A 54,740-nucleotide genomic window follows, 5' to 3' on the forward strand; every position below is an offset into this window, starting at 1 on the left:
CCTCGCGGGCAGGCATCGGGCGCCCCCGTCACCGGGGGCGCCCGTTTCGGTCCGGGTCGCTCAGATGCGCGGCGCCGGCGCCGGATCAGGCGCCGAAGATCGCGCGGATCATCAGATACATCAGCGACGGTCCCATCAGGCAGCCCAGCCCGGTGTAGAAGGTCGCGGTCATCGCGCCATAGGGCACCAGCCGCTTGTCGGTCGCCGCAAGCCCGCCCGCCACGCCGCTGGTCGTGCCCATCAGCCCGCCATAGGCCATCGCCGATTTCGGATTGTTGAGCCCGATCAGCGGCGCGATGAACGGCGTGCCGATCATCACGATCACGGATTTCACCAGCCCCGCCGCGACCGACAGGGCCACGACCTCGCTTGAGGCGCCCAGCGCGGTGCCGGTGACCGGGCCGACGATATAGGTCGCCGCGCCCGCGCCGATGGTGGTCATGCTGACCGCATCGCCATAGCCGAAGGCCAGCGCCACGATCGCCCCGACCAGGAAGGACAGCACGATTCCGAAGGCAAGCGACAGCACGCCCACCAGGCCCGATTTGCGAATCTCGGCCAGATCGACGCCATAGGCGGTCGAGACGATGGCGAAGTCGCGCAGCATCGCGCCGCCCATGATGCCGAGGCCCGCGAACAGCGGGATGTCGGCCAGGCCCTTGGTGCCGCCGCTGAACAGCCCGCCCAGATAGGCCAGCAGCAGCCCGACCATGATCGCCACGGCCGAGCCGTGCAGCCGGCCGCGGGTCAGGTGGTGCGACAGGAAATAGCTGGCCCACATCACGAGGCCGACCAGCAGGAAGGCGAACAGCAGACCGTTCTTGGTCAGGGTTGCGGTGATCAGCTCCATCGCTCAGACCTCCGCATGGTCTGCGATCGGAGGCAGGGCCTCCTCGACGCCGCCGATACGCGACAGCACCGGCACCATCGCCCAGCACAGCGCGGTCGCGCCGACCCCGGCCAGCAGCGCCACCGGCCCGCCGCCGACCGCCGCGACGACGTTCTGCGTTGCCGCCATGGCGACCACGATGGGGATGTACATCGCGCTCCAGAACAGAACGCCCTCGGCGCTGTGCTGCGGAAACAGGCCCGCACCGCGCATCCGGTCGGACAGCACGATCAGCAGCAGCATGGCAAAGCCCACCCCGCCGACATTCGATTCGACCCCCAGAAGCGCGCCAAGCGCGTCTCCCACGATCATGCCCGCCAGAAGGCAGGCCGCCAGGACGGCGACTCCGTAAATAATCATGTCATTCCTCCCTCAAGGCGCTGCCGCGGGGCTCCTCCGGCCCCGGGGCGGCGCGGTCATGGTGTCATTTGTAGAGATCCGCATAGGCGCGGCGCAGTTCGGCCTTCTGGACCTTGCCCATCACGTTGCGGGGCAGTTCCTCGACGAACAGGATCTTGCGCGGCTGCTTGTAGCGGGCGAGCCGGTCGCCGATGGCCGCGATCACCGCGTCCTCGTGCAGTGCGGTGCCGGGCTGCGACACGACGATGGCCGTCACGCCCTCGCCCAGATCGGGATGGGGCACGCCGATCACGGCGCTTTCCACGACGCCCGGCAGGTCGTCGATCAGCCCCTCGATCTCCTTGGGATAGACGTTGTAGCCGCCCGAGATGACCAGATCCTTGTCGCGCCCGACGATGCGCAGATAGCCGTCATCGCCGATCTGGCCCAGATCGCCGGTGATGAAGAACCCGTCCTTGCGGAATTCGGCGGCGGTCTTTTCGGGCATTCGCCAATAGCCCTCGAAGACGTTCGGGCCGCGCACCTCGATGGCGCCGATCTCGCCATCGGGCAGAAGGGCGCCGGTCTCGCGGTCGGTGATGCGGATGGTGATGCCGGGCAGCGCCATGCCCACCGCGCCGGGCTTGCGGGCGCCGTCATGGGGGTTGGTGGTGATCATGCAGGTCTCGGTCATGCCATAGCGTTCGAGGATGGCGTGGCCGGTGCGGTCCTGAAAGGCGCGGTGATCCTCGGCAAGGAGGGGCGCCGATCCCGACACGAACAGGCGCATGCTGGCGACCGCCCCGGGGTTCAGCCGGTCGGACTTCAGCAGCCGGGTGTAGAAGGTCGGCACCCCCATCAGCACGGTCGCATCCGCCATCAGCCCGATGATCTCGTCGGCGTCGAACCGGTCGAGCCAGATCAGCGAGGCGCCTGCAACCAGGGTCATGTTGATCGCCACGAACAGGCCGTGGGTGTGGAAGATCGGCAGGGCGTGGATCAGCCGGTCAGTCTCGGCATAGTGCCACGCCTCGATCAGCGCGGCGGTGTTCGAGGCAAGGTTGCCATGCGTCAGCACCGCGCCCTTCGACCGCCCGGTGGTGCCCGAGGTATAGAGGATCGCGGCGTGATCCGACATCGCCCGCACCACGCGGTCCCGGCGCGGGGTGGCCGCCTCGGCCAGCGCCATCAGGCTGCCATCGCCCGCCCTGCCAAGGCTTTCGACGCGCAGGCCGGGGCCTGTGCGGGGCTGGTGGGCGGCCAGCGTCTCGGGGGTGCAGACGAACAGCCGCGGTTCGGCATCGCCGAGAAAATAGTCGATCTCGGCGCCCGTGTAGGCGGTGTTCAGCGGCAAATAGACGCCGCCGACCTGCAGGGTCGCCAGATAGAGGCAGACGGCCTCGGCGCTTTTGTCGGTCTGCACGGCGACCCGGTCGCCGGGCTGCACGCCGATCCCGGTCAGCACGGCGGCGAGGCGCTCGACCAGCTGCCGGGTCTGGCCATAGCTTAGGTCCTGCCGGCCCGGCCGCTGGAACAGTACCTTGTCGGGCCGCGCCTCGGCCGAGGCGATGAAGCTTTCATGGATGGTGTGCATGGGTCCTCCTCCCTGATGCATGTCAGCGTTCCAGAACGGCGCGCAGCGGCGCCCCGGTCGCGACGGTGCCGTCGCGCACGAAGCTTTCGTGCTGGGCCTCGATCCGGGCCGGTTCGTAGAGATAGTTGATCATCAGCCCGTGGGCCTGCCGGATGGAGTTGTCGGACAGGTCGCCGGGCCAGTTCACGCGCCATGCGGCGGCGCCATTGCCCAGGTGGAACCGTGCCACCGGGTCGCGCGGCGCGCCGGACCGGGTCCTGGCGGCGGTGAAATAGGTCGCCGCCAGCGCCTCGACCTCGGGCTTCAGCCGCGCGGCCTCACCGGCATCGTGGATCCACGCGCCAAGGTCCAGCTCGGCCGCCAGATCGGCGGCGCGCGGGTCCGCGCCGCTGGCCAGCCAGGCGGCGAAGCCGGGAGCGGGCGACAGCGTCACGAAGGTCTTCAGCGAGGGCAGCTCGGCGCTGAGTTCGGCGACCACCTGCTTGATGAGGAAGTTGCCGAAGGATACGCCCTTCAGCCCGGCCAGAGTGTTGTTGATCGAATAGAACACCGCGGTATCGGCCTCGACCGGCTCGGCCGCCTGCGGCGCGGTTAGGATCGGGGCGATCCGGTCGGGTGTCTCGCGGGTCAGCGCGACCTCGACGAAGATCAGCGGCTCGTTGCCGGTGGCGGGGTGGAAGAAGGCGAAGAAGCGGCGGTCGGCGGGGTCCAGACGGCGGCGCAGATCCTGCCAGCCGGTCATCGGATGCACCGATTCATAGCGCATGATCTTTTCCAGCACATCGGCGGGGGTGGACCAGTCGATGCGCTGGATGCGCAGGAAGCCGCGATTGAACCATGAGGCGAAGAGATGCGCGAAATCCGCGTCCAGCGGGGCGAGGTCGGGCTGCTTGCGCATCGCCTGCAGCAGGTCGGCGCGCATCTGCACCAGCCGCAGCGTCGCGCCCGGCGCGGTGTTCAGCCGGCGCAGCAGGGTCTGGCGCGCGGGCTCGACCGTCTCGAACAGCGGCACCAGCGTTTCCGCCGTGGGGCTTGCGTCATAGGCGGCGAAGGCGCGGCGGATCGCGGCCGGGTCGGCGCCAAAGCGGTCGCGCAGCAGCTGGAAGAACCCCAGACGGCCCGCCGCGTCAAGCTGGCCATAGGCGGTCAGCGCCTGTTCGGCGATGGCCACGCGGGCCGCGTCGCCGATCCTGCCCATCAGCACGTCGCAAGCGGCCGCAAGACGTTCGGCGGCCGGACGCGCCAGCGCGGTCCGTGTCGCCGCCTCGTCGGCGATGCGCGGCGACCTGCCGCGCCGCTCGTTGCCGGTGATTGCTTGGACGAGATCGTTCAGAAATGTCAGCTTCGCGCGTGCCATGGCGGGTCCTCCTGCCGCTGTTATACGCCAATTATAATTTGTTGTATATAACAAAGTCGGTGATGGACATGATGGCGTCACGGCAGAATAATGGACGCAGGGCAGCGGCTTGAGAGGGCAGGGCAGTGGTATCGCAGGGAAGGTTTACCGCCGCGCAGATCCGGCAGGCGCTGGAAAATGCCATCGTCTACGGCCGATTCGCGCCGGGCGAGAAGCTGGACATCGAGGCGCTGATCGTCGAATTCGCCTGCTCTCGCACGCCGATCCGCGAGGCATTGCAGACGCTGGAAGCCTCGGGGCTGGTCCGGGTCGAGCCGAAGCGCGGCACCTTCGTCACCGAACTGGACGTGGTCGAACTGACCGAAAGGTTCGAGGTGATGGCCGAGTTCGAGGCGATCTGCGCGCGTCTGGCCGCCCGCCGCGCGACTCCGCCGGAACTGGACCGCATCCGGACCGCGCAGGCGGCATGCGAGCGCGCTGCCGATACCGGCGACAGCGACGCCTATTACCATCAGAACACCGCCTTCCACCAGGCGATCTACGCGGCCTCCGGGAACCGCTTCCTGGAAAGCGAGGCGCTGCGCCTGCAGACCATGTTGCAGCCCTATCGCCGGCGGCAGTTGCAAGTGCGCGGCCGGATGCTGCGTTCCCTTCAGGAACATCGCGCCATCCTCGGCCATCTGGAGACCGGCGATGCCGCGGCGGCCGCGGCCGAGACCGATGCCCATGTGCGCATCCAGGGCGACCGCTTTCACGAGCTGGTCGCGTCGCTGCGCCAGTCCGCAGCAAGTCCGGGCCCAAGCCCCGCGCCGCGCCGCAGGATCATCGATCGGTGAGACGACGAGATCGCGCCGGGCCTGGCCTCGCCGGCCCCTGCAGGGGCGGCTGTCGCGACGCGGCGCCGAACCGGCTGATCGGGCTGGCGCCGCCGGGCGAGGGAGTCGCCCGAAGCCTCGCTGCCGGGCTTGCGCGGGCCGGCGCGAAGTGATCCCCTGTGCGGCAGGCCCGGGGGTCGGTCGGCGGGGTTGCGGTGCGCGACATCAACATCAAGGCGATCGAGTATTTCGAATCCGTCGCCCGGCTGGGTTCGGTGACGGCCTCGGCGCAGGAGTTGGGCGTCACCCCCTCGGCGGTCAGCCAGCAGGTCCGCCAACTGGAAACCCAGTTCGGGGTGCGGCTGTTCCGCCGCGAACGGCGCCGGCTGATCCTGACCCAGGATGGCGAGATCCTGTTCCAGACCGCCAGCCAGGCCTTCGGGGCGCTGCGCAACGCGCGCAGCGCGATCACCCGGCAGCGCGACCTGCGCAACCTCATCATGCGGGTCAGCCCCAGCTTTGGCGTGCGCTGGCTGGGTCCCCGCATCGGGACCTTCCTGGCCGAGAACCCGGAATGGAACATCCGCGTCGATGCCACGCAGGACTTCACCGCCTTCGAGACCGAGACCGTCGATTTCGACCTGCGCTACGGGCTGGGCGGCTGGCCCGGCCTCAGCGTGACGCGGATCATGAACGATCTGGTGATGCCGATGTGCAGCCCCGGCTATCTGGCGCGGCTGCGCGCCCTTTCGGACGATCCGATCCGGCAGCTGCGCCACGCCAACCTGATCGACAGCGTCAAGACGATCTTCCGCTGGGACCTGTGGCTGGCGCTGAACCGGGTCGAACTGCCCGACCTTGTCTATCCGATGGCCTTCGACCGGTCGTCGATGTCGCTGGAACTGGCGCGGCAGGGCATGGGCATCGCGCTGGACAGCGTGAACCTGTGCCTGCCCGACATCCGCGAGGGCCGGCTGGTGCCGATGTCGACCGCCTTTCCGGTGGTCGATTTCCCGGCCTACTGGCTGACCTGCCCGCAGCGGCACATGACACGGCGGATCGTCGCGCGGTTCACCGACTGGATCCTTGCCGAGGCCGGCCTTCACGAGACCGAGGCCCGCCGGGTTCTGGCGGGCCTCGGATGCAGTTTCCGGCAGCCTCCGGTCGAGCCGGGCTGACTGCGGCGGGTCGGCGGGCGGCGGGTCAGTAGATCGTCAGCGCCGGCACGAAGGCGATCAGCATCAGCACGACGACCGCGACCAGGTAGAACGGGATCAGCGACCGCACCGTCTGCCCGACGCCCACCTTCGCGATCGAGGCCGAGATGAACAGCGTCGTGCCGACCGGCGGCGTGTAGAGGCCGACCGCAAGGTTGACGACCATCATCAGGCCCAGCTGCACCAGGTCCATGCCGATCGCCTGCCCGATGGTGACGAACAGTGGCCCCAGCAGCAGCACCGCCGCCGGCAGGTCGAGGAAGGCGCCGACCACCAGCATCACGAGGTTCAGCATGATGATCACCATCCACGGCTCGGAGAAGGTGGCGCCGACCCACTCCGCCAGCAGTTGCGGCACGCGCTCGGCCGTCAGCAGCCACTGGATGGTCGAGGAGGCCATGATGATCAGCATGACCGCGCCGGTGATCATCGCCGTCTCGACCGCCGCCGCCCACATCGCGCGGGGCGTCAGGTCGCGATAGATCAGCCCGCCCACCACCAGCGCATAGGCGACCGCCATCACGCTGACCTCGGTGGGGGTGGCCACGCCGAAGCGCAGCGTGCCGATCACGAAGACGGGCATCAGCAGCGCCGGGATCGCGGCCAGGATCTGGCCGCGGAACGCCGCGAAGCCGCCGGGCAAGGGCGACCGGGGCAGGTTGTCGCGCCGTGCCACCCACCAGACCGCCGCGAACATCCCGACCCCCAGCATCACGCCCGGCAGGATGCCCGCCACGAACAGGTCGATGATCGAGACGTTCGACACCAGCCCGTAAAGGATCAGCGGGATCGACGGCGGGATCAGCACCGAGATGGTCGAGGACGAGGCGTTGATCGCCGCCGCGAAGCCGCCGGGATAACCGGCCTCTTTCTGCACGGGGATCAGCGCGTTGCCCATCGCCGAGGCATCGGCCACGGCGGATCCCGACACGCCGCCGAACATCACCGACCCGATGACCGAAACCTGGCCCAGCCCGCCCTTCATGTTGCCGACCAGAAGCCGGGCGACATTCACCAGATACTCGCCGAAGCGGCCCTGCATCATCAGGCTGCCGGCGAGAATGAAGAAGGGCACCGCCAGCATCGGAAAGCTTTGCGTCGGCGAATACAGCCGCTGCGCGATGACGGCCATCGGCTTGCCGTCCAGCCACAGGGCAAGGCCGACCCCGCCCATCATCGCATGGGCCACCGGAACCGCCAGCGCCAGCAGCGCGAAGAATGCCCAGATCATGATCGTGGTCATCGCATCACTCCTTCAGCTCAGGCTGCCATGGGCGGGGTCCATGTCCCAGCCATGCCACCCGCGCAGGGTTCTCAGAACGTCGATCGCGGCAATGATCGCCATGCCGCCGAAGGCATAGACAAGGCTTGCATAGCCCCAGACCTGCCTGATCCCCAGGGTGGACAGCGTCTGGAACTGCGAGGCCTTCAGGATCGGCTGGCTGCTGATCAGCACCGACAGCGAGATGGCGAGGATCAGAAGCTGCACCACCACCATCAGCGCCTGGCCGGCGCGCGGGCCAAGCAGGCCGGGCAGCAGCGTGATCGCGATGTTGGCGCCGCGCGCCGAGGCGATCACCACGCCCCCGGCGACCAGCCAGGGCAGCAGCACTGCATGGATCTCGTAGGCCCAGGCGATGCCGGACGACATGACATAGCGCAGCACCACGTTGACCAGCAGGGCCGCGAACATGAAGGCAAGGCAGGATACCGCGATCAGCTTGCCGCTCAGGTCCAGCAGCGCCGTGACCTTGCCCAGCAGGCGCAGCGCGGGGGGCATGCGCGCCCCCGCGGCTCCGCCCGCATCGCGGTCTTGCGTTGCGGGCGGTCTGGTCATTGGCCTGCGGCCTCTTTCAGCGCGGCGACCAGGTCGGGATAGGTCTGGGCATATTTGTCATAGACCGAGGCGGTGGCCGCGATATAGGCCTCGCGGTCGCCCTCGACGAAGGTGACGCCCTCGGCCTCCATCTTCGGGCGCAGCGTGTCGTCGCCCTCTTTCGACAGCTGCCGCTGCGTCTCGCCGGCCGAGGCCGTCGCGTCCAGCGCGCATTTTTGCGTCGCCTCGTCGAGGCCCGACCACCAGCCCAGCCCGGCCACCACCGGCGTGCTTTCGTATTTGTGCCCGGTCAGCGTGATGAACCTGGTGATCTCGTGGATCTTCGAGGAATAGATGTTGGTCAGCGGGTTTTCCTGCCCGTCGAACACGCCCGACTGCAGGGCGGTCGGCAGTTCGGCAAAGGCCAGCGGCGCGGGCGCGGCGCCAAGCGCCTCGAAGATGTCGATGGTCATCTGATCGGGCGGCGTGCGGATCTTCATGCCGCTGATGTCGGCAGGGGTCGGCACGTTCTTCGAGATGTGGCTGACATGGCGGATGCCGTTGTCCCAAAAGCCCAGGATCTTCAGCCCGGCCTGCTGGGCGCGCGCGTCCAGCATGTCGCCCACCTCGCCATCCAGGACCTGCCACGCCGAGGGCAGGTCCTTGAACAGGAAGGGCAGGCCCAGAAGCCCGATCTCGGGGACGATCTGCGCCATCGCGCCCTGGCTGTTGGCACTGACCTGGATGATGCCCGCCGTGGCCGAGGTCAGCATCTCGACATCGTCGCCCATCGTCGCGGCACCGGCGACGTTCACCGTGGTCGCGCCGCCGGTGCAGGCCGAAAACGCCTCGGCCCATGCCGTGGCCGCCACGTCGCGCGGGTTCCCGGGTGCCGCGCCGTGGGCAAAAATGATCTCGTCGGCCGAGGCCGCGCCGCCGAGGGCGGTTCCAAGGGCAAGTGCCGCCAGGATTGTGCGTTTCATGTGTAGTCCTCCCGTTGAAGATGTCGCGGGGTCCGCGCGCCCCTCCGAGCGCGGCGGCCCCGCCGGTTGTCAGTGGATCAGCGATCCACCGTTCACGTCGACCTCGGTGCCGGTGCAATAGGCCGCGAGGTCGGATGCCAGGAACAGCGCACAGCCGGCCACGTCGCCGGCCTCGCCCGCCCGCGCCATCGGGATGCCCGCGATGATCCCCTCGAGCATCTCGGGCGTCAGCTTGCCGCCGGTGATGTCGGTGGCGATGAAGCCGGGGCAGATCGCGTTGATGCGGACGTTGTCGGGGGCGAATTCGCGCGCCATCGCCTTGGTCAGGCCCAGCACGCCGGCCTTGGCCGCCGAGTAGTGCGGCCCGCCGAAGATGCCGCCGCCGCGCTGCGCGCTGACCGAGGACAGGTTGACGATGCTGCCCGATTTCTGGCCGCGCATCGCCGGGATCACCGCCTGGCTCATGTACAGCGTGCCGCGCAGGTTCACGTCCAGCACCGCGTCGTAATTCGCAGCCGCGATCTCCAGCGATTTCAGCGGCTGGGTGATGCCGGCGTTGTTCACGAGGATGTCCACCCGGCCCCATTCCGCCAGCAGCGCGGCCACCGCGGCCTCGCAGGCTGCCTTGTCGGTCACGTTGCAGGCAAGGCCCAGATGCGCCGCCCCGATATCGGCCGCGGCGGCCCTGGCGGCGGCCTCGTCCAGATCCAGGATCGCCACGGTCGCGCCGTGATCGGCAAACAACTGCGCCGTCGCCTTGCCCAGCCCGCGCGCCGAAGCGGCGCCGGTCACGATGGCGTATTTCCCCTCAAGAAGCCCCATGGGCCGTTCTCCTTCCCTCAAGTTGTGCTCTGATCGGGGCGTTACAGCCAGCCCCGGATTGCCTCGGCCACCCGGTCAACGGACAGGCCGTACATGTCATGCAGTGTCGGCAGGCCGCCGGCCTCCAGGAACGCGTCGGGCAGCCCGATCATGCGGAACTGCGGCGTGACGCCGGCCTGCAGCAGCGTGCCCGCGACGGCCTCGCCCAGACCGCCGATGACGGTGTGGTTCTCGGCCGTGACGACCAGCCGGCCGCCCCTGGCCGCCTCGGCCAGGATGGTCGCGCGGTCCAGCGGCTTGATCGTCGGCACATGCAGCACGGCCACGCCGATATTGTCGGCTGCCAGCTTTTCGGCCGCGTCCAGCGCCCGCATGGTCATCAGCCCCGAGGCGATCACCAGCACGTCGCCGCCCTCGCGGATCATCTGCGCGCGGCCCAGTTCGAACCGGTAGTCGGGCTTGTGACGCCGCAGCACCTCGGGCACCTTGCCGCGCGGCAGCCGGGCATAGACCGGCCCGTCATGCGCGGCCATCGCCGGCACCATGCCGACCACGTCGGTCGCATCGCAGGGGTCGATCAGCACCATGTTCGGCAGGCCGCGGAAGATCGCCAGATCCTCTGTCGCCTGGTGGCTGGGACCGTAACCCGTGGTCAGGCCGGGCAGCGCGCAGCAGATCTTGACCGGCAGGTTCTCCTCGGCGATGGCCATGGCGATGAAGTCATAGGCGCGGCGGCTGGCAAAGACCGCATAGGTGGTGGCGAAGGGCAGGAACCCCTCGCGCGCCATGCCGGCCGCCGCCGACATCAGCAGCTGTTCGGCCATGCCCATCTGGTAGAACCGTTCGGGCATCGCGTTGGCGAGGATGTGCATGTCGGTGTATTTCGCAAGGTCCGCCGACATCCCGACGACCCGATCATCGGAGGTCGCCAGATCGACCAGTGCATGTCCGAAGGGGGCCGAGACCGACTCGTAACCCTCGGCGGCCAGCGATGCGATCATCGCGGTGGTGGCGACGCGCGGCCCCTCGGGCAGGGTGCGCGGTTCGTATTTGCGGGCCATGGAGGCAATGGTCACAGCGGTTTTCCTTCGTCCAGAACGGCCAGGGCCTTGTCCCATTCATCCGCCTCGACGCGGACGAAATGGGTGATCTCGCGGGCTTCCAGGAACGGCACGCCCCTGCACATCACGGTGTCGAAGATGATCGCGCGGGGCTGGGGGCCGGGATGGGCGCGGGCGGCATCGAAGGCCGCGCGCACGGCATCGATGTCGTTGCCGTCAACGCGCTGGGTGAACCAGCCGAAGGCCTGCCACTTCTCGGGCAGGGGCTCGCTGGACAGCACCTGCGTCGAGGGTCCGTCGGCCTGCTGGTCGTTGAAGTCGATGATGCAGATCAGGTTGTCGAGGCCCTGCGCGGATGCCGACATCGCGGCCTCCCAGGTCGACCCCTCGCCAAGTTCGCCATCAGACATCAGGTTGATGACGAAGGCCGGGTTCTTCTTGCGCTTCAACCCCATCGCCATGCCGACCGCGATGCCCAGCCCGTGACCCAGAGAGCCGCCGGTGATCTCCATGCCCGGCGTGTAGGATGCCATGCCCGACATCGGCATCCGCGAATCGTCCATGCCATAGGTTTCCAGCTCGTCCTCGGGCAGGATGCCGGCCTCGATCAGCACCGCATAAAGGGCGATGGCGTAATGGCCGATGGAGAGCAGGAAGCGGTCTCGCCCCTCCCATTCGGGGTCCTCGGGGCGGTAGTCCATGGCGTGGAAATAGGCCACTGCCAGCACGTCGGCCACGCCCAGCGCCTGCCCGATATAGCCCTGGCCCTGCACCTGTCCCATCCGCAGCGCCTTGCGCCGGATCTCCCATGCGCGGCGCGCCAGCGAGATGTTCGACCCCTGCGCGGGTCGCATCGTTGCGGTCATGTCGTCCTCCCTTGGCATCGCCGGTCGTCCTGCACCATAGGCGGTCAGGGGCGCCGAGTATCTCAGGAAAAATTCATCGCTTGTGTAGGAAAACTAAATTGATGTGCGGGGCGGGTCTGTGGTCCCTTGGCGCGATCACATGCCAGGGGAGGAAGGCAGAATGGAGTTGGGCCTGGGAAGCTATGCCTTTCGCTGGTCGATTGGGATCAAGGATCGCCAGCCGGCGCGGCCAATGGATGCCTTCGACCTGCTGCAGCAGGCCGACATGCGCGGCCTGAAGGTGCTGCAATATGCCGACAATCTGCCACTGGACCGGCTGGACGAGGCCGCCCATCACCGGCTGGCCGAAGAGGCGGGCCGGCGGGGCATCCGGCTGGAACTGGGCACGCAATGCTTTGATGCCGACGAGGTCGGCCGCTATCTGGTGATCGGCCAGAGGCTGGGCGCGGGCATCCTGCGGGTCGCGCTGGACGAGGCAGATGCGCATGTCCAGGTGCCACAGCTTGCCGCGCAGCTGCGCCCGCTGCTGGACCGGGCGCGCGCCGCGGGCATCCGCATCGCGATCGAGAACCACTTCAACTATCCCTCGCCGCGCATGGTCGAACTGCTGACGCTGATCGACGATCCGCAGCTGGGCGTCTGCCTCGACGTGGCGAACTCGATCTGCGCGGGCGAATGGCCCGAGGCGACGGTCGCGATGCTGGCGCCCTTCACGATCAACCTGCATCTGAAGGATTACGTCATCCGGCCCGATCCCTATGGCGTGGGATTTCGCATCCACGGGGTGCCGCTGGGACAGGGCCGCGCACCGATCCGCTGGATTCTCGACCAGCTGGCCCATTGCCCGCCGGGGATGAGCGTGATCCTGGAACACTGGCTGCCGGTCGAGACCGGCCTGGACGACGCCCGCGCCGCCGAAGGACCGTGGCTGGACCAGACGGTTGCCGCGGCCCGGACTTTCATTCGCTGAGGAGGAGCGACCATGACCGAATTCCGCACCAAGCGGCTTCTGAACGCGCCCGAGGACATCGTCACCGAGGCCATCGCCGGCATGATCGCCGCCCATCCCGACATGCTGGGCAGCGAGGGCGCCACCGGGCGGGCGGTGATCTCGCTGGACGGCCCGCGCGAGGGCAAGGTGGGCGTCATCATCGGCGGCGGCTCGGGCCACGAGCCGGCCTTTGCAGGCTATGTCGGGCGCGGGCTGGCCGATGCGGCGGCCGTGGGCAATGTCTTTGCCTCGCCCGGGCCCGAACAGATCATGGATGCCGCCCGCGCCGTAGAGGGCGGCGCGGGCGTGCTGTTCCTTTATGGCAACTACACCGGCGACGTGATGAATTTCGACATGGCCGCCGAGGAGTGCGAGGCAGCAGGAATTCCCGCCCGATCGCTGGCGGTGACCGACGACGTGGCGTCGGCCCCGGCCGAACGCGCGCATGAACGGCGCGGCATCGCGGGCGATTTCTTCGTCTTCAAGATCGCAGGCGCCGCCGCCGAACAGGGCCGCGACCTCGAGGGCTGCCTTGCGGCGGCGCGGGCGGCGAACGCCGCGACCCGCTCGATGGGGGTGGCGCTGACCGCCTGCTCGATGCCGCAGACCGGCCGGGCGAACTTCCAGATCGGCCCCGAGGACATGGAAATCGGCATGGGCATCCATGGCGAGCCGGGGATGCGCCGCGGCAAGATCGAGACGGCCGATGCGGTGGTCGACGAATTGCTGGCCCCGATCCTTGCGGACCTGGGCCTTGCCGAGGGCCAGCGGGTCGCGGTGCTGGTCAACGGCCTCGGCGCGACCGGGCAGCTGGAGCTGTATGTCCTGAACCGCCGGATCGCGGAAAGCCTGACCGCGCGCGGGGTCGCGATCCACCGCACCTGGGTCGGGGAATACTGCACCTCGCTGGACATGGCCGGGGCGTCGGTGACGCTGATGCGGCTTGACGACGACCTTCAGGCGCTGCTGGACATGCCCTGCCGCACGCCCGCGCTGACCGTGGCCGGGGCGCTGCCGCCGGTCGAGGGGCGGGTCAGGGCCGGACGCGCCCGTCAGGCCGCACAGGCCGAGGCGGCGATCGATCTGGGGACGCTGGCGACCTCGGGTCCGGTCACGCCGCAGGTCTTTCGCGCGATGATGCGCGACACCGCCGATGCGATCGCCGCGAACCGCGACTGGCTGTCGGAACTGGACGGGGTGATCGGCGATGGCGACCACGGCATCACCATGGACATCGGCTGGACCGCCGTGCGCGGCGTGCTGGCCGACGCGGCCGCGGACGAGACGATCACCCGCACCAGCGCGCGCATGTCGAAGGCGTTTCTCGATGCGGTCGGGGCCTCGTCGGGGCCGCTTTATGCCAGCGCCTTCCGCATGGCCGGCGAGGCGGTCGCGGACCGTCTGAACCTTGACGCCGCGGCGATGGTCGCCTGGGTGGCCGGGTTGCGCGACGGCATCCTGTCGCGCGGCGGGGCCAGCCTCGGCGACAAGACCATGATCGACGCCTGGGTGCCCGCCGTCCAGCATGCCGAGGCCGCGCTGGCCGGGGGCGGCGATGTGACGGCCTGCCTCGCCGCGGCCGAAGCCGGGGCGCGGGCCGGGCGCGACCACACCGCGACGATCGAAAGCCGACGCGGACGATCGGCCAAGCTGGGCGCGCGGTCGGTGGGCCATGTCGACCCGGGCGCGGCATCGGCGCATGTGATCCTGAAGGCCATGCACGACGCGCTGGCCGCCCGCGGGATCGGCTGACCCGGCCGCGCGCAGGGATCAGGCCAGGGTTGCCAGGCCGATCCCGGCAGCCTCCAGCGCCGCGCGGACCGCGCCGGCCATCGCCACGGCCTCGCCGCTGTCGCCATGCACGCAGACCGTGTCGATCCGGCAGGGCAGCCGTTTGCCGCTGGCGGTCAGGATCGCGCCCGCGCGCAGCATCGCGACGATGCGCCGCCCGGCCTCGGCCGGGTCGTGCATCACCGCGCCGGGCTGGCGGCGATCAACCAGCCCGCCGTCGTCGCGATAGGCGCGATCGGCGAAAATCTCGCAGGCGTGACGGGCGCCCAGTTCGGCTGCGACGGCCTGCATCCGCGTGCCGGCCAGCACGACCAGGATCAGGTCGGGATCGACGCGCAGCGCGGCCTGAAAGCAGGCGCGGGCGATGTCGGCCTCGTCCGTGGCCATGTTCGACAGCGCGCCATGCAGCTTGAGATGGGCGACGCGCCCGCCCACCGACCGGGCCATGCCCTGCGCCGCGCCCAGCTGATAGGCGACCAGATTGCCCAGCTCATCCGCCGAAAGCGCCAGCCGCCGGCGGCCGAAGCCCTGCAGGTCGGCAAAGCCGGGATGCGCGCCGATGCCGACCCCGCGCGCGAGCGCGCCGCGCATGGTCCGGGCCATCACCTCGGGGTCGCCGGCATGGAAGCCGCAGGCGATGTTGGCCGAGGTGACGATGTCCAGCATCGCCTTGTCATCGCCCATCGGCCAGGGACCGAAGCCCTCGCCCAGATCCGCGTTCAGATCGACCTGCATCAGCCCTCCTCCAGCTCGCGGCCCGCCGTGACCCCACCGACCAGCTGATAGGACAGCAGGTCGGGGATCGTCGAGGGGGCGCGGATCAGGTTGCGGCAGCGGCCGGCCGCCTCGCGCAGCAGCGTGGCATCGTCCCGGCGCAGCGCATCGGCGGCGTCCTGCGAGATCCGGCAGAAGCGCAGCGTGACGCCCGGCGCCGCCTGCGCGACGATGGGCAGGTCGGCGGCGGTCACCCGGCCGATGCGCGGATAGCCCCCCATCGTCTGGCATTCGGCCATCAGCACGACCGGCACGCCGTCGCCGGTCATCTGCAGATCGCCCGGCCCGATCACGTCCGAGGCAAGCCCGGCGGCGTGGTCCGAGGCAAAGCGCGCCTCGGCCTGCAGCTGAACGCCCTGCCGGTTGCCGCGCGGCGCCCGCGTGAAACCGGTGGCGTAAAAGCGCGCCAGCACGGCCTGGTCGAACAGGCCGGTCTGCGGGCCGTCCACCACGCGCACCCGCCCGCCTGCGAAGCGCGCGACCGGGTCGATGACGCGGGCCGGTGCGTCGGGCGCGGGATCGTCGCCGCAATCCAGCCGGTCGCCGGCCGCCAGCGCCGCACCGATGCCGATGGCCAGATGCGCGGCGCGGCTGCCCAGCCAGCAGGGCGTCGCAAGCCCACCCGCCGGCGTCAGATAGCCATGCAGCCCGGCCTGCACGCCGCCGATCCGCAGGCTCTGGCCGGGCTGGACGGGATGCGTCGCGTGCCATCGCAGCGGCGCGCCGTCCAGCGTCGCCGCCATCGGCGCCCCGGTCAGCGCGATGCGCGTCGGCCGGCTGACCGCGAACATCCCGCCGGCCGCCGCCATCTCGATCCCCGCCAGCACATCGGGCGCCCCCAGAAGCGCCGCCGCCTCGATCAGCGCAAGCCGGTCCATCGCCCCGCCGCGCGACAGCCCCTGCGCCAGATGGCCGGGACGCCCCATGTCCTGAACGCTCAGCAGGCCATCGGCGCGCAAGACCTCAAGGACGGTCATCGCAGCACCTCGAGCCGCGCGCCGCCCAGCCCGTCAGGGCCCTTGGCCAGCGCCTCGATCTCGGCGGGGGCTGCGGGGGCAAGGCGGATCCCGTCGCCCGCCCGCAGCGGCATCGGCGGCTCGCGTCCTGGCTGAAAGCTGCGGAACGCGCCGCGCGCCACCTGCCGCCAGCCGGTCGCCGATGCGGTCCCGAAGATCACGATCTGGCGCACCGCCACGACGACCGCGCCGGCCGGCACCGAGGGGTTCAGCGCCGCCATGCGCGGCAGGTCCCAGGACGGGGGCAGCAGGCCAATATAGGGCTGGCCGGGCGCAAAGCCGATCGCCAGCACGCGCAGGCCGGGCGCGCAGATCTGGCGAATCGCCGCCTCCTGCGACAGGCCGGCCATGCGGGCGACCTCGGCCAGCTGCGGGCCGTTCTCGCCGCCGAAGGCCAGCGGGATGGTCCATCTGCGCGCCGGATCGGCGTCGTCGCCGCCCGCCCCGGCGCAACCTTCGGCAAGCGTGAGGGCCGTCGCAGCCAGTTCGCACCGCCCGGTTCGCGCCGGATCGAAGCGCAGCAGCACCGACACCAGGGCCGGGACGATCTCGACCACGCCGGGCGGGGGACGCGCCTCGAGCCGGCGGGCAAGGCGGGCCGCGGCCTGCATCGCCACGGGATCGGCCCGCAGCGCAAAACGCACCAGCAGCGCGTCCTCGCCGGCGGGAAGCACGGCGGGTGCAACCGGGCCGGGGGGCGCGTCAGGCGCAAAGGCGATAGCCCGCGCCGCGCACGGTGTGGATCAGCGGCGCCTCGTCCTCGGCATCGATCTTGGCGCGCAGGTAGCGGATGTAGACATCGACCACCTTCGAGCCGGGATCGAAGCCGTAGCCCCAGTTGTTGTTCAGAAGCTGGGTCCGGCTGAGCACCGCGCCGCTGTGTTCCATCATGTAGCGCAGCAGTCCGAATTCCTTCGGCGTCAGGTCGATGGCGCGGCCCGCGCGGGTCACCTGCCGGGTCGTCGGGTCCAGCATCAGGTCGGCGACCTGCAGCACCGGATCATAGCGCATGTCGGGCGCGCGGCGCAGCAGCGCCTCGACGCGGGCCACCAGCTCGTCGAAGGAGAAGGGCTTGGTCAGGTAATCGTCGGCACCCGCGTTCAGGCCCTCGATCTTGTCGGCCAGCGCGTCCTTGGCGGTCAGCATCAGAACCCGCGCGGTGATGTTCTCGCTGCGCATCTGGCGGCAGATGGTCACGCCGTCGAAATCGGGCAGCATCCTGTCAAGGATGACCAGGGGGTACTCCGCGCTGCGCATCATCGCGAGGGCGCCTTGGCCGTCGCCGGCGATGTCCAGCATATGCCCCTCGGCGCGCAATCCGCGATTGACGAAGCTGGCGATACGGGGGTCGTCCTCGACAAGCAGGATCTTGGCCATGATGCCTCAGGATAGCAGCGGCAGAAGGATGCGCAATTCGGTCCGGTGATCGGCGCTGGCGATCGCGATGCTGCCGCGATGCCCCTCGACGATCCATTTCGCGATCGACAGGCCCAGCCCGGTGCCCGACTGGTTCGCCTGCGCCGGCTGGCGGGCGCGATAGAAGCGGCTGAAGACGAAGGGCAGCTCGGCCGCCGGGATCTCGGGACCGTCGTTGGAGGCCGCGAACTGCGCCATGCCATCGGCGCACGACAGGTCCACGCGGATGGTCGAGCCCGGATCGGCATACTTGATGGCGTTGTCCAGCACGATCAGCATCGCCTGCGCCAGACGGCCGGCATCGCCCTCGATGCGGCATGCGTCGGCGGGCAGCGATGTCGCGATGCCGACCCCGTTCGCCTCGGCCAGTACGGCGGCGTCCGACAGCGCGATCTCGACCACGTCCTGCAGGTCCAGCGGCTGCATGTCGAAGCGGATCGCATCCACTTCGGCGCGGGCGAGAAACAGCAGGTCCTCGACCAGCCGGGTCATCTGCTGGCACAGCTGGACGATCCGGTCCAGCGTCTCGCGATGCTCCTCGACCGTGCGGCTGCCGCCGCGCAGCGCGATTTCCGCCTCGCCGCGCAGCACGGTCAGCGGCGTGCGCAGCTCATGCCCGATATCGGCAAGGAACAGCATCCGCATGTGGTCCAGCTTCTGCAGCCGGGCGTTGGCCTCTTCCAGCTGCGCGGTGCGGCGCGTCACCTCGGTCTCGAGGCCCGACTGCACCTCCAGCAGGGCGCGGCGCTGCACCTCGAGGCGCGAGGCGGCGTTGTCGATCTGGGCGGCGAGGTGGGCGAATTCATCGCCGCCGCGATAGTCGATGCGGTGGGCAAGGTTTCCGTCGGCGATCTCGCGCGTGGCCGTTTCCAGCGCCGCGATGGGCCGGGTCAGCGACCGCGCCAGCAGCAGCGCCCCGATGGCCGAGATGGCGAAGGCCGCCGCGGTGACGATGCTGATGATCCATTCCAGGTCGCGTTCAAGCCGATTGGTCTCGAACTGGTAACGCTCCAGCTCGGCCTCCTCGTCCGTGATCGCGGCGTTGATATGCGCCTCGAGGGCGGTATCCAGGCTTTCCTCGATCTCTTCACGGAAGATCTGGATGGCCTCGTCCAGCCGCCCCTGGTCGCGCAGCAGCAACAGCCGCTGCGTGCGCATGTCGATATCCTCGTAGAGCGTCCGCATGTCGGTCACGCGGGCCAGTTCGGCCTCTTCCTCGGCGCGGTCGGCGGGCAGGGTGGTGATCGCCAGCTCGTCGCCGATCAGATCCTCGAGCCGGCCGAGGCTTTCCTCGAGACTGCTGCGCGCCTCGTTGAAATCATCAAGTTCCGTCCGGCCCAGCAGAAGCAGTTCGGCCACGTTCTCGGAATAGCGGTTCATCGCCGCCGACATGCGGATCACGCTGTCCAGCTGTTGCCCGGCCAGCCGGTTGCGGTCCACATAATAGTCAATCCTGTCGAGATAATACCATGTCACCGCCGCCACGCTGAGCAGCATGGCCGTCACCACGACCTGAAAGCTGAGGATCTTCAGGCGGATCGTCATCGGACTGGTCCTGCGTCTGTTGCCGATCCGACGCGATCCGTCCATCGGCGAAGGTGATGACCCGGCGCGAGGCGCGGATCGTCTCGGGGCGGTGGGCGACCACGATGCGCGTCGGCGCCAGACGGGCAAGGGCGGCGTTCACCGCGGATTCGCGCGCCACGTCCAGATGGCTGGTGGCCTCGTCCAGAAGCAGCAGTCCCGGCGACCGGTAGATGGCGCGGGCCAGCAGGATGCGCTGTTTCTGCCCGCCCGACAAGACCGTGCCCATGTCGCCGATCAGCGTGCCATAGCCCATCGGCATCGCCGTGATGTCGTCATGCACCGCCGCCAGCGTGGCGCAGTCCTCGATCCGGTCAGGATCGGGATTGGCGGCAAAGAAGGCGATATTGTCGGCGATCGAGCCTGCGAACAGCGTATCGTCCTGCATCACCACGCCGATCATGCTGCGCCAGCGGTCGGGGCCAAGCCGCGCCATCGGTTCGCCATCGACGAGGATGCTGCCCCCGCTGGGCTCCAGCAGGCCGGCCATCAGCTTCAGCAGGGTGGTCTTGCCGCAGCCAGAGGGGCCGGCAAGCGACACCCATTCGCCCGGCTCGATGCGCAGGCTGATGTTGCGCAGGATCAGCGGATCGTTGGTGCTGTAGCGGAACGACACGTCGCGCAACTCGATGCCCACCGGCGTGATCGGGCCGGCCGGGCGCGGATCGCTGCGCGGCTCGGGCCGGGTCAGCGCGATGTCGGCCAGCCGCTCGGCGTGAAGGCCCAGCATCCGCAGTTCCACCAGCATGTCGATTAGTCCGCTGACCCGGCGCAGGAACAGGTCCTTGTAGGCGAGGAACGCCACCAGCAGACCCACCGAGAAGCTGTTGGTCAGGACCATCCGCGCGGCCAGATAGACGATGCCGATGGTCAGCACCCCCAGCAGCAGCATGTTGGCGGTCTTGAACAGCAGGTTCAGCCGCTGCGTCACCAGCTGCCGGTTGACCGTCTCGACCAGCAGGTTCAGCCAGCGGGCGCGGCGATCCTGCTGGCCGCCCATCAGCTTGATCGCCTTCATGCCGCGCAGGCTCTCGAGGAAATGGCTGTCGCCGCGCGCCTCCCAGATGATCGCCTCGGCCGAGGCCCGGCGCAGCGGCGCGTAGGACGCCCAGCGCAGCAGCCCGTACAGCATCGCGCCGCCCAGCGCGATCAGCGCCAGCAGGGGCGCCAGTACGAACATCAGGATCAGTGTCAGCACGCACATCATCCCGTCGAGGATCGCCACCACCAGATCGCGCGTCAGCGTCTGCAGGATGGTGTCCTGCGAATCGAAGCGCGACATCACGTCCGCGACATGGCGGGTCTCGAAATAGCTGGCGGGCAGGTTCAGCAGATGGCTGAACAGATTGGCGCGCGCCTGCACCTTCAGCGAGGCGCCAAGCGTGATCATCAGCCAGCCGCGCAGCGCCGTGACGCCGGTCTGCACCATCAGCAGCAGGCCGAAGGCGATCGCCAGCGTGGCCAGCAGGCTTCGGTCGGCCGAGACAATGGCGTTGTCGATCGTCAGGCTGAGAAACAGCGGGGCGAGCAGCGCGAACACCTCGATCGCCAGCGCCAGCAGCAGCAGGTGCCCCAGCGCGCGGCGCAGGCCGGTGATGTGGCCCAGGAGGGCGCGCAGGCGGATGCGGGGCGGTGCCTCGGCGGGCTCGAACCCGCCGGTAGGCGTCAGCTCCAGCGCGACCCCGGTGAAATGGCGCGACACCTGGTCGAAGGGCAGCCGGCGCAGGCCGTCGGCGGGGTCGTGGATCACGATGCCGCTGCGGCTGACCGATTTCAGCACGACGAAATGGTTCAGGTCCCAATGCAGGATCGCCGGGGTGCGCAGCAGGTGCACCTCGTCCAGGTCCAGCCGCAGGGGGCGCGAGGCAAGGCCGATGTGGTCGGCGACCGAGATCACGTCCTTCAGCGTCGCGCCCTTCAGCGAAAAGCCGAAGCGCCGGCGCAACTCGGCCGGATCGGTGGCGCGGCGGTGATAGCCCGCGATCATCGCCAGCGAGGCCAGCCCGCATTCGGCCGCCTCGGATTGCAGGATCATCGGCAGCCTGCGCCGCCAGCCGAATTGCAGCCCCGCCGTCACGCTCATGCCGGGTTGCCCCCCCGCAGGGAATACAGCGGGTCCAGAACCCATTCCCACAGCCGCCGCCGGTCGATCTGGATGTCGGCCTGCAGTGTCATGCCGGGTTGCAGCGCGGCGGGGCGGCCATAGGCGGTCGCTGTCTGCGCCGCCAGATCGACGGTGATCCGGTATACCGGCTGCCCCGAGCCACCAAGCGCCGCCAGCGGTTCGGTCGCGGCCGCCGCCTCGGCCAGTTCGCCCGCGCCGACCGTTGCGCGCGAGACGCTGCGCACCACGCCCTCGTATTGGCCGAACTTCTGGTGCGGATAGGCGTCATAGCGGATCAGCACACGCTGGCCCGGCTCGACAAAGCCGATATCGCGGCTGGGGCCGTAAAGCCGCGCCTGCATCCCGGCACCCGCCGGGATCAGCGTCAGCAGCGGTGCCGCGGCCGAGATGGCATCGCCAGGCGTCGCGCGCAGGGCGGTGACGGTGCCGGCGCGCGGCGCGGTCACGACGGTTTCGCGGGCGGCCTCGGCCTCGGCAAGCTCCTGGTCGATCTGGGCGATGGCGCGGTCGATCTCGGCCAGTTGCAGCTGTTCGCGCAGCGGCCGCTCGGCGATTTCGGCCTGCAGTTCCACCCGGCTGCGGTTGACGGTGGCGCGGGTGCGCTCCAGCGCCTGCAGGGCCAGCGCCTGGTCGAAGGCGGCCTCTTCGGCGCGGTGCAGGTCGTCGCGCGTGGCAAGGCCCCGTTCGCCGAGCCCGCGCAGCCTTTCCGCCGCCGCCTCGGCCAGTGCCACGCGGTCGCGTTGCAGCGCGAATTCGGCGTCGAGGCTGTCGGCCTCGGCGGCGATCACGGTCAGCCGGGCCTGCTGCGATTCGGCCTGCCGCGCAAAAAGCGCGCGATGGCTGTCACGTTCGGCGGCAAGGCTGTCGCGCCGCGTCCGCAGCGCCCGCAGCACCTCCTGCCCGGTCTCGCCAAAGGCGCCGCTGCTGCGTTCGCCCGACAGCAGCGCCAGCACCGCGCCCTCGGCGACCTGCTGGCCTTCCTGCACGGGAACCTGCGCCAGCACGCCCGATTGCGGCGCGACCACCTGCAGCAGCCCCTGTTGCGGCGCCAGCCAGCCCGACAGCCGCACCTTTCGGGTGTATTCCCCGAACGCGATCAGCGCGACCACCCCGGCCACGATGGCAGCAGCGCAGACCGTCAGCAGCGAGTGCGAGACGCGCGGCACCAGCAGCACCGATCCCAGCCAGCGGTCCTGCTGCTCGGCCAGCGCCTCGGGGCGGAACAGGGGGGCCGCGTCGTCGCGCATCCTAAAGGTCTTCGACGTAGGTCTCGGTCACGGTGACGCTGACCTCGACCATCTTGCGCCGGCGTCGCAGCGACAACACCGTGGCCAGCCGGTCGTCGAAGAAATCCTTCAGCAGCGGCGGGCGCATGGCGCGGTAATAGAAGGCCGGGTCCTCGATCACCGGTTCGGCCGCGACGGCCTCCAGCTCGTCGCGGCGGCTGACGGTCTGGATGATGACGGGTGCATGGGTGATGCCCGCCATCCGCAGCGCGGTGGCCCGGTGATAGCCGTTGTGCAAGACGACCCGCTTGCCCCAGCGGATGCCGCTGAGGAAATTCGAGCCCAGCCCGACGATCGCGCCGACGACCCCCGCGATCGGGCCGGACGGTTGCAGATCGCCGACCTGACCGGGCCGCAGCAGGGTCGTCTCGTGAAAGCGCAGGTCGTTGGAATCCGACAGGAAGGCAAAGCGGTCGCGGCCCAGCCGGCGCCATTCCACCCGCGCATCCCGGCGTTCCAGAGGCTGGCAGAACCGGAACAGATCGGCGGGCGGCATCCCGGCCTGCGCGCGCGCGGCCAGCCCCTGCACGAAGGGCAGCGTCACATGCCGCTGGCTGACGACGATCCGGTCCAGCTCGACCATCTCGATGGTTGTCGGCACCCGGTCGAAGGTCTCGCGATAGAAGCCCTGCGCCTGCAGTTCCTCGGCCAGCGGCCGCATCGCCTTCGGCAGCTTGCGGCAGCGGATCCTGTCGGCAAGCCCGGCCTCGCTGTCCTCGAGATCGGCCAGGTGGTCGTTGGCCTGCCGCCAGCGGGCGATGATCTGGTCGCGGCGCGGGCCCTTGCCGGCCATGTCGCGGAAATCGCGGCGCACCACGTCCAGGAAGTCCTGCAAGGGCGGCTGGCCCATCAGCCACAGCTCGTCCTGCGGGCCGGGGATGGCGGGGTCGCGGTTGCGGTCAGGGTCGGGGGATGGGGCGAATTCGAAGGGCATGGAACCTCGCGGCGAACTGCCCCGAAGCCCGTGCGGGCTTCGGGGCAAGGGGGCCACCGGCATCAGCTGTTGCTGGTGTTGCGGCTGTTGCCGCCGCTGTTGCCGTTGCTGTTGCCGCCGCTGTTGCTGCCGTTGCGGCGACGCGCCTTGCGCCGCAGCCGGCGATTGCGGCCCCGGCCACCGGCGCCATAGACTTGCTCGAGTTCCAGTTCGTTGAGGTCACGCATGTGGTTGCTCCTTTCGGGTTGATGCAGGCGAACCTGCCTTGCCCGACCAGAAAAGCAGCCGCGGCGCGACGCGCCAACCGACCCGGCCCGAAGCCGGGGGTTTCTTCGAGAATTCTAATCCTGCTCTTCGAAAAGGTTAACCTCGGGCGCCGGGATGGCCCCTTTTCAGCAAGGGGGCGCTGCGCCACGGCACCGGCGTGGGAGGCGATTCGGGCGCCGCTCAGGGCAGCCAGACCTCGACCGTGCCGTTGCGCGGCAGCGGCCGGAAATGGGTGAAATCCGACACGGCGGCGTTTCGGCGCAATCCGATCAGCCGGTCAAGCTGCCGGGACAGGGCGCGGTCCGAGGCGTGGAAATAGCGGATGTCGCGCCGGCCGATGGCAAAGCCGACCTCGCGGATCTCGACCTCGCCGGCGCCGGCCGCGCGCAGGCGCCGGGCCAGATCGCGCGAGGCCTTTGGCCCGGATTGCGCCGGATGATGAATCACCACCCGCGCCTGCGACAGGTCGCGATCAGCCGGCGGGGCAGTCGTCCGGGCCGCCGCCGGGGCGGCGGCGGTCGCGGCGGGGCGCGGCGCGGGCTTTGCCTGCGGAATGGTGGCTTCCTGCGGCGGGCCTGCCATCTGCGGCAGGTGCCGCCAGATCTGCCGGGCGGTCGGAACCTCCTGTGCGGCGGCGGGCAGGCACGCAAGGCAGGCAATCGCGCCGATCAACGCGGCGGCAAGGCCCGGACTTCCGGCGCGGCGGCCGGTCAACTGGTCATCGGTCATGTGAAATCACCTCTTCGCGCAATAGCCTTCGCGCCAGAAGGATAGCGGGCCACCGGGCCGTGTCACCTCACCTTGCGGTCAACCGGCGCCCGGCCGCGCATCGGGCGCAGGCTGGCTCAGCGGCGGCCGAGCAGCGCCAGCGCCCCGCCCAGCAGCGCGCCCGCGACGGCGCCGCCCAGATGCGCCTGCCAGGCGATCGCGGGCATCGCCAGCGTCAGCGCCACGTTCAGCGCCAGGATCAGCGCGACGCTGCGCCACATCCGCCCCATCGGCCGCCGCCGGCGATGGCCGATCACCGCGGCCTGCGCGACCAGCGCGGCGGCAATGCCGAACACCGCGCCCGAGGCTCCGATCATCGGGCCCGCGGCGGGCCGCATCACCGCGAACAGCGCCGCCGCCGCAATCTGGCTTGCCAGATAGATCCCGGCCATCGTCGCGGCGCCCATCAGCCGGAACAGTTCGCGCGCGACGACGGCCAGCGACAGCATGTTCATCGCCAGGTGCAGCAGCCCAGCATGCAGCAGCCCATAGCTGAGGAACATCAGTGCGGGCTGGCCGGGATACAGCGGCGCGCCGCCCTGCAGAAGTTCGCTCCAGAAGCCCGCCAGCATCAGGCTGGCCGGGCGCGCGGCCGGATGGCCCGCCAGCGCCGCCAGCTGCAACCCCAGCTCGATCAGGCAGCACAGCGCGATCACGGCCACCACCCAGCGCGGCAGTTGCGGCGCGGGTCGCGGCGCCGGAGGGGCGGGTCGTGTCACGCGCGGAAGATCAGTCATCCGCGCGGATCTGGCGTGCCTCGTCGATCAGCATGATCGGAATGCCCGACCGGATCGGGAAGGCCAGTCCCGCCGCCTTCGAGACCAGCTCCTGCCGGTCGGCGTCGTAATGCAGCGTGGTCTGCGTCACCGGGCAGACCAGCGCCTCGAGCATGTGGCGGTCGAAGCCGGGCGATGGCGGGGCATCGGTCATTGCAGCCGCTCCTCGTGGTCGTCGCCGCCATGCAGCGCGAATTCGATCAGCCCCATCAGCAATTCGCGCCGGTCCGACAGCGAGGGCGATTCCAGCAGGGCCTGCTTGTCTGCGGCCGAGAAGGGCAGCATCATCGACAGCGAGTTGATCAGCGCCTCATCTTCGGATCGCGCGGCGGCGTCCCAGTCGGTCGACAGCTCGTGCGCGTCCATGTAGCGGCGCAACAGGCCGAACAGGGCATCGCGGTCCAGCCCCGCATCCTGTTCGCTGCCCTGCAGGTCGCGCCCGAAGGACGACCAGTCGACGACGCCCTGCACATAGGGCGCAAAGCCTTCCTGCGTCTCGCCCAGCCGGAACCGCGACACCGCGCGCAAGGACAGCATCATGCGCCCGTCATCGGTTTCGGAAAAGGCCACGACGCGGCCGGCGGTGCCGATGGCGGCAAGCCCATCGCCCTCGGGCTGGATCATCCCGATCAGCCGGTGATCGGTCTTCAGCGTGTCCTCGAGCATCTGCAGGTAGCGCGGCTCGAAGATGTGCAGGGGCAGCCGGGCGCGCGGCATCAGCACTGCGCCCTCAAGGGGGAACAGCGCGATGCGCGCGGGCAGGTCGAAGCGCGGCCCCATCAGGCGAAGATCAGCGACGACAGCCGGCGGCGGCCCTTCTGGCCGACCGGATCGGTCGGCTTGAGGCTGTCGAAGATGGTCAGAAGCTGGGCCTTGGCGGCGCCCTCGTTCCAGTCGCGGTCGCGGCGGAAGCTGTCCAGCAGCACGTCGATGGCGTCCTCGACCCGGCCCGCCGCGTGCAGGGCCTGCGCCAGTTCAAGTCGGGCCTGCTGGTCGGCGGGATCGGCCTCGACGCGGGCCTGAAGATCGGCCAGGGGGCCGGCGCTGGCGGCCTGCCGGGCAAGATTCAGCTGCGCGCGGGCAGCCTCGAGGGGGGCGGCCCCGGAAATCGCCGGCGGCACCTGCTCCAGCGCGGTCCCGGCCGCGGCGTGATCGCCAAGGGCCAGCCGGGCGCGCACCAGCCCGGCCCAGGCCTCGGGGTTCTCGGGCTCTTCGCCGATGATCGCGCCGAAGGTCTCGACAGCGTCCTCGAGCGCGCCTTCCTCCAGCATGGCCTCGGCGGCGGCCAGCGCGTCGGCCAGCCCGCCATCATCGCCGCCCAACGCCACCAGCTTGTCGACGAACTGGCGGATCTGGCTTTGCGGCAGCGCGCCCTGGAAGGCATCGACCGGGCGGCCCTGGAAGAAGGCGTAGACCGTCGGGATCGACTGCACGCGCAGCTGCCCGGCGATCATCTGGTTCTCGTCCACATTCACCTTGGCCATCCGCACCCGGCCCTTGTGGCGGCCGACCTCGGCTTCGAGCTGCGGCCCGAGCGTCTTGCACGGGCCGCACCACGGCGCCCAGAAATCGACGATTACCGGCACGGTCATCGATGCCTCGACCACCTCGGCCATGAAATCGGCCTCGGTCACGTCGCGGATGAAGTCTGCGGTCTGTGGCGCGTCGCCCGCGCCCTCGAAAAGCATGGTCATGTCAAATCCACCTGGTTCGGGCCCGACGGACCGGGCCGTATCACTGCGGTTGCCCGCAATATGGGGCGTTGCCGGCGCAAGCGAAAGGGTCGATCGCCGCGCCGCCGAAGGACGGTCTAAAGGTCGAAGCTGGCGAAGACCGGCACATGGTCGCTTGGCTGGTCCCAGCCGCGCACCCCGCGCAGCACCCGGCTGCCATGCCCGGCTTGCGCGATGTCGGGGCTGGCCCAGACATGGTCCAGCCGCCGGCCGCGATCGGCCGCGTCCCAGTCGCGGGCGCGATAGCTCCACCAGCTGTAAAGCTGTCCTTCGGGGATGTCCTGGCGGGTGATGTCGACCCAGCCGCCCGCCTCCTGCGCGGCCAGCAGGTGATCCACCTCGATGGGAGTATGGCTGACGACCTTCAGCAACTGCTTGTGCGACCAGACGTCATCCTCGCGCGGGGCGATGTTGAAATCGCCGACCATGATCGCGCGCTCGGGCCGGTCGGCGTGGAACACGTCGCGCATCTCGGCGACGAAATCCAGCTTTTGCGCGAACTTCTCGTTCACGGCGCGGTCGGGAATGTCGCCACCGGCGGGAACATAGATGTTGTGGATGGTGACGCCGTTTTCCAGTCGCGCGGCGACATGGCGGGCATGGCCCAGCCGCGCCCAGTCGCGGTCGCCGGCATCCTCGATCGGCAGCCGCGACAGGATCGCCACGCCGTTGTAGCCCTTCTGGCCTCGCGCGACGACATGGCCGTAGCCAAGCTCGCGGAACTGCGCCAGAGGGATCTTGTCGACCGGCGACTTGCATTCCTGAAGGCACAGGATGTCGGGGGCCTCGTCGCGCAGCAGCCGGGCCACCAGACCCTCGCGCAGGCGGACCGAATTGATGTTCCAGGTGGCAAGCGTGAACATGGCGGGCTCCTTTGCGGGCGGACCCTAGCGGCCGGCCGGGGCGCTGTCGAGCCGGCAGCCGCAATCGGCGCTTGGTGATCCGCCGCGGGGCGGCTAGGCATCTGGAAAGGCAGGCGGAAGGGGCGCACAAATGCAGTTGACCGTGGACGAGGCCCTGGCGCGGGGCGGCAGCGGACGTTTCCAGTGGCGGCTGCTGGGCATCTTCGGGCTGGTCTGGGCGGCCGACGCGATGCAGGTGATCGCGGTGGGCTTTGCCGCGCCCTCGGTCGCCGCCAGCTTCGGGATCGAGCGCGTGACCGCCCTGCAGATCGGCACGCTGTTCTTCCTGGGCATGTTCGTCGGCGCCTTCGCCTTCGGGCGCATCGCGGATCGCATCGGGCGGCGCAACATCCTGATCCTGACCGTGGCGATGGATGCGGTGTTCGGCCTGGCCTCGGTCTTTGCGCAGGATTTCACCATGCTTCTGGCGCTGCGGTTCCTGACCGGGGTGGCGGTCGGCGGCACGCTGCCCGTCGATTACGCGATGATGGCCGAGTTCCTGCCGCCGCGGAACCGCGGCCGCTGGCTGGTCTGGCTCGAGGGGTTCTGGGCCGTGGGCACCATCGTCATCGCGCTGACCGCATGGATCGCCGCCAGCCAGGGCGCGGCGGCGCCGTGGCGCTGGATCTTCGCGATCGCCGCGCTGCCGGCGCTGATCGGGGTGGGGCTGCGCATCTGGGTGCCGGAATCACCGATGTATCTGGTCCGCAAGGGCCGGCAGGCCGAGGCTCGCGCCGTCCTTGACCGGATCCTCGCCGCGAACCGCGCGGAGGCGCTGCCGCCCGAGGCCGTCCTCGTGCCGGCGCCGGTGCCCGAGGGGGCCGAGACCTCGATCTTCTCGGCGCTCTTGCGCGGCCGCACCCTCGCCATGCTGGCGGTGTGGTTCCTGGTCTCGCTGTCCTATTACGGGGTCTTCGTCTGGGTGCCGGGGCAACTGGCGACCGAGGGCTTCGGCTTCGTGCGCGGTTACGGCTTCCTGGTGATCCTCGCGCTGGCGCAGATCCCCGGCTATGCGCTGGCCGCCTGGGGCGTCGAGGCCATCGGCCGCCGCGCCACGCTGATGGCCTTCCTGGTCCTCAGCGCGGCGGGCTGCGCGCTGTTCACCGTGGCGGGCGGTACGCTGTCGGTCGCCGCCGCGCTGATCCTGATGAGCTTTGCCCTGCTGGGCACATGGGGCGCGCTTTATGCCTGCACGCCCGAGCTGTACCCGACCCATCTGCGCGGCACCGGCATGGGCACCGCCAGTGCGATGGCGCGGCTTGGCGGCATCCTGGCGCCAAGCCTGCTGGCCATCGCCTTCGCGCGCGGCTTCGGTTTCGCCATCGGCGTCTTCGCGGTGCTGCTGCTGCTGGCGGCGCTGGCGCTGCTGCTGGTGCGGGCCGAAACCCGCGACCGCGCCATCGGCTGACAGCGTCCCGCCGGGCCGCGCCGGCCGCCGGGATGCAACTTCCGGGCGGCGCGGCGGCTTGAGGATGCATGAACATCGCAGGAGGATCGCATGGGACAGCTGGTTGACGGCGTCTGGAAGGACGAGTGGTACGACACCGAGGCCAATGACGGCGAGTTTCGCCGCGACACCGCGCGACACCGCAACTGGGTGACTCGCGACGGCGCCGCAGGGCAGACCGGGGACGGGGGCTTTCCGGCCGAGACCGGCCGCTATCATCTTTATGTCTCCTATGCCTGTCCCTGGGCGCACCGGGCGCTGATCTTCCGGGCGCTGAAGGACCTTTCCGACCATGTCGGGGTCTCGGTGGTGCATCCCGACATGCTGGCCGAGGGGTGGGAGTTCCGCACCGACTTTCCCGGCGCAACCGGCGATGCGCTGTTCGGCAGCGATTACCTGCGCCAGATCTACACCCGCGCCGATCCCAGGGCGTCGGGCCGCGTCACCGTGCCGGTGCTGTGGGACAAACGGCAGGAGCGGATCGTGTCGAACGAAAGCGCCGACATCATCCGCATGTTCAACAGCGCCTTCGACCGGCTGACGGGGAACGACGACGACTACTGTCCCGAAACCCTGCGCGCCCAGATCGACGAGATCAACGACCGCGTCTATGACAGCGTCAACAACGGCGTCTACAAGGCCGGTTTCGCGACCTCGCAGGGGGCCTATGACAAGGCGGTGGCGCCGCTGTTCGACAGCCTCGACTGGATCGAGGGGCTGCTGGCCAGCCATCGCTATCTGGCCGGCGACCGCATCACCGAGGCCGACTGGCGGCTGTTCACGACGATCTGCCGCTTCGACGCGGTCTATCACACGCATTTCAAGTGCAACCGGCGCCGGGTGGTGGATTATCCGAACCTCTGGGGCTGGGCGCGCGAGCTGTATCAGTGGCCCGGCGTGGCGGCGACGGTGCGTCCCGATCACTTCGTGCGGCACTATTATTACAGCCACGACATGGTGAACCCGCACCGGATCATCCCCATCGGCCCCGACGCCGACTGGACGGCGCCGCACGGGCGAGGCTGAGGGCCCGCGCCGCTGCCGCTTGACAGGCGCGGCGGGCCGATCTTTCATCCCCTCATGACGCGGGGCCCGGTCTTTCCGGGGCGCCGCACATGGGTGACTGGTAAGGGGTGGCATCGTCATGCTGGACAACACGGATCTTCTCCTGCGCATCTTTGCGCCGACACTGGACGACGCGATCGCGCGAACCGCGACCGTCTCGATCGACGACCGCAGGATCGAATTCGACAATGCGCGCTTCCTGGACCTGTCGGGCGATCCCTATTTCGTGGTCGCCGCGCAGCTGGACGTGACCGGCGCGACCCTGTCCTATCGGGTCATCGACAGGCCGGGCCGCTTTCTCGATGTCGACGACGACACCGGCTTCAACGGCTATGCGATGACATTCCTGGGGCTGCGCAACGATCCTTCGCGCAGCATCCATTCGGTCGAGGTGATCGCCGGCAGCAACACGCTGGACATCCCGCTGGCCAACCTGTCTTACGACCGCGACACGATCTTCGTGAATGTCGACGGGCTGCCCTACGCCGCCGGCGCGGGCGTTGCCGCGCGGATCGGCTTTCGCGTCGCAGGCACCGGGCGCGACGATCTGCGCCGGGGCGCGGAGGGGAACGACCTGCTGCTGGGCAAAAGGGGCGACGACCGGCTGACCGGGGCCGCCGGCGACGACCTGCTGCGTGGCGGGCAGGGCGATGATGCCCTGCTGGGCGGCGCCGGCAACGACCGCCTCGAGGGGGCGGCCGGTCGCGACCGGCTGGACTCGGGGTCAGGGCGCGACCTTCTGACCGGCGGGGCGGCGGCGGATGTCTTCGTGTTCTCGGGCCGCTTCGGCGCCGACACGATCCGCGACTTCGACCCCGGCCAGCGGGGCGAGCGGATCGACCTGTCGGGGGTCCGCGCGATTGACGGGTTCGGCGACCTGCGCGCCGATCACCTGGTCCAGCGTGGCGATGACGCGGTGATCCTTGCAGGCCGCGGCAACGCGATCCGGCTTGAGGATGTCGACATCGCCGATCTGTCGGCGGGCGATTTCCTCTTCTGATCCGCGCGACCGCCCGGCACGGGACCGCCCCGCAACGAGAAACCCCGGCGCGGGGAAGGCGCCGGGGCATCAGAGAGAGGGTGTGGCCGCATCCGCCGACCACTGGGCTTCGGGGTCATAACGCCCATCCGCATCGCCGGTTCCCGCCATCGCGCCTCGCGCGGCAAGCCGCCGGAAAACGGGCGCCCTGACATGCAACGGGCCCGGCGCGCGGCCGGACCCGTGCCTGGCCGCATCCACCGGCCAGCGGGCTTTCGGACCGCCTCAGGCGACCAGGCGATAGCCGCCCGATTCCGTCACCAGCAGCCGCGCATTCGAGGGGTCGGGCTCGATCTTCTGGCGCAGGCGGTAGATATGCGTCTCCAGCGTGTGGGTGGTGACGCCGGCATTGTAGCCCCAGACCTCGTGCAGCAGCACGTCGCGCGCCACCACGCCATCCTGCGCGCGATACAGGAACTTGAGGATGTTGGTTTCCTTCTCGGTCAGCCGGATCTTGCGATCCTTCTGGTCGATCAGCATCTTCATCGCCGGCTTGAAGGTATAGGGCCCAAGCTGGAAGATCGCGTCCTCGGACTGTTCATGCGTGCGCAGCTGCGCGCGCAGCCGGGCCAGCAGCACCGGGAACTTGAAGGGCTTGGTGATGTAGTCGTTGGCCCCCGCATCCAGGCCGAGGATCGTGTCGGCATCGGTGTCATGGCCGGTCAGCATGACGATCGGGCACTTCACGTTCAGCTTGCGCAGCTTCTTGCACAGCTCGCGGCCGTCGGTGTCGGGCAGGCCGACATCCAGCACCACCAGATCGAAGATCGCACCGCGCGTCGCCTCGACCGCCCCCGCGCCGGTGCCGGCCTCGACCACGTCGAAATCCTCGGTCGCGACCAGCTGTTCGGCCAGCGCCTCGCGCAGGTCCTCTTCGTCATCGACCAGCAGGATCTTTTTCAGTCCGGGCATGCTTGCCTCCTTTGCCTCATTGCGCAAAGGAGTGGGATCGTGGCCGGCCCCCGTCCAGCTTCATGTCGGAAATCTCACATGGAGTTGTCGGGAAAAGGCACTATGTTTCAGTTTGTTTCACTTCTGGCGGCGTGCCGAACCCCGATGAGCCTGATCCCGACCCTTGCCGAAACCGTCTCGCGGGCCCGCGCCGATCTGCGCATGGGCCTGCCGGTGATGATCGGCGGCCATCTGGCCGCGGCGGTCGAGACCCTGTCGGCGGCGCGGCTGGCCGACGTCAAGACGCTGGGTCAGCCGCTGCTGGTCATCACCGGACGCCGGGCCGAGACGCTGAAGGCCCGCGCCTATGATCCCGGCATGGCACGGGTCATGCTTCCGGCCGAGGCCGATCTGGCATGGCTGCGGGCGCTGGCCGATCCGGCGGGCGATCTGATGACGCCGATGAAGGGGCCGCTGTTCACCGCCCGCGATGGCGATTCGACGCCGCATCAGGCGGCGCTGGCGCTGGCGAAATCGGCGCAGCTTCTGCCCGCCGTGCTGCTGGTGCCGGCCCATGCGCCGGCCGGCCTGACGGTGCTGGCACCGGGGCAGGTGCTGGCGCAACTGGCCGGCGAGGCGGCAATGGCGCCGGTCGCCGCCGCCCGCCTGCCGCTGCTGGCGGCCGAGAATTCGCGGCTGCACATCTTTCGCCCCGATGACGGCGGTGCCGAGCATTACGCCATCGAGATCGGCGATCCGCCCCGCGACGGCGCGGTGCTGGCGCGGCTGCATTCGGCCTGCTTCACCGGCGACGTGCTGGGCAGCCTGAAATGCGATTGCGGCCCGCAACTGCAGGCCGCGCTGGCCGCGATGGGGCAGGCCGGGGCGGGGGTGCTGCTGTATCTGAACCAGGAGGGGCGGGGCATCGGGCTGGCCAACAAGATGCGCGCCTATGCCTTGCAGAACCAGGGATTCGACACCGTCGAGGCCAATCACCGGCTGGGCTTCGAGGATGACGAGCGCGATTTCCGCATCGGCGCGGCGCTGTTGCGGCGGATGGGCTTTGCCAGCGCGCGGCTGATGACCAACAATCCGCGCAAGGTGGCGATGCTGCAGGATCACGGCATCGCGGTCAGCGAACGGGTGCCGCTGATCACCGCGCGGAACCGTCACAATACCGGCTATCTGGACACCAAGGCCGAAAAATCGGGCCACCTGCTGTGAGCCCCGAGGATCTGGTGCTGACCCCGCAGGGCATCCGGTTTCGGGGCCGGATGATTCCGTGCAGCATCGGCCGGGCCGGGATCACCGCCGACAAGCGCGAGGGCGACCGGGCCACGCCCGCCGGGCTGCACCGGATCACCGGGCTGTGGTATCGCCGCGACCGCCTGCCGCCCCCGGCGCGCTGGGCGCGGGCCATCGGGCCGGGCGACCTGTGGTGCGATGCGCCCGGCGATCCGGCCTACAACCACCACGCCCGCGCGCCGCTGGCGGCCAGCCATGAACGGCTGCGCCGCGCCGATCCGCTGTATGACCTGATCCTGACCACCGACTGGAACTGGCCCGAGGCGGTCCCGGGGCGCGGCTCGGCGATCTTCCTGCATCAGTGGCGCCGGCCGCGCCTTGGCACCGAGGGATGCATCGCCTTCGCCCGCCGCGACCTGATCTGGATCGCCCGCCACGCCACGCCGGGGACGCGGCTGATCGTGCCTCAGCCATAGTCGCGCGCCCCGAAGATGGCCGAGCCGACGCGCACATGGGTAGCGCCCTCGGCGATCGCGGCCTCGAAATCGGCGCTCATCCCCATCGAAAGCAGGGGCAGGCCGTTCTCGCCGGCCAGACGCCGCAGCAGGCGGAAATGCGGCACCGGGTCCTGATCCTCGGGCGGGATGCACATCAGCCCCTCGGGAGCCAGGCCCAGCGCGTGGCATTCGGCCAGAAAGCCCGGCAGTTCGTCGGCCAGAATGCCGGCCTTCTGCGGCTCGTCGCCGGTGTTGACCTGCACGAACAGTTGCGGGTTGCGGCTCTGATCGGCGATCTGCTGGGCCAGCTTGCGGGCCAGGCTGATGCGGTCCAGCGTGTGGATCGCATCGAACAGCGCCACCGCCGCGCGGGCCTTGTTCGATTGCAGGGGCCCGATCATGTGGACCGAGACGCCCGGATGGGCCGCGCGCCAGCCGGGCCACTTGCCCTGTGCCTCCTGCACGTAATTCTCGCCAAAGACGCGCTGGCCGGCCTGCAGCACCGCCTGCACCCGGTCGTCGGGCTGCACCTTGCTGACCGCGATCAGCGTGACCGACCCGGCGGCCCGGCCCGCGGCCTGTTCTGCCGCGGCGATGCGGCTCCTGATCTCATCCAGTCCCATGGCGCGACCAAACAAAAAGAAAAGAGCGGGCGCAAGGCCCGCTCTTTCCAAAGGACTGTGATCGCAGGGATCAGAAGTCGAAGCGCACGCCCATGTCGGCGGTCACACGCTCGTCGTAGCCACGGTGGATCGACGCACCCAGACGGGCGCCGCCCAGGTCGTAGTTCACGCCGATACCGAACGCGTTGTCGGTATCATTGCCGGCGAGGTCGTTGTTGGCGACATAGGCTTCGATGTTGGTCAGGCCATCGGCCAGGGTGTAGTCGCCATACAGCGTGAAGGTCTTGCCGGCATCCTCTGCGCTGTCATTGTCAGCGTCGAGGTAGTTCAGGCCAACGCGAGCGTTCGGCATGACGGCATAGCGGGCGCCGACGAAGTAAATGTCGTTCTCCGCAACGCCCTCACCGTCCATGACAGCGGCAGCCGACAGTTCCAGACGGTCGTTCCAAGTGTAGGATGCGGCCAAGCCGAACTCTTCGTCGTCGTCGGTCAAGCCGGACTGGTCGGGATCGACATAGGACGCGATCAGGTTCACGTCGGCGATCGTGTATTTGACCGCGATACCCACGTAATCGTCGGTCCGGCCATCGCCGTTGGCGTACTCATCGGCGTCATAGGCGAAGAACGAACCGCGGCGAACCAGGTCGCGATCATACGAACCCAGTTCCGAGCCATACAGCAGCGCAGCCGAGTCAAACGCGGTGTCGACGTTTCCGATCTCGACGGTCAGGCCCTGGCTGGTGACCCACAGCTTGCCGGCGTTCAGCTTGCCGGCGTCGTCGCTGTTCTGGTCCCACTGGATGCGGAAGCGTGCGCCGAAGTCGACGCCCTGGTCGCTCGAGGTGGCGGCGTCGATGTTCATGCGCAGACGCGAGATGATCTGCGATTCGTTGCCGGCCTGGTCTTCCGTATAGATCACGCCGGTACGGCCATAACCCGAGATGGTCACGTCGGCAGCGGCGACACCGGCGGTCAGAACCAGCGCGGTGGAGGCGATAAGAGCCTTTTTCATGGTGGTGTTCCCTCTTGTCTCTCTGATGCCCAGAACGGAAGCCCCGCTTTGGGTATGGATCGTGTTTCCTCCTTTCGATCCGGCGATGCAACGGATTCACCACGCTGCGAAAATCATTGGTCATTTCTGTGATGCACATGGGCCACACATTCCGGTGAGGTCGCGCCGCGCGGCCACCCTGCACCGCCAGCGCGGGGCGCCAAGGCGCTTGTGGCAGCCGGGCGTTCCGGGCTAAAGCTGCGGGCGACGGGAAGAACCGGGGGATCGCATGAACACCGCACGCGCCGCGCGCCTGATCATCGCAACGACGCTTTGCGCCGCGCTGGCCGGCTGCGGAGGCAGCCGCGGACGCGACGCGTCGCCGGGCGAGATCGACCGCGAACTGCGCCCCGAGGCGCGCACCACCACGATCTGGGACCTGTTCTCGAACAGCGAGAACCCCAACAGCACCGTCGCGGTGAACAAGTATCTGTGGAATGCCAGCCTCGAGGTGCTGGACTTCCTGCCTGTGCAGACGGTCGATCCCTTCACCGGCGTCATCGTCACCGGCTATGGCACGCCGCCGGGCGGCGGGCGCAGCTATCGCGCCACCGTCAAGATCGCCGATCCGGCGCTGGATGCACGCAGCCTGAAGCTGTCGTTGCAGGGTCCGGGCGGCGCGGCCGTGGCGCCCGGCACCGCGCGGGCGGTCGAGGATGCGATCCTGACCCGCGCCCGGCAGTTGCGCATCCGCGACGGCCGCCTGTAAGGGTCCCACGGCACGGCTGGACCTGATCCCGCCGGCCCTATACATCCTGCGGGCAACAACCGACGCCCGAGGACTGCCCGATGCCCTATGATCCCGCCACCGCAGAAGCCCGCTGGCAAAAGGCCTGGGCCGATGCCGGCAGCTTTGCCGCGATCCGCGACGACCGCCCGAAATATTACGTGCTCGAGATGTTCCCCTATCCATCGGGGCGCATCCACATGGGCCATGTGCGCAACTACACGATGGGCGACGTGGTGGCGCGGTTCAAGCGGGCGCAGGGCTTTTCGGTGCTGCACCCGATGGGTTGGGACGCCTTCGGCATGCCCGCCGAGAATGCCGCGATGGAGCAGGGCGGCCATCCGCGCGACTGGACCTATGCCAATATCGCCACCATGCGCGACCAGTTGAAGCCGCTGGGTCTGTCGATCGACTGGAGCCGCGAATTCGCCACCTGCGACGATGATTACGTCGCCCAGCAGCAGGCGCTGTTCCTGGATTTCCTCGATGCCGGGCTGATCACCCGCAAGTCGGCGCAGGTGAACTGGGACCCGGTCGACATGACGGTGCTGGCCAATGAACAGGTGATCGACGGCAAGGGCTGGCGGTCGGGCGCCACGGTCCAGCGCCGCGAACTGACCCAGTGGTTTTTCCGCATCAGCGACTATTCCGATGAGTTGCTGTCGGCGCTGGACGGGCTGTCGGGCTGGCCCGAGAAGGTGCGGCTGATGCAGGCCAACTGGATCGGCAAGTCGCGCGGGCTGCAATTCCGCTTCGACACCGTGGACGCCCCCGAGGCATTCGCGACGATCGAGGTCTATACGACCCGCCCGGACACGCTGATGGGTGCCAGTTTCCTGGCGCTGTCGCCCGACCACCCGCTGGTCCGCGACCTTGCCGCCGCCGATCCGGCCGTCGCCGCCTTCGTCGAGGAATGCCGCAAGATCGGGACCACCGAGGAAGCGATCGAGACCGCGCCCAAGCTGGGCTTCGACACCGGGCTGACGGTGGCGCACCCGCTGGACCCGGACTGGCACCTGCCGATCTGGATCGCGAATTTCGTGCTGATGGATTATGGCACCGGCGCCATCTTCGGCAGCCCGGCGCATGACGAGCGCGACCATGAATTCGCCACCAAATACGGCCTGCCGATCCGCGCCACCTTCGGCGAGGCGGGGATGAGCCGCGAACAGGCCGATGCGCTGGTCGCCAACGCGCCCTATGTGCCGATGAAATCCGAACCCGTGACCTATGTGCGCGGCTTCGCCGGCCCGGCCGACCAGACCGGAGAGGCCGCCGTCGATGCCGCCATCGCCCATGCCGAGGCGCAGGGCTATGGCGCAGGCGTGACCAAGTTCCGCCTGCGCGACTGGGGCATCTCGCGGCAGCGATACTGGGGCTGCCCGATCCCGGTCCTGCATTGCGATGCCTGCGGCACCGTCCCCGAGGCCAAGGCGAACCTGCCCGTGCTGCTGCCGCGCGATGTCGGCTTCGACCAGCCCGGCAACCCGCTGGACCGCCATCCGTCCTGGCGGCAGGCCACCTGCCCGCAATGCGGCGGGGCGGCGCTGCGCGAGACGGACACGATGGACACCTTCGTCGATTCGTCCTGGTATTATGCCCGCTTCACCAGCCCCCATGCCGCCACCCCGACCGACCGGGCGGATGCCGATTACTGGATGAATGTGGACCAGTATATCGGCGGCATCGAACACGCGATCCTGCATCTGCTGTATTCGCGCTTCTTCGCCCGCGCGATGGTCAGGACCGGGCACCTGCCCGACAGCGCGAAGGAACCCTTCGACGCGCTGTTCACGCAAGGCATGGTCACGCACGAGATCTACATGACCCGCGACGAGCGCGGCCGTCCCCTCTATCACCTGCCCGAGGACGTGATCGACGGGCGGCTGGCCGATGGCACGCCGGTGGACGTCATCCCCTCGGCCAAGATGTCGAAGTCGAAGAAGAACGTCGTCGATCCGGTGAACATCGTCGCCAGCTTCGGCGCCGACACGGCGCGCTGGTTCATGCTGTCCGACAGCCCGCCCGAACGCGACGTGGAATGGACCGCCGCCGGGGCCGAGGCCGCGCACAAGTTCCTGTCCCGCGTGTTCCGGCTGGCCGAGGATGCGCCCGCGACGGGCGGCGACGACCCCGACCTGACCCGCAGCGCCCATCGCGCCATTGCCGAGGTGACGAAATCCATCGAGGGTTTTGCCTTCAACAAGGCCGTCGCCCGGCTTTACGAACTGGCCAATGCCATCGGCAGGTCCGGCGCCGGCGGCGACGCGCGGCGCGCGGTGCTGCGGATCATGGCGCAACTGATGGCGCCGATGGTGCCGCATCTGGCGGAAGAGGTCTGGGCCCATGCCGGCGGGCAGGGCATGGTCGTCGATGCGCCCTGGCCCAAGCCCGATCCGGCGATGCTGCAGGACGACACGGTGATCCTGCCGATCCAGATCAACGGCAAGCGCCGGGCCGAGATCAGCGTGGCCAGGGACATGCCCAAGGACCAGATCGAGGCGCTGGTGCTGGCCGATGAAACCGTGCGGCGCTTTCTGGAAGGGGCCGCGCCGAAGAAGCTGATCGTGGTGCCGGGGCGGATCGTCAATGTCGTCGCCTGAGCGCCTGACACGCCGCGCGGCCCTGCTGGGCCTGCTGGCGGTCGCGGCCTGCGGGCTGACGCCGGTCTATGGCCCGCAGGGCGCCGGCACCCGGCTGTTCGGGAAGCTGCGCCCCCGCGACCCGGTGACGTTCCAGGACTTCGCCTTCAACCGCCGGCTGGCCGAACGGCTGGGGCCCGAGGATGCGGCGATCTACGATCTGGATTACCGCCTCAGCGTCGGGGTGGTGCCGCAGGCGATCACCCCCGACGAGGTGACGACCCGCTATGCGCTGAACGGCACCGCCGATTTCGCGCTGACCGACCGCGCCGGCCGGGTGCTGGCCGAGGGGCGGGTCAGCAGCTTCACCTCGTATTCCACCACCGGCACGACCATCGCCACGCTGACCGCCGAGGGCGATGCCCGCGAAAGGCTGGCGCGGATGCTGGCCGATCAGGTGGTCACGCGGCTGCTGGCGGCGGCGGGCAGCCTGCCCGAATGAACCTCAAGGGCGCGGAAATCGCCCGCTATCTGGCGCGGCCCGACCCCTCGCGCCCGGCGCTGCTGATCTACGGGCAGGACGCGATGCGGGTGGCGCTGAAGCGCGCCGAGGCGGTGGCGGCGCTGGTCGGCGCCAGGGCCGACGAGGAGATGCGCATGACCCGGATGGCCGGCGGCGGGCTGAAGAAGGACCCGGCCGCCCTGCTGGATGCGATCAAGGAGGTCGGCTTCTTTCCCGGCCCGCGGGTGGTTCTGGTCGAGGATACGCCCGACAGCGCGGCGGATGCGGTGGCGGCGGCGCTGTCGGACTGGCGCGCGGGCGATGCGGTGATCGTGGTGACGGCGGGCGGGCTGGCCAGGTCCTCGGCCCTGCGCAAGCTGTTCGAGGCGCATCGCGAGGCGGTCGCGGCGCCGATCTATGACGACCCGCCCGGCGACGAGGAAATCGCCCGCTGGCTGGCCGATGCCGGCCTGCGCGAGGTGCCGCGCGAGGCGATGCGCGATCTGGGCCTGCTGGCCCGCGCGCTGGACCCCGGCGATTTCCGCCAGACCGTCGAAAAGATCGGGCTTTACAAGCATGGCGATCCGACGCCGCTGAGTTCGGACGAGGTCGCGCTGATGGCGCCGGCGACCATCGAGGCCGATCTGGACGAACTGCTGCATGTCGTGGCCGAGGGGCGGTCCGACGAATTCGGGCCTCTGATGCGCCGCATCGAGGGGCAGGGCACGGCGCCGGTGACGCTGGCCATCGCCGCGTTGCGCCATTTTCGGGCGCTGTATCTGGCCGCCGCCGATCCGCAGGGACCCGGCGCGGGGCTGTCGCGGATGCGCCCGCCGGTCTTCGGGCCGCGCCGCGACCGGATGGCCCGGCAGGCGCAGGGCTGGGGCGTCGGCCCGCTGGAAGAAGCCGTGCGCAGCCTGCTGGATACCGACCTGACGCTGCGCAGCGCCAGCCGCGCGCCGCAGATGGCGCTGATCGAACGCGCGCTGATCCGGCTGGCGATGGTGGCGCGGGGCCGCAGGTGAGCGAGGCGGTCGATGCGCTGGTGATCGGCGCCGGGCCAGCCGGGCTGATGGCCGCCGAGGTGATGGCCGCGTCCGGGCGAAGGGTGGTGGTGGCCGAGGCGATGCCCACGCCGGCGCGCAAGTTCCTGATGGCCGGGAAATCCGGGCTGAACCTGACGCGGGACGAGCCGGCCGATCTGTTCGCGACACGGTTTGGCGGCAGCACCGGGGGCCTCCTGCCCCCGGACCCCCGGGGATATTTGGGCACAGAAGATGCGGCATTTGGCCCCGCCGAGGTGATGGCCTGGGCGCGGGGGCTGGGGATCTCGCTGTTCACAGGCTCGACCGGGCGGGTGTTTCCGGTGGGCATGAAGGCCTCGCCGCTGCTGCGGGCCTGGCTGGGCCGGCTGCGCGAGGCCGGGGTCGAGTTGCGGACCGGCTGGCGCTGGGCGGCAATCGGTGGCGGGTTCGGGTTTGCAACGGCCGAGGGGCCGCGCGTCCTGCGCCCCGCCGTCGCTGTCCTGGCGCTTGGCGGGGCCAGCTGGCCGCGGCTTGGATCGGATGCGCGCTGGGTGGAGATGCTGCGCGCCGCGGGTGTGGGCATCGCGCCCTTCCGGCCCGCCAACATGGGGTTGCGGGTGGGCTGGTCGGTGCAGATGCGGCGGCATCTGGGGGCGGCGGTCAAGGGGGTCGCGATCCATGCCGGCGGGCAGGTCAGCCGGGGCGAATGGGTGATCGCCCGGCAGGGCATCGAGGGCGGCGGCGTCTATGCGGTGGCGGCGGCGCTGCGCGACGGCGCGGCGGGCCATGTCGATCTGGCCCCTGATCTGGACCTTGCGGCACTGACCGCGCGCTTTCAGCGGCCCCAGGGCCGTCTGTCGCTGGGAAACCGGCTGCGGCGGGTGCTGGGCGACCCGGTCAAGGTGGCACTGCTGCTGGAATGGGGGGCGCCGCTGCCCGATACGCCCGCCGCCTGGGCCGAGCGGGCCAAGTCGCTGCCGCTGCGCCATGACGGGCCGATGGGGCTGGACCGGGCGATCTCGTCGGCGGGCGGAATCGTCGCGGATGCCGTCACCGCCGATCTGGAACTTCGCGCCCTGCCGGGGGTCTTCGCGGCCGGCGAGATGCTGGACTGGGAGGCGCCGACCGGGGGCTATCTGCTGACCGGCTGCCTTGCGACGGGCCGTCTGGCGGGACTTGCGGCGGCGCGGCATCGATCTGTTGCATGAAGGCAACAGTCGCGGGCGTCACGCGCATGTCGGAGACAGTCACGCCGTCTTGCCCTATGCTGGCGTCATGGGAGGAAACCACGCCCCGCAAGGAAAGGGTTTCCAATGGCTCACACGATCACCGACTTTTCCCCGGAGATCCGCCAGCGCATCGACGCCGCCTTCGCCCGCATCGGCCAGGGCCTGAACGCCTATGTCGAGACCCGCGCGCGCCGCGACCGGATCGAGGCGCTGGAGGCGAAATCCGACGAGGAGCTGGCCCGCATGGGCCTGACCCGCGACGGCATCATCGCCCATGTCTTTCGCGACATGATCTGGATGTAGCGGCCGGGCTACAGGGCGGCGGCGCGCCGGAAGGCGGGCCGCTGGCGCATCCGGTCGAGATAGGCGGTCAGCCGCGCCTCGACCACCGGAAAGCGCGCCGTCAGCGCCCAGGTCAGGCAATGGGTCAGGATGATGTCGGGCACGGTCATCGTCTCGCCCATCACGAAATCGCCCTCGGCCATCCGGTGGACCAGGGTGCGCTGGCTGCGTTCGAATTCCCATCGCAGGGTGTTCTTGATGGCGCTGAGGCGCATCTCCTCGGGCAGCACGAAGCTGTGCCGCGCCGCAAGCCACAGCGCGGCGTCGAATTCGTCCAGCAGAAACTGCGTGAGGCTGTCCTGCCGGGCCCGGTCCAGCGTGCCGGCGGGGTAGCTGAGGCGGCCGTGCCGGTCGGCCAGATAGGTCAGGATCGCCGTCGAATCGGTGATCGGCGTGCCGTCGTCGATCAGCACCGGCACCTTGCCGGCGGGATTGAACGCGACCACGCCCTCGCCATGCGGATTGGCGGGGATGTGGCGATAGGGCTGGCCAAGCTCTTCCAGCATCCACAGCACGCGCAGGCTGCGACTGCCGACGGTGCCAATGACGGTATAGGGCGCGGCCGGGTCGCGGCTGTCGGGGCGGGGGGTCATTCCTGCCACTCCATCACCATCTGCGTCTGGGTGACGATCGCCGCCACCTTGCCGTCGCCGCGCGTCACCACGCTCTGCCAGACCTGCGTGGTGCGGCCGCGATGCAGCGGGGTCGCGGTGGCCCGGGCCACGTCGCCCACCCGGATCGGGCGCAGGAAGTTGGTCTTGCTTTCGATGGTCGTCGTGGCGCGCGCGCGCGGGATGTTCAGCAGCGTGCCGGTGCCGCCGGCATTGTCGGCCAGCCCCATGATCGCGCCGCCATGCAGCACGTTGTTGTTGTTGGCCAGCGCCTGCGTCACCACCATCTCGAAGATCACCTCGTCGGGTCCGGCCAGCACCACCCGTGCCCCCAGATGCCGCGCGAAAGCCGAGCCGATCTCGTCGATCCGCCGCGCCGAGCCGTCCTGATCGCGCATCTGCCCCCCGATTGCCGCCCCCGCCATTGGGGCGCGAAAGCGCGGGATTGGCAAGGGGCTGCGGATGAGGGGCTGCGGATGAGGGGCTGCGGATGAGGGGCTGCGGATGAGGGGCTGCGGATGAGGGGCTGCGGATCGGGCCCTGCGGATCAGGCCCTGCGGCAGGAGACCAGCTGGGCGCGATACATCTCGGCCCGCTGTCCGACGCGGCCGGCCACCCGCACCAGCCAGCTCTTGCCCAGGTAGGACCGCCGCGCAAAGCCCGAGCGCCCCTCGTGATAGGCCAGGTATTGCGAGGTGGCATCCCATTTCGAGATCCCCAGCGCCTGCGACGATCCGTGCATGTACCAGCCCATGAAGTCGGTGGCGTCGCGGATGTCGTCGCGCCGGGCGCGGCGGTTGCCGGTCTCCTGCACATATTCCTCCCAGGTGCCGTCCAGCGCCTGGCTGTAGCCATAGGCGCTGCTTTGCCGGCCGATGGGGATGACCCCAAGCGCATATTGATGCGGCGTGCGGGCGTCGCCCACGAATTTCGATTCCTGGTGGATCGAGGCCATCTGCACATGGATCGGCACGCCCCAGCGGCGCTCGGCGGCCTTCATCGCGCGGTAATAGGCCGGACGCTCGGCCACCAGCGCGCAGGCATTGTCCAGATTGCGCGGCGCCTCGTAACTGCCGCCGCCGCATGACGCAACCAGGCCCACGATGGCGAGTTTCAGAAGCCTGTTCATCCTGCCCTCTTGTCGTTTTCCCGAGATACTACGGAAAAACACGCTGAGGTGAAATCACAAAGCCAGGCGTCAGACCGACAGCACCGCCCGGACCGCCCGTTGCCACGCGGAATACCGCCGGTCGCGGGTCGCGGCATCCATGGCCGGCCTGAACCGCCGGTCCAGCCGCCAGGCCCTGGCGTAATCCTGCGGGCCGGGGCAGATCCCGGCCTTCCAGCCGGCCAGCCAGGCGGCGCCCTGGGCCGTCGTCTCGGTGTTCTCGGGGCGGTCCACCGGCGCGCCGATGATGTCGGCCAGGAACTGCATCGCCGGCTCGCTGGCGGTCATGCCGCCATCGACGCGCAGCACCGCATCGCCCGTGCCCTGCCAGTCGGCGCGCATCGCCTCCAGCAGGTCGCGGGTCTGGAAACCCACGCTTTCCAGCGCGGCGCGGGCGAACTCGGCGGGGCCGGTGTTGCGGGTCAACCCGAAGATGGCGCCGCGCGCCTCGGGCGCCCAGTGCGGTGCGCCAAGGCCGGTGAAGGCCGGCACCATGATGATCTGCTGGCCATCAGCGGCACGCGCGGACAGCGCCCCGGTCTCGCCGGCCTCGCGGATCAGCTTCAGCCCGTCGCGCAGCCATTGCACCACCGCGCCGGCGATGAAGATGCTGCCCTCCAGCGCATAGGTCGTCCGGCCGTCCAGCCGATAGGCCACCGTGGTCAGCAGCCGGTTCTGCGACCGCACCGCCCGGTCGCCGGTGTTCAGCAGCGCGAAACAGCCGGTGCCATAGGTCGATTTCATCATGCCGGGATCGAAGCAGGCCTGCCCCACGGTCGCCGCCTGCTGGTCGCCGGCGACGCCCAAGATCGGGATCTCGCGGCCGAACAGGTCGGGGCGGGTCATGCCGAAATCATCGGCGCAGTCGCGCAGCTCGGGCAGCAGCGCGGGCGGCACGTCGAACAGCCGGCACATCTCGTCGGACCAGTCGCCCTTGTGGATGTCATAGAGAAGGGTGCGGCTGGCATTGGTGGCGTCGGTCACATGCGACCGCCCGCCGGTGAGTTTCCAGATCAGGAAGCTGTCGACCGTGCCGAAGGCCAGTTCGCCCGCCTCGGCGCGGGCGCGGGCGCCTTCGACATGGTCCAGCATCCAGGCGATCTTGGTGGCGCTGAAATAGGGGTCCAGCAGCAGGCCGGTGGTGTCGGTCACCTGATCCTCGACGCCGTCGTCGCGCAGCCTGGCGCACAGATCGGCGGTGCGGCGGTCCTGCCAGACGATGGCCTTGTGAATGGGCTGGCCGGTCTCGCGGTCCCAGATCAGCACGGTCTCGCGCTGGTTAGTGATGCCGATGGCGTCGATGCGCGGGTTCTCGGCCTTCTCGATGGCGCCGCGGGCGGTGGCGGCGCTGGTGGTCCAGATGTCGTCGGGATCATGCTCGACCCAGCCCGAGCGCGGGAAATGCTGGGGAAATTCCTGCTGGGCCGAGGCGATCACCCGCAGGTCGTCGCTGAACACCAGCGCCCGCGACGAGGTGGTGCCCTGATCCATCGCCAGAATTGTCATCGCATGGCCTCCGTGCTTGCGGGCGTCGGCAAAAGGGGGCAGCCGCGCGGCCGCCCCCCGATGGTCACGGGCCTACTGCTGCCAGCTTTTCACCAGCTCGTCATAGCTGATGGTTTCCGGCTGCGGCTTCTCGTTCTCCAGCTTCAGCTGGGGCGCGAGGCTGCCGTTTTCCTTGGCGAAATTGTTCCACCATTCCAGGTCATGCTCCTCGGCCATCTTGGGACCGATATCGCCCTGCACCCCGGCGCGTTCCAGCCGCTCGAGGACCTGCTCCTGCTCGGCGCAGAGGCTGTCCATCGCCTCTTGCGCCGATTTGGCGCCCGAGGAGGCATCGCCGATCGCCTGCCACCACAGCTGCGCCAGCTTCGGATAGTCGGGAACGTTGGTCCCGGTCGGCGACCACTGCACGCGGGCGGGAGAGCGGTAGAACTCGACCAGTCCGCCCAGCATCGGCGCGCGTTCGCTGAAGCTGTCATGCTGGATCGTCGATTCGCGGATGAAGGTCAGCCCGACATGGCTTTTCTTCACGTCCACGGTCTTCGAGGTGACGAACTGCGCATAGAGCCAGGCCGCCTTGGCGCGGTCGTCGGGGGTGGATTTCAGCAGCGTCCACGACCCCACGTCCTGATAGCCCAGCTTCATGCCGTCCTGCCAGTAGGCGCCCTTGGGCGAGGGGGCCATGCGCCATTTCGGCGTGCCGTCCTCGTTCACCACGGGCAGGCCTTCCTTGACCATGTCGGCGGTGAAGGCGGTGTACCAGAACATCTGCTGGGCGACCTCGCCCTGCGCCGGAACCGGGCCGCTTTCGCTGAAGGTCATGCCCTGGGCCGCCGGCGGTGCATAGGCGGTGATCCAGTCCAGGTATTTCTGGATCGCATAGACCGAGGCCGGGCCGTTGGTGTCGCCGCCGCGGGCCACGCAGCTGCCCACCGGGCGGCTGTTCTCGTCCACCCGGATGCCCCATTCATCGACCGGCTTGCCGTTCGGCAGGCCCTTGTCGCCGTTTCCGGCCATCGACAGCCAGGCATCGGTGAAGCGCCAGCCCAGCGAGGGGTCCTTCTTGCCGTAATCCATGTGGCCGAAGACCTTCTTGCCGTCGATCTCGCGGCCGGTGAAGAAGGCGGCGATGTCCTCATAGGCCGACCAGTTCACCGGCACGCCCAGGTCATAGCCGTATTTCTCCTTGAACTCGGCCTTGATCGCCTCGTCGTTGAACCAGTCATAGCGGAACCAGTAGAGGTTCGCGAATTGCTGGTCGGGCAGCTGATACAGGTCGCCATCCGGAGCGGTGGTGAAGCTGAGGCCGATGAAATCGTCCAGATCGAGGTTCGGGTTGGTGACATCGGCGCCCTCGTTCGCCATCCAGTCGGTCAGCGAACGCGCCTGCTGATAGCGCCAGTGGGTGCCGATCAGGTCGCTGTCGTTGACATAGGCGTCATAGACGTTCTCGCCCGACTGCATCTGGGTCTGCAGCTTCTCGACCACGTCGCCCTCGCCGATCAGGTCATGGGTGATGTTGATGCCGGTGATGGCGCTGAAGGCCGGGGCCAGCACCTTGGATTCGTATTCATGGGTGGTGATGGTTTCCGACACCACGTTGATGTTCATCCCCGCGAAGGGCGCTGCCGCGTCGATGAACCATTGCATCTCGGCCTCCTGCTCCTCGCGGGTCAGGGTCGAGTTGTCGATCTCGGCGTCGAGAAAGGCCTTGGCCTCCTCGATCCCGGCCTGGGCGCCGGTCACCATCAGCGCAAGCGCCATGGCGGTCGTCAGGTGCAGTTTCATGGTCTTCCTCCCGTTGAATGCCGGTGTTTCCCGGCGGTTGTCATACCCAGCGGAACACCGCTGCGGCATAGGCCAGCGCGACGGCCAGGCCGCCCCAGACCGGCGTGCCCATCACCCCGAGCCAGGTCAGGCAGATGAAGGCCGAGCCGAGCAGGCTGATGAACAGCCGGTCGCCGCGCGTGGTGGTGATGCCCAGAACGCCCCTGCGCGGCGTCTCGGGAAAGCGGATCGCGGCCCAGGTGAACAGGATCAGGAGCCCCGCGATGATGGTGAAGAACAGCGCCGCCGGAAAGGTCCAGGCCATCCAGCCGCCGGGATCGAGGCTGCCGGTCCAGTCGCGCGCCTCGTCGCGCATCGGCACCCGCGTGGTCAGCCAGGCAAGGACGCCGAGCCAAAGCAGGCCTGCGAGCGCGAAGCCGATGGAGATGGATCTGCGCATCAGACGCGCCCCCCTTGCGTCCCGCGACGGCCGGGGGCGCTGCCCCCGGACCCCCGGGATATTGGCACACAGAAGATCGGGCGGCGGCGCATCACACCCGTCCCAGGGCGAAGCCCTTGGCGATGTAGTTGCGCACGAACCAGATCACGAGCGCACCCGGAATGATCGTCAGGATGCCCGCCGCCGCCAGCACCCCCCAGTCAAGGCCCGAGGCGCTGACCGTGCGGGTCATCGTCGCCGCGATCGGCTTGGCGTTGACCGAGGTCAGCGTGCGCGACAGCAGCAGTTCGACCCAGGAGAACATGAAGCAGAAGAAGGCCGCCACGCCGATGCCCGAGGCGATCAGCGGCATGAAGATGCGCACGAAGAAGCGCGGGAAGGAATAGCCGTCGATATAGGCGGTCTCGTCGATCTCGCGCGGGACGCCCGACATGAAGCCTTCCAGGATCCACACCGCCAGGGGCACGTTGAAGAGGCAATGCGCCAGCGCCACCGCGATATGCGTGTCGAACAGCCCGATCGAGGAATAGAGCTGGAAGAAGGGCAGCGCGAAGACCGCGGCCGGGGCCATGCGGTTGGTCAGCAGCCAGAAGAACAGGTGCTTGTCGCCCAGGAAGCGATAGCGCGAGAAGGCATAGGCCGCCGGCAGCGCCACGGTGATCGAGATGGCCGTGTTCATCACCACATAGGTCAGGCTGTTCACATAGCCCATGTACCAGCTGGGATCGGTCAGGATGGTGCGGTAGTTGTCCAGCGTCGGGTTCTGCGGCCAGAGGCTGAACACGCCCAGGATCTCGCGGTTGGTCTTCAGGCTCATGTTCAGCAGCCAGTAGATCGGCAGCATAAGGAACAGCAGGTAGACCGCCATCACCAGCGCCGAGCCCCGGCCTTTCGATTCGGCGACAGCGGCCATTACAGCGCCTCCCCTTCCTTTGTCATGACGGTATAGAAGACGAACGAGATCAGCAGGATCACCAGGAAGTAGATCAGGCTGAAGGCCGCCGCCGGGCCGAGGTCGAACTGGCCCACCGCCATCTTGACGAGGTCGATCGACAGGAAGGTGGTGGCGTTGCCCGGCCCGCCTCCGGTCAGCACGAAGGGCTCGGTATAGATCATGAAGCTGTCCATGAAGCGCAGCAGCACGGCGATCAGCAGCACCCCCTGCATCTTCGGCAGCTCGATATAGCGGAACACCTTCCAGCGGCTTGCCTGGTCGATGCGGGCGGCCTGGTAATAGGCGTCGGGGATGGATTGCAGCCCGGCATAGCACAGCAGCGCGACCAGGCTGGTCCAGTGCCAGACATCCATCACGATGATGGTGATCCAGGCCGCGACCGGGTCGTTGACGTAGTTGTAGCTGACGCCCAGCTTGGTCAGCGTATAGCCCAGCAGGCCGATATCGACCCGGCCGAAGACCTGCCAGATGGTGCCGACCACGTTCCACGGGATCAGCAGCGGCAGCGCCATCACGACGAGGCAGAAGGACGCCCAAACGCCCTTCTTGGGCATGTTCAGCGCGATGAAGATGCCCAGCGGGATCTCGATCGCGAGGATGGTGGCCGAGAAGATGATCTGCCGGCCCAGCGCGGCGCGGATCCGGTCGGAATGGATCACCTCCTCGAACCATTCCAGACCGGCCCAGAAGAACTGGTTGTTGCCGAAGGTGTCCTGCAGCGAATAGTTCACCACCGTCATCAGCGGAAGGATCGCCGAGAAGGCGACCAGCGCCAGCACCGGCAGCACCAGGAACCAGGCACGGTTGTTGACGGGTTTGTCCATCAGGCGGCCCTTTCGCGTCGGGCGGGATCGACCCGCCAGTCATCACGGTAGACATGCAGATGCGCGGGATCGGGCACCACCCGGTCGGCATCCGCAGGCAGCGGCTGGCTTTCGGGCACCACCACGTTCACCTCGGTGCCGTCCACCTGCCCGCGCACGATGCGGTGGTGGCCGACATCCTCGATGCGGCGGATGGTGAAGGGCAGCCCCTCGTCGCCGGTGCCGAGGCGCAGGAATTCCGGGCGGATGCCGATCTGGGTGCGGCCGTCCAGCGGGCCATAGCCCTGCGCCAGCGTGATCCGCGCGCCGGCGACATGGGCGGTGGCGCCCTCGATCCGGGCCTCCAGCAGGTTCATGCCGGGCGAGCCGATGAAATAGCCCACGAAGGTATGTTCCGGCGCCTCGAACAGCGCCTGCGGGGTGCCGGCCTGCACGACCCGGCCGTCATACATCACCACCACCTGATCGGCGAAGGTCAGCGCCTCGGTCTGGTCATGGGTCACATAGATCATCGTGTGGCCGAACCGCCGGTGCAGGTCCTTCAATTGGGTCCGCAATTCCCATTTCATGTGCGGGTCGATGACGGTCAGCGGTTCGTCGAAGAGGATCGCGTTCACGTCCTGCCGGACCATGCCGCGGCCCAGGCTGATCTTCTGCTTGGCGTCGGCGGTCAGCCCGCGGGCGCGGCGGTCCAGCGTCGCGGACATGCCGATCATCTCGGCCACCTCGGCGACGCGGGCGGCGATCTGGTCGGCGGGCAGGCCGCGGTTCTTCAGCGGAAACGCCAGGTTGTCGCGCACCGACATGGTGTCGTAGACGACCGGGAACTGGAACACCTGCGCGATGTTGCGTTCCAGCGTGGGCAGGGCGGTCACGTCACGCTCGCCGAACAGGATGCGCCCCTGCGAGGGCACCAGCAGCCCCGAGATGATGTTCAGCAGCGTCGACTTTCCGCAGCCGGAACTGCCCAGCAGCGCATAGGCGCCGCCATCCTGCCAGACCATGTCCATCGGCTTCAGCGCCCAGTCGTCGTCCTTCGACGGGTTCGGCAGATAGCTGTGCGCCAGGTTTTCAAGGGTGATCCGGGTCATGGGGTCCTCCGCCGCATCAGGCCGCCGCCGCATAGGGCGCGGTGCGGGCAAGCCGGCCGTCGGTGGTGAACAGATAGACATGCGCCGGGTCCAGCCAGACGGTCAGTTGCTGGCCGTGATCGCGCCGGTGGACGCCATCGACCAGCCCGACCCAGCGATCCGGGCCGTGGCGCAGATGCAGGAAGGTGCGGGCGCCGGTGATCTCGGTCGTGTCGAGGATCGCCGACAGCGGCACCGCCCCCGGTGTTTCGGACAGCGACAGATGCGCGGGGCGGAAGCCGGCCACATAATCGCCATCGGCCAGCCCGCCCGCCTCCCACTGCGCCGCGTGGATGCCCGCCCGCCCCGCCGCCAGCGTGACCGTCGTGAAGTTCATCGGCGGGTCGCTGAAGACCCGCGCGGTGGTGGCGTCCTGCGGCGCGCGATAGACCGCGGGGGTCGGCCCGAACTGCGTCACCCGGCCTTCCCACAACGTCGCGGTATGGCCGCCCAGCAGCAGGGCTTCCTCGGGCTCGGTGGTGGCATAGACGAAGATCGCGCCCGATTCCTCGAAGATGCGGGGGATTTCGGCGCGCAATTCCTCGCGCAGCTTGTAGTCCAGATTGGCCAGCGGCTCGTCCAGCAGCACCAGCCCGGCGCCCTTGACCAGCGCGCGGGCCAGCGCGCAGCGCTGTTGCTGTCCGCCCGACAGTTCCAGCGGCCGGCGATCCAGCATCGGCGTCAGCCGCATCATCTCGGCGGTTTCGTGCACGCGGCGGTCGATCTCGTCACGGGGCACGCCCATCAGCCGCAGCGGCGAGGCGATGTTGTCGCGCACGCTCATCGAGGGGTAGTTGATGAACTGCTGATAGACCATCGCCACCTTGCGGTCCTGCACGCGCTGGTCGGTGACATCGGCGCCGTTCCAGATGACCCGGCCCGCGGTCGGCTTGTCCAGCCCCGCCATCAGCCGCATCAGCGTGGTCTTGCCGGCCAGCGTCGGGCCCAACAGCACGTTCATGCTGCCCGGTTGCAGGGTCAGGTCGGTGGGATGGATCTGCACCCGCCCGCCGACCGATTTCGTGATGCCGCGCAACTCAAGGCTCATGCGGCGTGCCTCTTCTGGCTCATCCAGCTCTCCAACTCGTCGATCTGGGCGGCGCCCAGGCGCAGGCCCAGCTTGCTGCGCCGCCAGACGACATCATCGGCATGGCGGGCGAATTCATGCGCCATCAGCCAGGCGACCTCGGCCTCGGTCAGCGTGGCGCCGAAATCGCGGCCCAGATCGGCGGCGCTGGCGGCACGGCCCAGCATGGCGCGGGCATCGGTGCCATAGGCGCGCACCAGCCGCCGCGCCCAGGCGGGCGTCAGGAAGGGGTAATCGGCCCGCAGCCCCGCGATCAGCGCGGGCACGCCATCGACCGCGAAATCGCCGCCCGGCAGCGGCACCCCGACCGTCCAGCCCGGCCCGGCCTGCGCAAAATGCGGCGCCAGCTTTTCCAGCGCATGTTCGGCCAGCCGCCGATAGGTGGTGATCTTGCCGCCAAAGACGTTCAGGCAGACCGGCCCCGCGCCATCGCCGCCAAGATCGGGCGACAGCACGTAATCGCGCGTCGCGGCGGTGGCCGATTTGGCGCCGTCGTCATAGAGCGGCCTGACCCCGGAATAGGTCCACACGATCTGGTCGCGGCTGACCGGCCGGGCGAAATAATCCGAGGCAAAGCGGCACAGGTAGTCCTGTTCCTCGGCGGTGCATTCGGCCTCCAGCGGGCTGCCCTGATGGTCGCGGTCGGTGGTGCCGATCAGGGTGAAATCGCCCTCGTAGGGGATCGCGAAGATGATCCGGCCATCGGCGCCCTGGAAGAAATAGGCCTTGTCGTGATCGTAAAGCCTGGGCACGACGATATGGCTGCCGCGCACCAGCCGCACCGTCTCGCGGCTGTCCAGATGGGCCACGTCGCGGATCACCCGGCCGACCCAGGGCCCGCCGGCATTGACCAGCGCGCGGGCCGTGAACTGCCGCCCATCCTCCAGCGTCACCCGCCACAGCCCGCCCGTGCGCGCGGCCTCGGCGACCTTGGCGCCGACCATGATCGCGGCCCCGCGCTGCGCCGCATCGCGCGCGTTCAGCGCCACCAGCCGCGCGTCGTCGACCCAGCAATCGCTGTATTCATAGGCTTTTTTCAGGCGGTCCTTCAGCGGTGCCCCCTCGGGCGTGCCCACCAGCGACAGCGACCGCGTGCCGGGCAGGATTCGGCGCCCGCCCAGATTGTCGTAAAGGAACAGCCCCGCCCGGATCAGGAAGTTCGGCCGGTGCCCCTTGTTCCAGGGCATCACCATCGCCAGCGCCTTGCTGACCGGGGTGTCGGATTCGAAGGTCATCTTGGGGTCCAGCGGCAGCACGAAGCGCATCGGCCAGCTGATATGCGGCATTGCCCGCAGCAGCACCTCGCGTTCCTTCAGCGCCTCGCGGACCAGCCGGATTTCCAGATATTCCAGATAGCGCAGCCCGCCATGGAACAGCTTGGTGGAACTGGAACTGGTCGCCTGCGCCAGGTCGCCCATCTCGGCCAGCCGCACCGACAGGCCGCGACCCGCCGCGTCCCGCGCGATGCCGCAGCCATTGATGCCGCCACCGATGATGAAGAGGTCGGTTGTCTCCGACATGCGCTCCTCCCAAAGCTGGGGGCATCAAACGACGCGGTTCGGGCATCTGTCAACGAAGATTTTCGCAGATGTGCGTTTTTATTCGCATTGACAAGAAACGCGCATGGGGTTTCGCTGGTCGCCAAAGGGGAGGGCGGCGATGGCATTGAACATCCGCCAGATGGAGATCCTGGACCTGGCCCGTGCCACCGGCCGCGTCGGCGTCGAGGAACTGGCCGAACGCTTTGACGTGACCTTGCAGACCATCCGCCGCGATCTGGGCGAGCTGGCCGATCAGGGGATGCTGGACCGGGTGCATGGCGGCGCGGTGATGCGGTCCGGCGTCAGCAATATCGGCTATGACGAACGCCGGCGCATGAACGAGGATGCCAAGGCCGCCATCGCGCGGGCCTGCGCGGCCGAGATCCCCGACAATTCCTCGATCATCATCAATCTGGGCACCACGACCGAGGCCGTCGCCCGCGAGTTGCTGGGCCACCGCAACCTGACGGTCATCACCAACAACATGAACGTGGCCAATATCCTTGTGGCCAATGACAGCTGCGAGATCATGGTGGCGGGCGGCGCGCTGCGCCGGTCGGATGGCGGGCTGGTCGGTGACCTGACCACCGAATTCATGGCCCAGTTCAAGCCCGATTTCGGCATCATCGGCACCTCGGCGCTGGATGCCGACGGCGATCTGCTGGATTTCGACATGGCCGAGGTGCGGGTCAGCCGCGCCATCGCCTCGCTGGCGCGCAAGACCTATCTGGTCACCGACATCAGCAAGCTGGAACGCTCGGCGCCGGTACGGATCATCTCGATGGCCGATCTGGACACGGTGTTCGTCGACAAGCCGCTGCCGAAAGCCCTGACCCGCAAATGCGCCGAATGGAAGACCCGCGTGATCCTGGCCGGCTGACCGGCGCGCAGGCCGCGCAACGTTCGCAAGCGGTGTACAGCCTGTGCACATCCGGTGTCTTGTCGGTGCACGCCCTGTGACGGCGAAAACCCCTGCGATTGCTGGCCGGAACAGCGTCGGGGGCAAGGGTGGCGTTGCGCGGTGCCGCCCAGCAACGCCCGCCCCTGTTGCGGGCCTAATCGGCGGGCTTCAGCAACGCCGCCAGCGCCGCGATCTCGGCCGCGCCGGCGGTCTGGACCAGCCGCTCCAGCGCCCGGAAATGCGCGAGAACGGCGCGGCCGCTGTCGGTCAGCACCGCCCCGCCGCCGCCCGTCCCGCCACGGCTGCTGTCCACCACCGGCTGCGCGAAGGCGCGGTTCATGTCCTCGACCAGCGACCAGGCGCGCTTGTAGCTCATCCCCATCTCGCGCCCCGCGGCCGAGATCGA

56 protein-coding genes (1 of these 56 running past the window's edge) are annotated in these 54,740 nt (G+C 69.0%); 16 read left to right on the top strand and 40 right to left on the bottom strand.

The annotated features are described in order from the left end of the window. Positions 1 to 85 precede the first annotated feature (85 nt). From madM to Q5Y72_RS15335, 4 genes are all read right to left on the bottom strand, one after another. A complete protein-coding gene (gene madM, locus Q5Y72_RS15320; protein WP_305964297.1) occupies positions 86 to 850 on the bottom strand; it encodes a malonate transporter subunit MadM in 765 nt (254 codons plus the stop codon). Between the two features lie 3 nt (positions 851 to 853). Further along, positions 854 to 1,249, bottom strand: coding sequence for a malonate transporter subunit MadL (gene madL / locus Q5Y72_RS15325; RefSeq protein WP_305964298.1), 396 nt, complete (start codon positions 1,247 to 1,249; stop codon positions 854 to 856). A gap of 64 nt (positions 1,250 to 1,313) precedes the next feature. Beyond that, positions 1,314 to 2,822, bottom strand: a complete 1,509-nt coding sequence (locus Q5Y72_RS15330; RefSeq protein WP_305964299.1) for a malonate--CoA ligase — start codon at positions 2,820 to 2,822, stop codon at positions 1,314 to 1,316. Positions 2,823 to 2,844: 22 nt separating this feature from the next. Then, positions 2,845 to 4,179 (bottom strand): malonyl-CoA decarboxylase, encoded by a 1,335-nt coding sequence (locus Q5Y72_RS15335; RefSeq protein ID WP_305964300.1) that lies wholly within the window; start codon positions 4,177 to 4,179, stop codon positions 2,845 to 2,847. A gap of 125 nt (positions 4,180 to 4,304) precedes the next feature. Between Q5Y72_RS15335 and Q5Y72_RS15340 the strand changes: the two genes are divergently transcribed. Together Q5Y72_RS15340 and Q5Y72_RS15345 are read left to right on the top strand one after the other, a co-directional pair. Beyond that, positions 4,305 to 5,015: a GntR family transcriptional regulator gene (locus Q5Y72_RS15340; protein ID WP_305964301.1), complete on the top strand. Its 711-nt coding sequence runs from the start codon at positions 4,305 to 4,307 to the stop codon at positions 5,013 to 5,015. A 158-nt stretch (positions 5,016 to 5,173) separates the two neighbouring features. Next, a complete protein-coding gene (locus Q5Y72_RS15345) occupies positions 5,174 to 6,172 on the top strand; it encodes a LysR family transcriptional regulator (RefSeq protein ID WP_305964302.1) in 999 nt (332 codons plus the stop codon). Between the two features lie 25 nt (positions 6,173 to 6,197). Here Q5Y72_RS15345 and Q5Y72_RS15350 read toward each other — a convergent pair whose 3' ends face one another. From Q5Y72_RS15350 to Q5Y72_RS15375, 6 genes are all read right to left on the bottom strand, one after another. Further along, positions 6,198 to 7,454, bottom strand: coding sequence for a TRAP transporter large permease (locus Q5Y72_RS15350; protein WP_305964303.1), 1,257 nt, complete (start codon positions 7,452 to 7,454; stop codon positions 6,198 to 6,200). Positions 7,455 to 7,466: 12 nt separating this feature from the next. Next, positions 7,467 to 8,048, bottom strand: coding sequence for a TRAP transporter small permease (locus tag Q5Y72_RS15355; RefSeq protein WP_305964304.1), 582 nt, complete (start codon positions 8,046 to 8,048; stop codon positions 7,467 to 7,469). Further along, positions 8,045 to 9,010 carry a TRAP transporter substrate-binding protein gene (locus tag Q5Y72_RS15360; RefSeq protein ID WP_305964305.1) on the bottom strand — a complete coding sequence of 322 codons (966 nt, stop codon included), beginning with the start codon at positions 9,008 to 9,010 and terminating at the stop codon, positions 8,045 to 8,047. Before Q5Y72_RS15360 ends, Q5Y72_RS15355 begins: the two co-directional genes overlap by 4 nt. Before the next feature lie 69 nt (positions 9,011 to 9,079). After that, on the bottom strand, positions 9,080 to 9,832 hold the full coding sequence (locus tag Q5Y72_RS15365) for an SDR family NAD(P)-dependent oxidoreductase (protein WP_305964306.1): 753 nt from the start codon (positions 9,830 to 9,832) through the stop codon (positions 9,080 to 9,082). Between the two features lie 41 nt (positions 9,833 to 9,873). Next, positions 9,874 to 10,908, bottom strand: a complete 1,035-nt coding sequence (locus Q5Y72_RS15370; protein WP_305964307.1) for a transketolase family protein — start codon at positions 10,906 to 10,908, stop codon at positions 9,874 to 9,876. Further along, a complete protein-coding gene (locus tag Q5Y72_RS15375; RefSeq protein ID WP_305964308.1) occupies positions 10,905 to 11,759 on the bottom strand; it encodes a transketolase in 855 nt (284 codons plus the stop codon). Before Q5Y72_RS15375 ends, Q5Y72_RS15370 begins: the two co-directional genes overlap by 4 nt. Positions 11,760 to 11,919: 160 nt before the next feature. Here Q5Y72_RS15375 and Q5Y72_RS15380 point away from each other — a divergent pair, with 160 nt between their 5' ends. Together Q5Y72_RS15380 and dhaL are read left to right on the top strand one after the other, a co-directional pair. Beyond that, positions 11,920 to 12,729, top strand: coding sequence for a sugar phosphate isomerase/epimerase family protein (locus Q5Y72_RS15380; RefSeq protein ID WP_305964309.1), 810 nt, complete (start codon positions 11,920 to 11,922; stop codon positions 12,727 to 12,729). A 12-nt stretch (positions 12,730 to 12,741) separates the two neighbouring features. After that, a complete protein-coding gene (gene dhaL / locus Q5Y72_RS15385; RefSeq protein WP_305964310.1) occupies positions 12,742 to 14,502 on the top strand; it encodes a dihydroxyacetone kinase subunit DhaL in 1,761 nt (586 codons plus the stop codon). A gap of 18 nt (positions 14,503 to 14,520) precedes the next feature. Here dhaL and Q5Y72_RS15390 read toward each other — a convergent pair whose 3' ends face one another. The 15 genes from Q5Y72_RS15390 to Q5Y72_RS15460 form a co-directional block, all read right to left on the bottom strand. Further along, positions 14,521 to 15,276 (bottom strand): LamB/YcsF family protein, encoded by a 756-nt coding sequence (locus Q5Y72_RS15390; protein WP_305964311.1) that lies wholly within the window; start codon positions 15,274 to 15,276, stop codon positions 14,521 to 14,523. Then, positions 15,276 to 16,292: a 5-oxoprolinase subunit C family protein gene (locus tag Q5Y72_RS15395; protein ID WP_305964312.1), complete on the bottom strand. Its 1,017-nt coding sequence runs from the start codon at positions 16,290 to 16,292 to the stop codon at positions 15,276 to 15,278. The genes Q5Y72_RS15390 and Q5Y72_RS15395 overlap by 1 nt, the downstream gene beginning before the upstream one ends. Continuing rightward, the gene (locus Q5Y72_RS15400) at positions 16,289 to 17,005 is read right to left on the bottom strand and encodes a 5-oxoprolinase subunit B family protein (protein WP_305964313.1); all 717 of its coding nucleotides are present in this window, start codon (positions 17,003 to 17,005) and stop codon (positions 16,289 to 16,291) included. The genes Q5Y72_RS15395 and Q5Y72_RS15400 overlap by 4 nt, the downstream gene beginning before the upstream one ends. Before the next feature lie 28 nt (positions 17,006 to 17,033). Further along, a complete protein-coding gene (locus tag Q5Y72_RS15405; protein WP_305964314.1) occupies positions 17,034 to 17,708 on the bottom strand; it encodes a response regulator transcription factor in 675 nt (224 codons plus the stop codon). A 6-nt stretch (positions 17,709 to 17,714) separates the two neighbouring features. After that, entirely contained in the window at positions 17,715 to 19,292 is a 1,578-nt protein-coding gene (locus tag Q5Y72_RS15410; RefSeq protein WP_305964315.1) for a sensor histidine kinase, read from the bottom strand. After that, positions 19,195 to 21,414: a peptidase domain-containing ABC transporter gene (locus tag Q5Y72_RS15415; RefSeq protein WP_305964316.1), complete on the bottom strand. Its 2,220-nt coding sequence runs from the start codon at positions 21,412 to 21,414 to the stop codon at positions 19,195 to 19,197. Before Q5Y72_RS15415 ends, Q5Y72_RS15410 begins: the two co-directional genes overlap by 98 nt. Further along, complete coding sequence (locus Q5Y72_RS15420; RefSeq protein WP_305964317.1) at positions 21,411 to 22,703, bottom strand: HlyD family secretion protein; 1,293 nt, start codon at positions 22,701 to 22,703, stop codon at positions 21,411 to 21,413. The genes Q5Y72_RS15415 and Q5Y72_RS15420 overlap by 4 nt, the downstream gene beginning before the upstream one ends. Before the next feature lies 1 nt (position 22,704). Further along, complete coding sequence (locus Q5Y72_RS15425; RefSeq protein ID WP_305964318.1) at positions 22,705 to 23,676, bottom strand: hypothetical protein; 972 nt, start codon at positions 23,674 to 23,676, stop codon at positions 22,705 to 22,707. Between the two features lie 62 nt (positions 23,677 to 23,738). Next, positions 23,739 to 23,903: a hypothetical protein gene (locus Q5Y72_RS15430; protein ID WP_305964319.1), complete on the bottom strand. Its 165-nt coding sequence runs from the start codon at positions 23,901 to 23,903 to the stop codon at positions 23,739 to 23,741. 220 nt (positions 23,904 to 24,123) lie between these two features. Further along, entirely contained in the window at positions 24,124 to 24,672 is a 549-nt protein-coding gene (locus Q5Y72_RS15435) for a hypothetical protein (RefSeq protein ID WP_305964320.1), read from the bottom strand. A 116-nt stretch (positions 24,673 to 24,788) separates the two neighbouring features. Then, positions 24,789 to 25,448, bottom strand: a complete 660-nt coding sequence (locus Q5Y72_RS15440) for a rhomboid family intramembrane serine protease (RefSeq protein ID WP_305964321.1) — start codon at positions 25,446 to 25,448, stop codon at positions 24,789 to 24,791. Continuing rightward, a complete protein-coding gene (locus tag Q5Y72_RS15445) occupies positions 25,441 to 25,641 on the bottom strand; it encodes a Trm112 family protein (RefSeq protein WP_305964322.1) in 201 nt (66 codons plus the stop codon). The genes Q5Y72_RS15440 and Q5Y72_RS15445 overlap by 8 nt, the downstream gene beginning before the upstream one ends. Further along, complete coding sequence (locus Q5Y72_RS15450; RefSeq protein WP_305964323.1) at positions 25,638 to 26,267, bottom strand: LON peptidase substrate-binding domain-containing protein; 630 nt, start codon at positions 26,265 to 26,267, stop codon at positions 25,638 to 25,640. Before Q5Y72_RS15450 ends, Q5Y72_RS15445 begins: the two co-directional genes overlap by 4 nt. Next, positions 26,267 to 27,175 (bottom strand): tetratricopeptide repeat protein, encoded by a 909-nt coding sequence (locus Q5Y72_RS15455; RefSeq protein ID WP_371930844.1) that lies wholly within the window; start codon positions 27,173 to 27,175, stop codon positions 26,267 to 26,269. Before Q5Y72_RS15455 ends, Q5Y72_RS15450 begins: the two co-directional genes overlap by 1 nt. 122 nt (positions 27,176 to 27,297) lie before the next feature. Further along, a complete protein-coding gene (locus tag Q5Y72_RS15460) occupies positions 27,298 to 28,083 on the bottom strand; it encodes an exodeoxyribonuclease III (protein ID WP_305964325.1) in 786 nt (261 codons plus the stop codon). Positions 28,084 to 28,213: 130 nt separating this feature from the next. Between Q5Y72_RS15460 and Q5Y72_RS15465 the strand changes: the two genes are divergently transcribed. The 3 genes from Q5Y72_RS15465 (at position 28,214) to Q5Y72_RS15475 (ending at position 31,634) form a co-directional block, all read left to right on the top strand. Continuing rightward, positions 28,214 to 29,530, top strand: a complete 1,317-nt coding sequence (locus tag Q5Y72_RS15465; RefSeq protein WP_305964326.1) for an MFS transporter — start codon at positions 28,214 to 28,216, stop codon at positions 29,528 to 29,530. A gap of 90 nt (positions 29,531 to 29,620) precedes the next feature. Further along, on the top strand, positions 29,621 to 30,595 hold the full coding sequence (locus Q5Y72_RS15470) for a glutathione S-transferase family protein (protein ID WP_305964327.1): 975 nt from the start codon (positions 29,621 to 29,623) through the stop codon (positions 30,593 to 30,595). 118 nt (positions 30,596 to 30,713) lie between these two features. Next, positions 30,714 to 31,634 (top strand): calcium-binding protein, encoded by a 921-nt coding sequence (locus Q5Y72_RS15475; protein ID WP_305964328.1) that lies wholly within the window; start codon positions 30,714 to 30,716, stop codon positions 31,632 to 31,634. Between the two features lie 264 nt (positions 31,635 to 31,898). Here the strand turns inward: Q5Y72_RS15475 and Q5Y72_RS15480 are convergent, their stop codons facing one another. After that, complete coding sequence (locus Q5Y72_RS15480; RefSeq protein WP_305964329.1) at positions 31,899 to 32,585, bottom strand: response regulator transcription factor; 687 nt, start codon at positions 32,583 to 32,585, stop codon at positions 31,899 to 31,901. 144 nt (positions 32,586 to 32,729) lie between these two features. On the opposite strand from Q5Y72_RS15480, the gene ribA reads away from it, so the two are divergent. Then, on the top strand, positions 32,730 to 33,788 hold the full coding sequence (gene ribA / locus Q5Y72_RS15485) for a GTP cyclohydrolase II (RefSeq protein ID WP_305964330.1): 1,059 nt from the start codon (positions 32,730 to 32,732) through the stop codon (positions 33,786 to 33,788). Then, positions 33,785 to 34,285 (top strand): L,D-transpeptidase family protein, encoded by a 501-nt coding sequence (locus Q5Y72_RS15490; protein WP_305964331.1) that lies wholly within the window; start codon positions 33,785 to 33,787, stop codon positions 34,283 to 34,285. The genes ribA and Q5Y72_RS15490 overlap by 4 nt, the downstream gene beginning before the upstream one ends. Here Q5Y72_RS15490 and Q5Y72_RS15495 read toward each other — a convergent pair. Both Q5Y72_RS15495 and Q5Y72_RS15500 read right to left on the bottom strand, forming a co-directional pair. Further along, positions 34,276 to 34,929 carry a YggS family pyridoxal phosphate-dependent enzyme gene (locus tag Q5Y72_RS15495; protein ID WP_305964332.1) on the bottom strand — a complete coding sequence of 218 codons (654 nt, stop codon included), beginning with the start codon at positions 34,927 to 34,929 and terminating at the stop codon, positions 34,276 to 34,278. The two genes, Q5Y72_RS15490 and Q5Y72_RS15495, sit on opposite strands and share 10 nt — an antisense overlap. A 70-nt stretch (positions 34,930 to 34,999) precedes the next feature. Continuing rightward, complete coding sequence (locus Q5Y72_RS15500) at positions 35,000 to 35,941, bottom strand: porin (RefSeq protein ID WP_305964333.1); 942 nt, start codon at positions 35,939 to 35,941, stop codon at positions 35,000 to 35,002. A gap of 268 nt (positions 35,942 to 36,209) precedes the next feature. Here Q5Y72_RS15500 and Q5Y72_RS15505 point away from each other — a divergent pair, with 268 nt between their 5' ends. The 6 genes from Q5Y72_RS15505 to Q5Y72_RS15530 all read left to right on the top strand — a co-directional run bounded on the left by Q5Y72_RS15505 (position 36,210) and on the right by Q5Y72_RS15530 (position 42,348). Further along, positions 36,210 to 36,689, top strand: a complete 480-nt coding sequence (locus Q5Y72_RS15505; RefSeq protein WP_305964334.1) for a DUF3576 domain-containing protein — start codon at positions 36,210 to 36,212, stop codon at positions 36,687 to 36,689. An 80-nt stretch (positions 36,690 to 36,769) separates the two neighbouring features. Further along, complete coding sequence (gene leuS / locus Q5Y72_RS15510; RefSeq protein ID WP_305964336.1) at positions 36,770 to 39,310, top strand: leucine--tRNA ligase; 2,541 nt, start codon at positions 36,770 to 36,772, stop codon at positions 39,308 to 39,310. Then, positions 39,297 to 39,791 carry an LPS assembly lipoprotein LptE gene (lptE, locus tag Q5Y72_RS15515; RefSeq protein ID WP_305964337.1) on the top strand — a complete coding sequence of 165 codons (495 nt, stop codon included), beginning with the start codon at positions 39,297 to 39,299 and terminating at the stop codon, positions 39,789 to 39,791. Before leuS ends, lptE begins: the two co-directional genes overlap by 14 nt. After that, positions 39,788 to 40,816, top strand: coding sequence for a DNA polymerase III subunit delta (gene holA / locus Q5Y72_RS15520; RefSeq protein WP_305964338.1), 1,029 nt, complete (start codon positions 39,788 to 39,790; stop codon positions 40,814 to 40,816). The genes lptE and holA overlap by 4 nt, the downstream gene beginning before the upstream one ends. Before the next feature lie 47 nt (positions 40,817 to 40,863). Further along, positions 40,864 to 42,024, top strand: a complete 1,161-nt coding sequence (locus tag Q5Y72_RS15525; RefSeq protein ID WP_371930845.1) for a TIGR03862 family flavoprotein — start codon at positions 40,864 to 40,866, stop codon at positions 42,022 to 42,024. A 105-nt stretch (positions 42,025 to 42,129) separates the two neighbouring features. Continuing rightward, the gene (locus tag Q5Y72_RS15530) at positions 42,130 to 42,348 is read left to right on the top strand and encodes a hypothetical protein (RefSeq protein ID WP_305964340.1); all 219 of its coding nucleotides are present in this window, start codon (positions 42,130 to 42,132) and stop codon (positions 42,346 to 42,348) included. An 8-nt stretch (positions 42,349 to 42,356) separates the two neighbouring features. Here the strand turns inward: Q5Y72_RS15530 and Q5Y72_RS15535 are convergent, their stop codons facing one another. From Q5Y72_RS15535 to glpD, 11 genes are all read right to left on the bottom strand, one after another. Next, positions 42,357 to 42,980, bottom strand: coding sequence for a glutathione S-transferase family protein (locus Q5Y72_RS15535; protein WP_305964341.1), 624 nt, complete (start codon positions 42,978 to 42,980; stop codon positions 42,357 to 42,359). Next, complete coding sequence (locus Q5Y72_RS15540; protein ID WP_305964342.1) at positions 42,977 to 43,423, bottom strand: PaaI family thioesterase; 447 nt, start codon at positions 43,421 to 43,423, stop codon at positions 42,977 to 42,979. Before Q5Y72_RS15540 ends, Q5Y72_RS15535 begins: the two co-directional genes overlap by 4 nt. Before the next feature lie 122 nt (positions 43,424 to 43,545). After that, positions 43,546 to 44,127 carry a transglycosylase SLT domain-containing protein gene (locus tag Q5Y72_RS15545; RefSeq protein WP_305964343.1) on the bottom strand — a complete coding sequence of 194 codons (582 nt, stop codon included), beginning with the start codon at positions 44,125 to 44,127 and terminating at the stop codon, positions 43,546 to 43,548. 69 nt (positions 44,128 to 44,196) lie between these two features. Continuing rightward, complete coding sequence (gene glpK / locus Q5Y72_RS15550; RefSeq protein ID WP_305964344.1) at positions 44,197 to 45,672, bottom strand: glycerol kinase GlpK; 1,476 nt, start codon at positions 45,670 to 45,672, stop codon at positions 44,197 to 44,199. A 72-nt stretch (positions 45,673 to 45,744) separates the two neighbouring features. Then, on the bottom strand, positions 45,745 to 47,457 hold the full coding sequence (locus Q5Y72_RS15555) for an ABC transporter substrate-binding protein (RefSeq protein WP_305964345.1): 1,713 nt from the start codon (positions 47,455 to 47,457) through the stop codon (positions 45,745 to 45,747). A gap of 40 nt (positions 47,458 to 47,497) precedes the next feature. Beyond that, entirely contained in the window at positions 47,498 to 47,812 is a 315-nt protein-coding gene (locus Q5Y72_RS15560) for a DUF2160 domain-containing protein (RefSeq protein ID WP_371930846.1), read from the bottom strand. Positions 47,813 to 47,987: 175 nt separating this feature from the next. Further along, positions 47,988 to 48,809: a carbohydrate ABC transporter permease gene (locus Q5Y72_RS15565; RefSeq protein WP_305964347.1), complete on the bottom strand. Its 822-nt coding sequence runs from the start codon at positions 48,807 to 48,809 to the stop codon at positions 47,988 to 47,990. Continuing rightward, positions 48,809 to 49,675, bottom strand: a complete 867-nt coding sequence (locus Q5Y72_RS15570) for a carbohydrate ABC transporter permease (RefSeq protein WP_305964348.1) — start codon at positions 49,673 to 49,675, stop codon at positions 48,809 to 48,811. The genes Q5Y72_RS15565 and Q5Y72_RS15570 overlap by 1 nt, the downstream gene beginning before the upstream one ends. Beyond that, positions 49,675 to 50,766, bottom strand: a complete 1,092-nt coding sequence (locus tag Q5Y72_RS15575; protein ID WP_305964349.1) for an ABC transporter ATP-binding protein — start codon at positions 50,764 to 50,766, stop codon at positions 49,675 to 49,677. The genes Q5Y72_RS15570 and Q5Y72_RS15575 overlap by 1 nt, the downstream gene beginning before the upstream one ends. A gap of 16 nt (positions 50,767 to 50,782) precedes the next feature. Then, positions 50,783 to 51,853 carry an ABC transporter ATP-binding protein gene (locus Q5Y72_RS15580; RefSeq protein WP_305964350.1) on the bottom strand — a complete coding sequence of 357 codons (1,071 nt, stop codon included), beginning with the start codon at positions 51,851 to 51,853 and terminating at the stop codon, positions 50,783 to 50,785. Beyond that, positions 51,850 to 53,412 (bottom strand): glycerol-3-phosphate dehydrogenase, encoded by a 1,563-nt coding sequence (gene glpD, locus Q5Y72_RS15585; protein ID WP_305964351.1) that lies wholly within the window; start codon positions 53,410 to 53,412, stop codon positions 51,850 to 51,852. Before glpD ends, Q5Y72_RS15580 begins: the two co-directional genes overlap by 4 nt. Before the next feature lie 139 nt (positions 53,413 to 53,551). Here glpD and Q5Y72_RS15590 point away from each other — a divergent pair, with 139 nt between their 5' ends. Beyond that, positions 53,552 to 54,313: a DeoR/GlpR family DNA-binding transcription regulator gene (locus tag Q5Y72_RS15590; protein ID WP_305964352.1), complete on the top strand. Its 762-nt coding sequence runs from the start codon at positions 53,552 to 53,554 to the stop codon at positions 54,311 to 54,313. Positions 54,314 to 54,488: 175 nt separating this feature from the next. Here Q5Y72_RS15590 and Q5Y72_RS15595 read toward each other — a convergent pair whose 3' ends face one another. Continuing rightward, a protein-coding gene (locus tag Q5Y72_RS15595) for a winged helix-turn-helix domain-containing protein (RefSeq protein WP_305964353.1) crosses the window boundary here: on the bottom strand, positions 54,489 to 54,740 show its 3' portion. 99 nt of this gene lie beyond the right edge of the window; the window shows 252 of its 351 coding nt (coding positions 100-351); its start codon lies off the right edge, out of view; its stop codon occupies positions 54,489 to 54,491.

Source organism: Paracoccus spongiarum (assembly GCF_030732095.1).
GTDB lineage: Bacteria > Pseudomonadota > Alphaproteobacteria > Rhodobacterales > Rhodobacteraceae > Paracoccus > Paracoccus spongiarum.

Excerpts from the sequence above, each read along its gene's own strand:
- Q5Y72_RS15395 (WP_305964312.1), bottom strand. The coding sequence starts at position 16,292 with ATGACCGTCCTTGAGGTCTTGCGCGCCGATGGCCTGCTGAGCGTTCAG.
- ribA (WP_305964330.1), top strand. The coding sequence starts at position 32,730 with ATGAGCCTGATCCCGACCCTTGCCGAAACCGTCTCGCGGGCCCGCGCC.
- madL (WP_305964298.1), bottom strand. The coding sequence starts at position 1,249 with ATGATTATTTACGGAGTCGCCGTCCTGGCGGCCTGCCTTCTGGCGGGC.
- Q5Y72_RS15415 (WP_305964316.1), bottom strand. The coding sequence starts at position 21,414 with ATGAGCGTGACGGCGGGGCTGCAATTCGGCTGGCGGCGCAGGCTGCCG.
- Q5Y72_RS15435 (WP_305964320.1), bottom strand. The coding sequence starts at position 24,672 with ATGACCGATGACCAGTTGACCGGCCGCCGCGCCGGAAGTCCGGGCCTT.
- Q5Y72_RS15355 (WP_305964304.1), bottom strand. The coding sequence starts at position 8,048 with ATGACCAGACCGCCCGCAACGCAAGACCGCGATGCGGGCGGAGCCGCG.
- Q5Y72_RS15365 (WP_305964306.1), bottom strand. The coding sequence starts at position 9,832 with ATGGGGCTTCTTGAGGGGAAATACGCCATCGTGACCGGCGCCGCTTCG.
- madM (WP_305964297.1), bottom strand. The coding sequence starts at position 850 with ATGGAGCTGATCACCGCAACCCTGACCAAGAACGGTCTGCTGTTCGCC.
- Q5Y72_RS15475 (WP_305964328.1), top strand. The coding sequence starts at position 30,714 with ATGCTGGACAACACGGATCTTCTCCTGCGCATCTTTGCGCCGACACTG.
- Q5Y72_RS15495 (WP_305964332.1), bottom strand. The coding sequence starts at position 34,929 with ATGGGACTGGATGAGATCAGGAGCCGCATCGCCGCGGCAGAACAGGCC.
- glpD (WP_305964351.1), bottom strand. The coding sequence starts at position 53,412 with ATGTCGGAGACAACCGACCTCTTCATCATCGGTGGCGGCATCAATGGC.
- Q5Y72_RS15455 (WP_371930844.1), bottom strand. The coding sequence starts at position 27,175 with ATGCTTTTCGAGGGCGCGGGCGACGCGCCACAGACCGCAGACTTCATC.
- Q5Y72_RS15390 (WP_305964311.1), bottom strand. The coding sequence starts at position 15,276 with ATGCAGGTCGATCTGAACGCGGATCTGGGCGAGGGCTTCGGTCCCTGG.
- Q5Y72_RS15540 (WP_305964342.1), bottom strand. The coding sequence starts at position 43,423 with ATGGCGGGGGCGGCAATCGGGGGGCAGATGCGCGATCAGGACGGCTCG.
- Q5Y72_RS15590 (WP_305964352.1), top strand. The coding sequence starts at position 53,552 with ATGGCATTGAACATCCGCCAGATGGAGATCCTGGACCTGGCCCGTGCC.
- Q5Y72_RS15420 (WP_305964317.1), bottom strand. The coding sequence starts at position 22,703 with ATGCGCGACGACGCGGCCCCCCTGTTCCGCCCCGAGGCGCTGGCCGAG.
- Q5Y72_RS15405 (WP_305964314.1), bottom strand. The coding sequence starts at position 17,708 with ATGGCCAAGATCCTGCTTGTCGAGGACGACCCCCGTATCGCCAGCTTC.
- lptE (WP_305964337.1), top strand. The coding sequence starts at position 39,297 with ATGTCGTCGCCTGAGCGCCTGACACGCCGCGCGGCCCTGCTGGGCCTG.
- Q5Y72_RS15530 (WP_305964340.1), top strand. The coding sequence starts at position 42,130 with ATGGCTCACACGATCACCGACTTTTCCCCGGAGATCCGCCAGCGCATC.
- Q5Y72_RS15360 (WP_305964305.1), bottom strand. The coding sequence starts at position 9,010 with ATGAAACGCACAATCCTGGCGGCACTTGCCCTTGGAACCGCCCTCGGC.
- Q5Y72_RS15330 (WP_305964299.1), bottom strand. The coding sequence starts at position 2,822 with ATGCACACCATCCATGAAAGCTTCATCGCCTCGGCCGAGGCGCGGCCC.
- Q5Y72_RS15450 (WP_305964323.1), bottom strand. The coding sequence starts at position 26,267 with ATGGGGCCGCGCTTCGACCTGCCCGCGCGCATCGCGCTGTTCCCCCTT.
- Q5Y72_RS15465 (WP_305964326.1), top strand. The coding sequence starts at position 28,214 with ATGCAGTTGACCGTGGACGAGGCCCTGGCGCGGGGCGGCAGCGGACGT.
- Q5Y72_RS15470 (WP_305964327.1), top strand. The coding sequence starts at position 29,621 with ATGGGACAGCTGGTTGACGGCGTCTGGAAGGACGAGTGGTACGACACC.
- glpK (WP_305964344.1), bottom strand. The coding sequence starts at position 45,672 with ATGACAATTCTGGCGATGGATCAGGGCACCACCTCGTCGCGGGCGCTG.
- leuS (WP_305964336.1), top strand. The coding sequence starts at position 36,770 with ATGCCCTATGATCCCGCCACCGCAGAAGCCCGCTGGCAAAAGGCCTGG.
- Q5Y72_RS15560 (WP_371930846.1), bottom strand. The coding sequence starts at position 47,812 with ATGCGCGACGAGGCGCGCGACTGGACCGGCAGCCTCGATCCCGGCGGC.
- holA (WP_305964338.1), top strand. The coding sequence starts at position 39,788 with ATGAACCTCAAGGGCGCGGAAATCGCCCGCTATCTGGCGCGGCCCGAC.
- Q5Y72_RS15525 (WP_371930845.1), top strand. The coding sequence starts at position 40,864 with ATGGCCGCCGAGGTGATGGCCGCGTCCGGGCGAAGGGTGGTGGTGGCC.
- Q5Y72_RS15575 (WP_305964349.1), bottom strand. The coding sequence starts at position 50,766 with ATGACCCGGATCACCCTTGAAAACCTGGCGCACAGCTATCTGCCGAAC.
- Q5Y72_RS15545 (WP_305964343.1), bottom strand. The coding sequence starts at position 44,127 with ATGAACAGGCTTCTGAAACTCGCCATCGTGGGCCTGGTTGCGTCATGC.
- Q5Y72_RS15425 (WP_305964318.1), bottom strand. The coding sequence starts at position 23,676 with ATGCCCTTCGAATTCGCCCCATCCCCCGACCCTGACCGCAACCGCGAC.
- Q5Y72_RS15445 (WP_305964322.1), bottom strand. The coding sequence starts at position 25,641 with ATGACCGATGCCCCGCCATCGCCCGGCTTCGACCGCCACATGCTCGAG.
- Q5Y72_RS15505 (WP_305964334.1), top strand. The coding sequence starts at position 36,210 with ATGAACACCGCACGCGCCGCGCGCCTGATCATCGCAACGACGCTTTGC.
- Q5Y72_RS15565 (WP_305964347.1), bottom strand. The coding sequence starts at position 48,809 with ATGGCCGCTGTCGCCGAATCGAAAGGCCGGGGCTCGGCGCTGGTGATG.
- Q5Y72_RS15460 (WP_305964325.1), bottom strand. The coding sequence starts at position 28,083 with ATGTTCACGCTTGCCACCTGGAACATCAATTCGGTCCGCCTGCGCGAG.
- Q5Y72_RS15430 (WP_305964319.1), bottom strand. The coding sequence starts at position 23,903 with ATGCGTGACCTCAACGAACTGGAACTCGAGCAAGTCTATGGCGCCGGT.
- Q5Y72_RS15535 (WP_305964341.1), bottom strand. The coding sequence starts at position 42,980 with ATGACCCCCCGCCCCGACAGCCGCGACCCGGCCGCGCCCTATACCGTC.
- Q5Y72_RS15375 (WP_305964308.1), bottom strand. The coding sequence starts at position 11,759 with ATGACCGCAACGATGCGACCCGCGCAGGGGTCGAACATCTCGCTGGCG.
- Q5Y72_RS15480 (WP_305964329.1), bottom strand. The coding sequence starts at position 32,585 with ATGCCCGGACTGAAAAAGATCCTGCTGGTCGATGACGAAGAGGACCTG.
- Q5Y72_RS15555 (WP_305964345.1), bottom strand. The coding sequence starts at position 47,457 with ATGAAACTGCACCTGACGACCGCCATGGCGCTTGCGCTGATGGTGACC.
- Q5Y72_RS15380 (WP_305964309.1), top strand. The coding sequence starts at position 11,920 with ATGGAGTTGGGCCTGGGAAGCTATGCCTTTCGCTGGTCGATTGGGATC.
- Q5Y72_RS15335 (WP_305964300.1), bottom strand. The coding sequence starts at position 4,179 with ATGGCACGCGCGAAGCTGACATTTCTGAACGATCTCGTCCAAGCAATC.
- Q5Y72_RS15580 (WP_305964350.1), bottom strand. The coding sequence starts at position 51,853 with ATGAGCCTTGAGTTGCGCGGCATCACGAAATCGGTCGGCGGGCGGGTG.
- Q5Y72_RS15440 (WP_305964321.1), bottom strand. The coding sequence starts at position 25,448 with ATGACTGATCTTCCGCGCGTGACACGACCCGCCCCTCCGGCGCCGCGA.
- dhaL (WP_305964310.1), top strand. The coding sequence starts at position 12,742 with ATGACCGAATTCCGCACCAAGCGGCTTCTGAACGCGCCCGAGGACATC.
- Q5Y72_RS15500 (WP_305964333.1), bottom strand. The coding sequence starts at position 35,941 with ATGAAAAAGGCTCTTATCGCCTCCACCGCGCTGGTTCTGACCGCCGGT.
- Q5Y72_RS15410 (WP_305964315.1), bottom strand. The coding sequence starts at position 19,292 with ATGACGATCCGCCTGAAGATCCTCAGCTTTCAGGTCGTGGTGACGGCC.
- Q5Y72_RS15350 (WP_305964303.1), bottom strand. The coding sequence starts at position 7,454 with ATGACCACGATCATGATCTGGGCATTCTTCGCGCTGCTGGCGCTGGCG.
- Q5Y72_RS15570 (WP_305964348.1), bottom strand. The coding sequence starts at position 49,675 with ATGGACAAACCCGTCAACAACCGTGCCTGGTTCCTGGTGCTGCCGGTG.